This window comes from Streptomyces sp. NPDC030893, assembly GCF_055571535.1.
The window spans coordinates 110284-166403 of the sequence record NZ_JBVIFC010000001.1; the positions used below are offsets into that span (position 1 = coordinate 110284).

Here is a 56120-nt window from a genome sequence, read left to right on the forward strand (position 1 = left end):
CGGCCCGTCCGGCCAGGCCCCGGCCCGTCCGGCCAGGCCCCGGCCCGTCCGGCCAGGCCCCGGCCCGTCCGGCCAGGCCCCGGCCCGTCCGGCCAGGCCCCGGCCCGTCCGGCCAGACCCTGGCCTACCCGGCCACACTCGCCCGTCCGGCCACACCTCGGCCCACCCGGCCACACCCCAGCCGTTCCGTCGCACCCCGGCCGCTCTGCCACCCGGCCGCTCCGCCACATCCCAGCCCCTCCGGCGTTTGAGGAGCGGGGTCTGGGGCGGAGCCCCAGGGACGGGACGGGAAGGGGCGGCGGGGGCGAAAGAAACCCCCACCCACCCGGACGCCGCCTCACAACTCCGCCGGAGCCCCACCCCTCAGCGCACCCCACTCCACCGCCTCCGCCATCCGCCGATACCCCCGATCACTGGGGTGCAGACGATCCCCGGAGTCATACACCCCCCAAAGCCGCCGCGGATCATACGGATCCGCCACAGCCCCGTCGAAGTCCACCACCGCGTCGAACACACCCCCCGCCCGGATCTCCGAGTTGATCCGCTGCCGCACGGCCTCCCGCGCCTCCGTATACCCCCGGTGCCCCCCGAACGGCATCAGCGTCGCCCCCACCACCTTCACCCCCCGCGCATGCGCCCGCGCGACGAGCTCCTCCAGCCCCGCCACCACCCGCGACGCATCGACCGCCCCCGGCGTCCGCAGGATGTCGTTGATCCCGAGCACGACCACGACGACCCGGACGTTCGCCCGCTCCAGCACATCCCGCTCGAACCGCCGCAGCCCGCTGGGATTCCCGGCCGGCCGCCCGCCCCGGCCCGCCCCGTCGGCGAGCACCTGATTCCCGCTGATGCCCGCGTTGACGACGCTGTAGCGCGGCACGTCCCGCCCGGAGGCGATCGCCACCCGCAGCCGGTCGGACAGCACGTCGGGCCAGCGGCTGTTCGCCCCGGTCGTGGAGGTGACCCCGTCGGTCAGCGAGTCGCCGAGGACGACGACCGTCCCGTCCGCCTCGTCGCTCAGCACGTCCAGCGCGGTCACGTACCGCCAGACCGTGCTGCGCCCGGTGTACATCACCCCGCTCGTGTCCCGGGTGTGCTCGCCGACGGCGACGTACGAGATCTGGCGGGCGTGCCGGTGGTAGGTCACCGGCCCGGACTCGACGGGGGAGTACGTGGTGATCAGGACGTCCCCGTCGTACGGCACGGCGATGCGCACGGCGTCGCTGACCACCTGCCCGCCCGCCGGGATGACCACCGAGGGACTCCCGGCGAAGGTCAGCCGCCGCATGCTGTCCGTGAGGGCGACCGCCGTGTCCGGGTCGGCGGAGACGGCGACCGAGGCGTGGGAGACGGTCAGCGGTGACCGCCCGTAGAGGTTGGACAGGGTGACGCGGGCGCTGCTGCCGCCGACGCTGGTGTGCACGATGTTGCGTACGGAACGCCCCGCGAGCCCCTCCGGCCCGGTGCCGGGTTCGCCCCCGACCGGGGCGGCCGCCCAGGAGCTGACCCACGTGCCGGCGGAGACGGGCGCGGCGGGATTGTTCCCGACACCACCACCGCCACTGACGGCACCACCACCCCCGACACCACCCCCGGCGACGGCATCGCGATGCCCCGCCCCCGCCCCCGCCCCCGCCCCCGCATCCGCCCCCGCATCCGCCGCGACCCCGACGTAGAGGGCCGCGGACACCGCCACGATCGCGGCGACAACGGCGGCGAGCAGGCCGCGCTGCTTGGCGGGAGGCGCCCCCGCGCCCCCGTCACGACCCCGGGTCATGCTGTTCTGTTCTCCTCGGGAGACGGGAGCCCGATGCTCCGATCCGGTGAAACCATGAGGGGTCATGGGCCGGGAAGGCCGAGGGAGAAACCCATGACGAACCCATGAGGACCCCATGACGAACCCATGAGGACCCCATGAGGACCCGGAACCCTTAGGTGATCCCCCTGGCCCAGCCCCCGGACAAACCCTGCACAAACCCCGCCCCGACAGACGCCGGGAACTCCTGTTCCGTTCCAGGAGTCGGTCAGGAAGGGACAATGTGTGAGGGATCACCGAGCGGGTGGAGCGGATGGAACGGGCTGAAGCGGAACGAACGTCGGAGACACCGGAGCCGGCACACACCACGGACCGGGCGGGCCCGTCGGGACCACGCGGCCCCGCGGAACCACGCGGCCCCGCGGACCGGGACGCCGAAGGCCAGCATGCCCGCCCCGCCCCCTTCGCCAACCGCGCGATGAACACGTTCAGCCCCGCGGACGAGGAGAAGCGGCGCGGAGTGCGCCGGATGAAGCTCACGGCCACCGGCCTGCTGCTCTTCGTCGCCGTGGTCTACGTGCTGGCCGAGTGGGCCTCCCACCAGGGCGCAGGCCCCTGGGCGGGCTATGTCGCCGCGGCGGCCGAGGCCGGCATGGTCGGCGCGCTCGCCGACTGGTTCGCGGTCACCGCCCTCTTCCGCCACCCCCTCGGCCTGCCCATCCCGCACACGGCGATCATCCCGAAGAAGAAGGACCAGCTCGGCGTCTCCCTCGGCGAGTTCGTGGGGGAGAACTTCCTCTCCGAGGACGTGGTCCGCGGGCGGCTGCGTGCCGTCGGCATCGGCAGCCGGCTCGGCGCCTGGCTCGCCGTGCCGGAGCACGCCGACCGGGTGACGGCCGAGCTGTCGGCGGCCCTGCGCGGCGCGCTGACCGTGCTGCGCGACTCCGACGTGCAGGCGGTGGTCGGCGAGGCCATCACCCGCCGGGCCGACGCCCAGGAGATCGCGCCGGGCATGGGCAAGATGCTGGAGCGGATCGTCGCCGACGGCGGCCACAAGCGGGCGGTCGACGTCATCGTCACGCGTGCGCACGACTGGCTGGTGCTGCACGGCGACACGGTGATGGACGCCGTCCACGGCGGCGCCCCCGGCTGGACCCCCAGATTCGTCGACCGCAAGGTCGGTGAGCGGGTCTACAAGGAGCTGCTGCGCTTCGTCACCGAGATGCGCGACATGCCCTCGCATCCCGCGCGCGGAGCCCTCGACCGGTTCCTCACCGACTTCGCCTCCGACCTCCAGGCCGACACCGACACCCGCGCCCGGGTCGAGCGCCTCAAGAGCGAGATCCTCGGCCGTGGCGAGGTGCAGGACCTGATCGCGTCCGCCTGGACCGCCGTCCGCTCCATGATCGTCTCGGCGGCGGAGGACGAGCGCAGCGAACTGCGGCTGCGGGTGCGCGCCTCGCTGCTCTCCCTGGGCGCACGGATGTCGCTCGACCCCAAGGTGCAGGGCAAGGTCGACGGCTGGCTGGAGAGCGCGGCGGTGTACGTGGTCACCACCTACCGCAAGGAGATCACCTCGCTGATCACGGACACGGTGGCGAGCTGGGACGCCGAGCACACGACGAAGAAGATCGAGGCCAACATCGGACGCGACCTGCAGTTCATCCGTATCAACGGCACGGTGGTCGGCTCCCTGGCCGGTCTGGTGATCTACACGGTGTCGCGGGCCCTGGGGGCTTAACACCGCCCGCGGATGGGCACTCGGCGTGGGCTTCCCTTCCCGAGGAGGACGTCCATGGCCACAGCGCAGCCTGCGTCGGGTCGCACCATCACGACGGATGTTTCCGCACGCCTGGACCGCCTGCCGTGGTCGCGCTGGCACTGGTCGATCGTCATCGGCCTGGGCACCGTCTGGATCCTCGACGGGATGGAAGTCACGATCGTCGGGAACATCGCCAGCCGGCTGGCGGAGCCCGGCAGCGGCCTGGACATCACGTCCGGCCAGATCACCGGCATCGCGGCGGCGCTGTATGTGACCGGAGCCTGTACGGGCGCCCTGTTCTGGGGGCGCCTGACCGACATCTACGGCCGCAAGAAGCTCTTCCTGATCACCCTCGCGGTCTATCTCGGGGCCACCGCGCTGACCGCGGTGGCCTTCGACACCTGGTGGTTCTTCCTCTTCCGCTTCCTCACCGGTTTCGGAATCGGGGGCGAGTACGCGGCGATCAACTCGGCGATCGACGAGCTGATCCCGGCGTACTACCGGGGGCGCGTCGACCTGATCATCAACGGCAGCTACTGGCTGGGCGCCGTCGGTGGCGCGCTGCTGTCGATCGTCGCGCTGAACACGTCGATCTTCCCGGCGAACGTCGGCTGGCGGCTGACCTTCGCGCTCGGCGCCGTACTCGCGCTGGTGATCCTTCTCGTACGGCGTCATGTGCCGGAGAGTCCACGGTGGCTGCTGATCCACGGCCGGGAGGAGGAGGCCGAACGGATCGTCCGCGGTGCCGAGCAGATGATCGAGGCGGAGAAGGGCGAACCGCTGCCTCCCGCCGAGGGCGAGATGGTCATCCACCAGCGCAGGCGCACCACGTTCACCGAGATCGCGCAGACGGTCTTCGCCAAGTACCCCAAGCGGTCGACCCTCGGTTTCGCCCTCTTCATCGGCCAGGCGTTCCTCTACAACGCCATCACCTTCGGCTACGGCGCGATCCTCACCCAGTTCTTCGACGTCCCGTCGGGCCACACCGGCTACTACTTCGCGGTCATCGCGATCGGCAACTTCCTGGGCCCGCTGCTGCTCGGGAAACTGTTCGACACGGTGGGGCGGCGGATCATGATCTCCGGGACGTATCTGCTCTCCGGTGTGCTGCTGTTCGCCACGGCCTGGCTGTTCGACCGCGGTTCGCTGGACGCGACCACGATGACGGCCTGCTGGTGCGTGGTCCTGTTCTTCGCGTCGGCCGGCGCCTCCAGCGCCTACCTCACGGTCTCGGAGATCTTCCCCATGGAGACCAGGGCCATGGCCATCGCCTTCTTCTACGCCATCGGCACCGCCGCGGGCGGCATCAGCGGCCCCCTGATCTTCGCCAGCCTCACCGACTCCGGCGTGGTGTCCGACGCGGTCCTCGCCTTCCAGATCGGCGCGGGGTTGATGTGCGCGGCGGGTCTCGTGGCCGCGTTCCTCGCGGTGAACGCGGAACGCCGCTCGCTGGAGGACATCGCGACCCCGCTGTCGGTGGCCAAGCAGCACGGGGAGACGGCGGAGAAGTGACCGAGCCGCCGCGGGGGCGGCCGTGGCGGTGGCCCTTGTCGGACATCGGACGGCGACTTCACGCCACAGGTCCTTGAAAGTGCAACTACCCCCTTGTTCGAGGGTTGTCACGTGAGTGACACTCGCTGCGGCTGCCGGTCGTCCCCAGCGGACCGGACCGGCCTGCACGTCGCAGTCGTACCGCCTCACGCGTCCTTGCGCCCTCAACCAGGAGGTACCGATGAAAACACGCCACCGCGGCGCCGGATTACTCCTCGGCCTGTCCTCGGCCCTGACCCTCTCGCTGCTCGGAGCGACCCCGGCGTCCGCCTCGGCGTCGACCTGGACACTGGAAGCCGAGGGGCAGCAGATCTGCGTCCCGGGCGGGCTGTCCTTCACCTACGCCTTGGCCCCGGTGTCCGGAACCTGGTCGTCGCCCATCGAGACCGGTATCCGCGGCCTGCCGCCCCACTCCTACAGCCTCGGCGGGGACACCATCGCTCCGGGCACGAACGAACGCGACCCCGTCGACGGCGGCCTGACCGTCAACGGCTGGGTCTTCATGTCCCTGGGGGCGGCCCCGATGGGTGAGTACACCGCGGAGATCTACGCAACCGACGGCAAGCGGACCCAGACGGATTCGCTGAAGATCGTCTACAAGGAGAGGTGCTGGTAGGCCCCACGGGGCGCCGCTGACACAGGGCGCCCGGACGCCCGGGGAACCGGCCCCGAGGGCCGGCCCGGGCGTCGGGCCGTGGACGGCACGGCGCGCGGGGAGCCCCCGCGTTCCGCTCCGGCCGTCCTCCCCGCCGTCCCTCAGCCCCGCCGGTCGGCCACCGCCCAGGACGCGAGCGCCACGGCACCCGCCACGCCGAACACGGCCGGCCAGGCGCCCACCTTCTTCGCCAGCGGATGCGACCCCGCGAACGCGGCGACGTACGCCACCGACAGGGCCCCGGCCGCCGTGCCCCCGGCCCGCTCCCGCCACTCCCGCGCGGCGGCCACCCCGGCCGCGGCGAGAACGACCCCGCCCAGTGGCCGCTTCCGGGTCCACCGGGCCACGCCGTACCCGCCGACGAGCCCGCTCGCGGCCACCACGGAACTGGGAACCTTCGCCATGACTGTCTGCCTCCCGCCACGCCCGAGAAGGGCGCATGTCACCGGCCTCCGAGGCTAACGCCCGCGCCCGAACCCGCCGGACACGCCCCCGCCGACCGGCCGCCGCCTCACCCCTCACCCCCGGAACCCGCACCCGCGTCCACCCCCGCACCCGTACCCGTCCCCGCACCCGTACCCGTCCCCGCTCCCGTCCCCGCGTCCGCCCGCGCCCGGCGCTCCGAGGCGTACCCCGCCGCGACGGCCGACCCCACGGCGACCAGGGCGAGGCCCGCCGCGGCCGGATTGACGTACCCGGGCACGTCCCCGTTGTCGTACCTCCCGCCGTCGCTCGTCTCGCACACGAACCCGAGCGGTACGACATCCACCCGGTAGTCGGTGATCTCCACCCCGCCGGCGGCCCGTTCCTCCCATCCGGCCGTACGGCACGACCGGATCGGAGACGAATCGGTCCCCCCGTCCTCCGCCTCCAGCACCGCCCCGGCGACGTGCAGCAGCCCCCACATGTAGACGACGATCGCACCGGCGGCGGCCAGCGCCGCGAGCCCCCGCAGCGCGACGTGCCGCTCCTTGAGCCCGGACAGCCCATCGGCCACGGCCCCGGCCCCGTACCCCACGAGCCCGAAACAGCACGCCACCAGGACCAGGGGCACCAGCAGAGCGAACAGCCACATGACGGGCCTCCCGGGGACGGAGATCGAATCCGCGCAGTCCACCAGCCCCCGACCCGCCCGACAGTGGCGGAAGCCACAGTTCCGGCAACAGCACGGTCACAGAGCCCCCGCCGCGAGCGTACGCTCGTACGCATGGCGACGGACCACTTCGCGGACGACCCGCGCACCAACCTCGAACGGATGCTCGCAGGCGACCTCTACATCGCCGACGACCCCGAGATCGCCCGCCGGCTGCAACAGGCCATGCGCCTGGCCGCCCGCTACCAGGCCGCGTACCTCGAAGACCCCGCCGAGGCCCGCCCGCTCCTCGCCGAACTGCTCGCCTCCGTCGGGGAGGACGCCGACGTACGCCCCCCGCTGTACGTCGACTACGGCAGCAACATCAGCATCGGTGCCCGTACCTTCGTCAACTACAACCTGACCGCCCTCGACGTCGCGCGGATCACCATCGGCGAGGACTGCCAGATCGGCCCGAACGTCCAACTCCTCACGCCCACCCACCCGGTGGAGCCGGGCCCCCGCCGCGACAAGCTCGAAGCCGCGCTCCCCATCACCATCGGGAACAACGTCTGGCTCGGCGGCGGAGTCATCGTCTGCCCCGGGGTGACCATCGGCGACGACTCCGTCATCGGCGCCGGCGCGGTGGTCACCAAGGACATCCCCGCCGGTGTCGTGGCGGTCGGCAACCCGGCCCGCCCGGTCCGCACCCTCTGACGGCGCGGCGCCCACCCCATGGCCACCGGACACACCGACCCCCGGCGCCGGGACCGTATCCTCGCCGCCACCCTCGACCTGATCGCCGAGGAAGGCGTCGCCGGCGTCTCGCACCGCAAGATCGCCGCCCGTGCCCAGGTCCCGCTGGGCTCGATGACGTACCACTTCGCCGGCATGGACGACGTACTGCTGGAGGCGTTCACCCGCTACTCCGACCACGTGGTGGCGCTCTTCGAGCGGCACCTGTCCGCCGCCACCACCCCCGACCAGGCGCGCGAGGCCGTCACCGACCTCATCCACACCCTCTCCGAGGGCCCCCGCCGCGACCTGATCCTCACCCAGGAGCTCTACACCCTCGCCGCCCGCCACGAGCCCTACCGGGTCCTGTGCCGCCGCTGGATGAGCCGCAGCCGCGACCTCCTGGCACACCACTTCCCCGCGCCCACGACCCGCCAGCTCGACGCGCTGATCGAGGGCCTGACCCTCCACCGCGCCCTGGACGACTCCCCGCCCGACCGCGCCCTGACCCGCGAGGCGGTCGCCCGCATCACGACCGCCGCCGGGCAGGAGAGTTGACGGCCCGTCAGCCCGCCCAGACCTCGGCCTCGTCGGCCGGGACGGTGGTGGCCAGGCCCAGTTCCTTGCGGGCGGGGACCGACGTGGTGGGGTCGATGCCGGTGAACGCCGGGTCGTAGGCGACGTAGAACGCGTCGGCGTCGGCGGCGTTCGCGGCCTTCTTCCAGTTCCCGGCCGCCTTCTTCAGCGTCGCGCGGAGCTTGCCGACCTCGCTGCCCTCGATGTCGGCCAGGCCCTTCACGTGTGTGTCGAGCGCGGCCGCGACGGCCTTGGCCTGCGCCTTGTAGCCGGCCAGGTCCTCCTCGACGGCATCCTTCAGGGGCTGGTTCGCCCACAGGGCCTCGTAGACCGCGTTCGAACCGTCGAGGTACGTGATCTGCGCGGGCTCGAGGGACTTCGCGCTCTCCAGCGACGCGTTCAGCGTGCCCGTCTCCGCCGTGTAGGCGCAGCTCACCGCACGGTCGCCGGTCGCCCACCCCTCCTCGGTCGGGGTGTAGTGGAAGAGGACGACACCCTTGGGGAGCGCCCAGGTGTCCGGGACGTACTTCTGCGCCTCGACCGAGCAACGGGCGTCCACGATCGCCGAGATGCCCTCGTCGCCGGGGTACTTCCCGGCCTCGTCGATCTCGAACTCGCCCACGATCTGGCCCTGATGGGCCTCGTCGCACGGCACGGCCTCGACGCTGTACGTCTCCTTCTCGGTCTTGCTGTTCGGGGTGAAGCAGTCGCCGATGTCCAGCGAGTGCACCAGGCGCTGGCGGACCGCCTTCTTCGCACCGTCCTTGGCGCTCTGCGGGAGCTCGGAACACCCCACCGCGCCGATCGCGAGCAGGGCGACAACGGCGGACATGCCGCGAAGGGAACGAGAAGGACAGCCGATCGCCATGACGGGGTACATCCTCTTATGTGATCTTTACGAGGTCGCGTGCATCGTAAGCCGTTCCCACGGCCCGCCGGCACGAGACCCCGGCTCATCGCAGCTACTCAGACCCGCGACGCACCACGAGGGTTGTACCCGGACGGCGACTTCCCCGGCCGCCCCGCCCCGGCTCAGTCCTCCAGCAGGTGAGCGCGCCCGAACATGGCCGCCGCGGCCCGGGCGGTCGGCGTACCGGAGTCCAGATCCGCCCCGGCCTCACGCAGCACGGTCACCACACCGTCGGCACCCTTGAACAGGGCACCCGCGATGGGCGCCTGGTCCCGATCGTTGCGCAGATCGGGATCGGCTCCGAGCCCGAGCAGGGTCCGTACGGTGTCGGCGTGGCCGTGGTAGGCGGCGAGCATGAGCAGGGTGTTGCCCGAGGCGTCGCGCACGTCCACGGGCAGTCCGTGCGCCACGAACTCCGCCAGCTGCTCGGTGCCGCCCTCACGGGCCAGGTCCATGGCGAGGGCGACGACCCGCTCCGTCTGCTCGGGGGTCAGCCCGCCGCCGTTGTTCTGTGTGTCCATCGAAGTGTCCATCAAAGTGCCCATCGGGGTCTCCACGAAAGACGGTACGCCCGCCCCGCGCGCCGGCGCGGGCACGGATGCCGTGCTCACGCCGGGTACGAGGACGGGCGTACCGTACGTCCTGCTGACCGGCCGGGATCAGAGGTTGCCGGCGGCCAGGGCCTCGATCGCCTTGCGGACGCCCTCACCGTAGGCCGGGTCGGCCTTGGTGCAGTTGGCGATGTGCCGCGCGACGGTCTGCTCGGAGGCGCCGTTGATCGCGCGCGCCGTGTTCTCGAACAGAACCTGCTGCTGCTCGGCGTTCATCATGCGGAACAGGTTGCCCGGCTGCTCGAAGTAGTTGTCGTCGTCCTCGCGGTAGTTGAACCGGTCGGCGACGGCGCCCACGGCCTGGCTCGGCTCGCGGTAGGCCGGCTGCTCCTGCCAGCGCCCGTAGGAGTTGGGCTCGATGCCCGGGGTGGAGCCCTGGTTGCCGTCGACGCGCATGGCACCGTCGCGGTGGAAGGAGTTCACCGGGTTCTTCGGGGCGTTGACCGGGATCTGGTGGTGGTTGACACCGAGGCGGTAGCGCTGGGCGTCACCGTAGGAGAACAGCCGGCCCTGGAGCATCCGGTCGGGGGAGAAGCCGATGCCCGGGACCACGTTGGCCGGGCTGAACGCGGCCTGCTCGACGTCGGCGTGGTAGTTGTTCGGGTTGCGGTTGAGCTCCCACTCGCCGACCTCGATCAGCGGGTAGTCCTTCTTCGACCAGACCTTGGTGAGGTCGAAGGGGTGGAAGCGGTAGTTGTCCGCGTCGGCCTCCGGCATGATCTGGACGTACAGCTTCCACTTCGGGAAGTCGCCGTTCTCGATCGACTCGTAGAGGTCACGCTGGTGGGACTCGCGGTCCTTGCCGACGAGGGCCTCGGCCTCGGCGTCGGTGAGGTTCTTGATGCCCTGCTGGGTGCGGTGGTGGAACTTGACCCAGAAGCGCTCGCCCTCGGCGTTGACGAAGCTGTAGGTGTGCGAGCCGAAACCGTGCATGTGCCGGTAGGAGGCCGGGATGCCACGCTCGGACATGACGATCGTGACCTGGTGCAGCGCCTCGGGGAGGTTGGTCCAGAAGTCCCAGTTGTTCTCGGCGTTGCGCATGTTGGTGCGCGGGTCGCGCTTCACCGCGTGGTTCAGGTCCGGGAACTTCAGCGGGTCGCGGAAGAAGAACACCGGGGTGTTGTTGCCGACCAGGTCCCAGTTGCCCTCGTCCGTGTAGAACTTCACGGCGAAGCCACGGATGTCGCGCTCGGCGTCGGCGGCGCCGCGCTCACCGGCGACCGTGGAGAACCGGGCGAACAGCTCGGTCTTCTTGCCGACCTCGGAGAAGATCTTCGCGCTCGTGTACCGCGTGATGTCGTGGGTCACCGTGAAGGTGCCGAAGGCGCCCGAGCCCTTGGCGTGCATCCGGCGCTCGGGGATGACCTCGCGGTCGAAGTGGGCGAGCTTCTCCAGGAACCACACGTCCTGCAGCAGCATCGGCCCGCGCGGACCCGCGGTCAGCGAGTTCTGGTTGTCGGGAACCGGTGCTCCGGCGGCCGTGGTCAGCGGCTTCTGGTTGTTCTCAGGCAAGGCTTGCTCCTCGGTGAGTGGTCTCTTCGCATGCGGTGAGGGCCTGACGATCCCGGCCGGCCGACAGTCCGGGGCCAGCCGCCCCGCGCTGGCACGCGCTGCCACCCTATCTTAGACAGAATCTAAGTCAAGGTGGCTTCCAGAAGAATATCCGCTCTTGAGTTATTCGGGTCCGCTGTTAAGGTGCTGTCCATGAGTGACCTCCTGGAACGCCTCCGCCGACGCGGCTGGCGCCTGACCGCGCAGCGGCGCGTCGTCGCCGAGGTCCTCGACGGTGACCATGTCCACCTGACCGCCGACGAGGTCCACGCCCGCGCGGTACTGCGGCTGCCCGAGATCTCCCGCGCGACGGTCTACAACACCCTGCACGAGCTGGTGAACCAGGGCGAGGTCGTCGAGGTGACGACCGACATGCGCGCCAAGCGCTACGACCCCAACGCCCACCACCCCCACCACCACCTCCTCTGCACCCACTGCGGCGCGATGCGCGACGTACGCCCCACCGGCGACCCCCTGACCGACCTCCCCCACTCCCAGACCTACGGTTTCACGGTCTCGGAGGTCGAGGTGACGTACCGCGGAATCTGCCCGGAGTGCGCCGGGGAAGGCCGGGTCCGGGACACGGCGCCGGCCGAGGCGCGGCGGGCGGCGCGTACGCAGGCCGGGGCGGGCCGGTAGCAAGCGGCCCGAGGTCCTGCACGCCCTCCCCCCTCAACGGACCGAAACCGGCACCTCCGCCGGCCGCCACTCCCGCCGGATCAACCCGAACACCCACGTGTCCGACACCTCGCCGTCCACGATGCACTCCTCCCGCAACGTCCCTTCCCGCACGAACCCGATCTTCTCCAGCACCCGTGCGGACGGCCCGTTGCGCGTATCGACCTCGGCCTGGGCCCGGTTCAGATCCAGCGTCTCGAACCCCCACCGCAGCAACGCGTGCGCGGCCTCGGTCGCGTAGCCGTGGCCCCACATCCCGTCGCAGAGGCAGTAACCCAACGTCGCACTGCGGTAGTCCGGGTTCCAGCCGAACAGCCCGCACCAGCCGACGAACGCCCCGTCGGAAACCCGCTCGACGGCCACCCGCGCCCCGGTACCTTCGTCCGCCAGCCTCCGACACGTCCCGAGAAACCGCTCGACCCGGGCCCGGTCGGTCCACGCCGGGGAGTCCATGTACCGCATCACGGTGGTACTGCTGTGCAGCGCGAAGAGCGAGTCGGCGTCAGCATCGCCAAAGGGCCGGAGCCGCAGGCGGGCGGTGTGCAGTACGGGGGTGGTCAGAGTCATGTGCCCCATCCTGTGGCCTCACGGGGCGGCCGGCACACCGAATATCCACTCCTGGCCCGGCCCCTGCTCCTCGAGCTTCCCCTTCTACGGGGCGGGCGCGCCGGTTCGTTGCGGCTCACCGTCCGGCGGTGGGGTTCTGGGGTCGGGGACTCTCGGGTCGGGCGGGGAAGCCGTGATGCGAGCCGGGTCGAGCACGACAGCGCCGAACTCGTGGGCCAGAAGCCCGTGAATGTCTCCCCAGGAAGGCCGTTGACCACGCTCGCGGCGCTCGGTCCAGCGTTCGTGCAGCCGCATGCCGGTGAAGATCGTGAGGGCGACGGCCAGAATGACCGCGATGAGCGCGTAGATCGGTGCGTAGTGGTCGTCGAACATCGACCGCTGCTCGTCGACCTGCCGGGCGTTGACGCCGAAGAAGCCGAAGAGGAGGCTCAACGTACCGGTGATCGTGGTGACGAAGGTGACCGCGACGACGGTGCGGATGCGTCGGCGGTCACCGGCCCGCTGCTCGGCACTCTCCACGGAGGTCAACTCGGCGGCGATGGCATTGCTGAGTCGGCTGAGCATCTGCCCGATGGTGGCGGAGCGCTCGGTAAGCCCCGTCGCGGAGTGGAGAGCGTTGTGGTAACTCTCCACCCGCAGTGCGGGAATGAGCGTTCCGATGTCCCCGCCTGCCTCGACGCTGTAGCTGAGTTCCAGCTCCAGATGGCTCAGACCGTCGGAGATGGCCTCCAATGTGGTGCGGCGACGGTGCATGTCGTGCTCGCCGTCGGACCGGGCGCGGAAACGGCGGCCGTAGGAGTAGGCGACTTCTCGTATGTCTCGCAGACGTGCCGCCGACCCCACTGTCTGCACGGCGGACAGCAGGACGCAGTTCTCGATGTAGTCCTGGTGACCGCAGATGAGGCTTGCGTAAGGGCCCAGAGCACCCACAGTGGTGGGACGCCGGTTGAGTTCGTCCGGAAAGACGATGGAGCTGTGTTCCGGTCGGTACGGCAGGTCGGATCGGTAGATGACCCGCTGGATGGTGTCGTCGTCCGGTACGTCGGCCGGGGACGGCACACTTCGAAAGATCAGCTGGTGCCGCTCGGGAAGGAAACCGGACGCCGGCTCGCCGTCGCGCGGACGATACCCGATGCGCTCACCCGCCAGCTGCTCCAGCGGAACCCCGGCGCATTCGAGGTTGGCGTAGTGAAGGTCCTCCATCAGCGGCACGGACTCGACGAGGTCCAGAGGAACATCCAGGGTCAGTGCGACGAGGACCTGGCCCGAAGGGTGCAGAAAGTGCCACAGCGTCGCTGCTACGGGTTGGCCGGTCCGCCACCGCCGGCAGGAGAGAGCGGCGCACTCCAGGTGTTCCTTTCGGAGAACTCTCGGTAACTGCTCCTTCGCTCTCTCGTAGAACGGGGCCAGCCTGCCGAAGGCGAGGGCGTCGGTCAGCGAGAGGCGGTCAGGCCGTAACCGGGCCGGATCACAGACCCAGGAGGTCGAGTAGACCACGGTGATGCGAAGGTTCGGACGTGAGGCGTACGGGGCGAAGAGGCTCCCCGAGCCGTCAGAGAGCGTGCCATCGCCGTTCAAGGTCACCCTTTCGTAAGGACTCCATCCGCAGCGCGAACTCGTCCGCTGCCGCGCCGCTCTGGGCGTTCTGCATGAGCCAGGTGGTCATGCCCAGTTCTCGAGTCGTGCGCAGCACCGGATAGCCGTGCCACCGCGTCACGTCGGAGCCGTAGGCCCGCGCAAAGCTCGTGTAGTCGCTCGGTGGCAGGCCGAATCGGTCGACTGCGACGGCGGTCGGGACCAGGTCCCACGCGCGGGGACCGATGGCCGCGGCCTCGTAATCGATGAGAAGCGCCTGGGACCCCCGGCAGAGGACATTGCCGCGATGAGCGTCGCCGTGCACCAAGTGCCGGGGCGAGGAGTCGACCAGTGCACGGAAGTCGTCCTCCGCCTCGTCGCAGGCCTCGCCGAGGAACCGGACGTCCTCCCGCTTGATGCCGGAGGCCGCGTCGAGGCGACCGCGCATGATGGGGAAAGGGTCGAGAGGGGGGAGGGCGAAGTCCGGGTCCGGCAGGGCGTGCAGGTCGCGCAGGAGCAGCGCCAGATCGGTGACGGTGGGCGTGCGGAAGCTGTCAGGGACGTACTCCCAGAACGTCACGAGACGGCCGTCCGCCTCGATGGGTTGCGGGGCATCCGTCGGGCGAACGCCGGGGAACGCGTGCGCGTCCAGCCAACGGGCCAGGGCCAGTTCCTTGGCGACCTTGTCGGCCACGTCCGACGAGCGGGCGACCCGGGCCACGGTGTTCACCTCGGCAAGGGCGAACAGAGCGTTCTCACCGAGCCGCAGGAGCGGAGCATCCGGCAACCGAGGTAACCCGGCGGCGTCGCAGGCTGCCAGCATGGCCCGCCGCGCATTGTCCTCGGTCAGCCCTTTGGGGGGCGGATTCAAGTTCATCCAGGGCAGCCTTCCGACAGCGCCGAGGTGCTGTCAAGGCGCGGTTGGGGAGAGGGGGTTCGGGGCGCTTGGGTATTTGACCAGGCAAGCTGACCCGGTTGTTTCACGTCTGGTCGCCCTTCGCGTAGAGGCTGAGTAGGCCCGTGCGCAGACACCGCCCTGCCGTGCCACAGGATCCGACAGGGCTCTGACGACCGCACGACCGCCGGATGCGTTGTTTCGGACAACGCGCAGTCTCGGCAGCCGAGTCGCTACCTACAGGGGCATCTCCGGTTGTTCCCGTCTCAGCCCCACCACGAAGCAGCGCCATGCACTGGCCTCGACAGAAACGACAGAGCCGGCCGCGTCCTTGGAGTCACGTATGAGCACACGGCGCGCGACATGGGCGCACTCCACGCACTCGGTTGCGTTCGCGCCGCTGTAGGACGACTTGAACCATGTGTGTTGATTACGGGCGGGAGAGCGGGTGGGCATCTACAGCTCCTTGCGTGCGCGATGGATCAGGGCGGAGGAAGCCTCCATGTCCAACGCTTGTGCGCGAAGGTACTCGAACGCAAGTCTGTATCGCTCCAGCTCTTCGTCCTTCTCCAGGAAGAGGGAACCGGTGTGGAAATCTACGTAAACCACGTCAAGGGCTGACTCCGTGCCCCCGAGGATCACAAAGCTGCCGAGAGCGGCGCCATGGGCGCCGTTCGAGAACGGCAGCACCTGAAGGGTGATGTGTGGTGACTCGTTGACTTCGAGAAGTCGCCCGAGCTGCTCCCGCATGATCTCCGGTGAGCCCACGACCCGGCGGATGACGGACTCGTCGAGGATCGCCCACAGGCGGGGCGGCTTCGGCCGGGTGAGGATCTCCTGCCGCTTCATGCGGATGTCGACCAGTCGCTCGATCTCGGCTGGCTCCAGAGGGATCTCGTTGGCCTTCTGAAGCGCGGTGCTGTAGGCGCGGGTCTGGAGAAGGCCGGGGACGTAGACGCAGGAGAAGTGGTCCTCGCGGACTGCCTCGTCCTCAAGGGTGAGCAACAGGTTCATGCTCTCCGGGATGGAGTCGGCGAACGAACTCCACCATCCCTGCTGCTTGGCGTCCTTCGCCAGGCGCACCACGGCCTCCCGCTCGGCGTCCGTGGCTCCGTACTCACGGCACAGCGCATCGACGACGATCCACTTCACCGGTCCCGCTTGCGTCTCATAACGGCTGACCGTGGCCTTCGATACGCCGACCAGCCCGCCGGCCTCCTCGAGAGTCATCCCTTTGCGGGCGCGCAACTTGCGCAGCATCGCGCCGAGTTGGCGGCGACGGGTGGTGGTTCGTACGGACATGGAACTCCTCAGGCAAGTTACCCCGGGCAGACGCTCAGGGTGCGAACAGGCTAGGTAGCGCGCCGCTGACTCACTGCGCGATTCACTCGATAGAGGTTCGTGAGAAGTTACACAGAGAGAGTTCTCTGTGTCATTCTCGGTGACGAGTAGCTACGCACCGCAGCCGTTCGGATACGGCAGGCGCATCAGGCGCGTGGCACGGGAGGGAGATCCGCTTATGCCCGGGACTGACATCGACGACCGTCATCGCCGTTTTGTCCTGCCCTTTGAGGCCCTGCCGAAGGAAGTGCGTCTGCTGCGGCACGCCGCTGCCACGCAGCTCGGTCAATGGGGCGTGCCCACTGCCGGCGAGGTGACGCAGCTCGTCGTGACGGAGCTGGCGACGAACGTCATCAAGCACGTGGGTGAGGGATCGCCGGCGACTCTGATCCTGGAGTGGAAGCGCGAGCGGCTGCGCGTCGAGATGCACGACAAGAGCAGTTCGCTGCCCTCACTGCGGACCGCCGACTGCGATGCGGAGTGCGGTCGCGGCCTGCACATGCTCGCCGCCATGGCCGTGGACTGGGGGACCGTTGCCACGGCGCTGGGCAAATCGGTGTGGTGCGAGATCGAGCTGGGCTCGGACGCCGTGTGCCTGCGTATGGAGCGAGCCATCGATGCGCTGGAGAGCTACCGGCAACGCGGCGGGGCCGTGCTGCACGGGCGGTGCGAAGCGGTCCTGGAAGAGTCAGCCGTCGAGCTGATCGCCGACCTGCTGCACTGGACGTCCACACGCGGCCTGGACCCGGACGACGTACTGGACAGGGCACAGATGCACTACGAGGCCGAAGCGGCCTAGTGGGCGGTCATCTTGTCGGCGGACTTCCGTATCAGCTCCCGGAGAGTCTCTGGTGTGCGCCAGGATTCTCCGGGACGGGCTCTGTGACACATGCGGTGGCAGTTGGCACACAGGCATGCGAGGTCGTCCAGTCTGGTCTCCCTTATCCCGGAGACGTAGAGGGGAATGACATGGTGCACTTCGATGTAACCGTCGCCCAGCTCTCCGTACGCGTGAGCGAAGTCGAAGGCGCAGATCTCACACCGCAGTGGCACCCCTTGACGCCGGACATGGTCAATCTTCCGGGCGCGAAGCCTGGGATCCCGCTCGCGGGCAAGGGCTCGGCGGACAAGGAGGCGTCCTTCGATCGCTGTAGCTCCAGTCTCGTCGACCTCGTCGGGCTGCGGCACAAGAAGGTGGAGCTCTCCGGAACTGATGCCCTTGGCTATGGCCTCGGCGGCCTGCAGCATCTCAGCCTCACGCTCAGTGAAAGCCTGGATCATGAGCAGGGTTGGCCTGCCGCATCGCGTGGCCTTGGCGGTGTACAGGCTGTGGTTCGTCATGAAGTCTGTGGTCTTGCGACTCACGCTGTCTGGCGACCTGAAGCCCGGCAGGGCGCGCGCCTCGGGCGTGTGGATCGGCAGCGAGCGGAGCAGCTCCGAGAGCTCCTGGACTTCCGGGTTCCTTGTGCGCAGCTCGCGCCAGCGGTTCTTCACGACCAGAGCGCCGGCCAGTACAAGCTCATCCTCGGTCCAGGCAGGGCTCCGCATAGGCAAGATCGTATTCATGTTCGGTGTGCGTTCGGTAGAGGTCCGCACGTTGAGGCACACTTGATCAGTCTGTGCCAGTGGGGTACGTCACCCTCGGTAGCAGTCCGTCACACTTTGTGTCGACTGCAGCACAAGCGTAAGGAGGGGGGCATGGCCCACGTGGATGATGCTCTGGTAACCGCAGAGGGGACTCGGGAGCCTGAGTTCACCTCGATTGAGATCTGCGCCGGAGCCGGAGGCCAGGCGATTGGCTTGCACGAGGCGGGTTTTGGCCACCTGGCGCTAGTGGAGTTTGATCCCTATGCGGTGGCGACGCTCAGGAAGAATCTCGCCGAACGGAAGTCGTGGGCGTGGGAGAGGCGCAATTGTGATCTGCTACCGCCGACAGACGTACGTAATTTTGCTCCCGAAAGGCATTTGGTCAAAAGCGGGGAGTTGCTCAGGCAGCGCGGCCTCGATCTCCTGGCTGGAGGTGTCCCCTGCCCCCCGTTCTCGCGAGCTGGAAAGCAACTTGGCAGGGATGATGAACGGGACCTTTTCCCTCGTATGCTGCAGCTCGTGGGGGAGCTGAACCCGCGCGCTGTGATGATCGAGAATGTGCGCGGGATTATGGATCGGAAGTTTGCGGACTACCGGTCTTGGATCGTTTCTGAGTTGAAGCGGCGTAGGTACGCGGGAGAGGCGAGGCCTGGGTACACCGTTTGCAAGTGGGACCTTCTAGAGGCCAGTGATTTCGGCGTTCCCCAGCTGCGCCCCCGCGCTGTCCTAGTGGCGATTCGCAACGATGTCCTCGACGGCCTTGAATACCGGTGGCCGGAAGCAAACCATGAGAATCGGATAAGCGTTGCTGATCGTCTGGGACCGTCCATGTTCCAACGCTTTCAGCCTTATTTTGAGGGTGAATACGCTGTTCAAGCGAAGGAGAGCTATTCCCGATGGCTCGACGAGGACGGGACGCGAGTCCAGCAGATCAAGGAACTCGGGATCCAGGTCAGTGGTATCGCGCCGACCCTCGTAGGCGGATCCAAGAAGCACGGTGGCGCTGATCTGGGGCCGACTCGCGCCAAAGCGGCCTGGAGATGGCTGGGTATTTCTGCGATGGGTGTTGCCAACGACATTGAGACCTGCCGGGAGAAGCGAACCGAATTCCGGGACTTGTTCGGGCCAGACGGCCCCATGCTCACAGTGCGGCAGGCCGCCCTCATTCAAGGGTTTCCGCCGGAGTGGGATTTTGCGGGGGGGAAGACGGCCCAGTACCGCCAGGTTGGCAATGCCTTCCCGCCGCCTGTCGCCAAAGCTGTCGGCGAGTCCATCATCAAGGTGCTGCGGGCAGCCCGTGAACGTGACGCAGAAAAGAAGTAGTCAGTCACTTGCGTCTATTGTGTAAGAATTTCCTCTTCGACGCTGCACCTCAGTCGCAATACGCGCCGCGCAGTCGGCCGAGGGTTCATGCTCCCAAAATCTGAGCACGGTCCAGCCGGCCTCTGCCAGCCGCTGATCAGTATCTCGGTCACGGGCCATGTTCCGAGCGACCTTGTCCGACCAGTAGCCGGGGTTGGTCTTTGGCGGGACGTAGTGTTCGGGACAGCCATGCCAGTAACAGCCGTCGACGAAGACGGCGACCTTCGCCGGGCGGAAGACCAAGTCAGCCGTCCGGCGAAGGCCAGGCAGAGGCTTGGCCCCGACCCGGTACCGCAGTCCTCGCGCGTGAACCAGCCGCCGGATCAGCCACTCAGGCTTCGTATCCCGGCTGCGGATTGCCTGCATGTTCCTGCGGCGGGCCGCTGAGGATGCCCAAGAGCCAGCAGGCGGAGACCAGCCCTCTCGGGAACTGGATGGCTGCTCTGGGGATGCGCTCATCGTCATGGGGGTACCAGGTTTCCATGGGTAGGACGACCACGCCAGGTGGTGAGCGCGTCGGCCGATGCCATTGTCCGCAGGCCGTACTGCCTCTTGCTGCATGCGGTTGTCTCAAGGGTAGAGATGCTGGGGGGCGTGTCTCATGACGGATCAACGGGGATCGTAGCGTCGTTGATGTAGCGCGAGTCCTTGGCCCGGAAGCGCACCAAGCGGCGGTCGCCACTGGTAGCCGACCTTGGCGGAATGAGGGTGAAGGCCATGACAATCTTCGACGGGTCGGCGGCGCCGTTACGGACAGCCGCCCGCACATTGTCTAGGCTTCCTCCCTCCACTACCGGATAGACGAGTGCGACTCCTGTCTTTGGCCCGATCATCACGTCTGCTCCAGCTGCGGCTTCGTCAATGAGCCGCTGCGCCGCAGTGCGGTGCTCAACGCCGGCGATACGCCCGAAGGAACTCTTGCCGGCCTGGATGCTCCGTCGAACCAGGGAAAGCGGGGCAGAGCCCACGACACTGGCGTCGACACGGTTATCCGAAGCGAGCCGGGGCGAGATGAGCAGCCAGTTATCGACCTGGGCAAGGGTTCCGTCAAGCTGACGGAGATAGGTCAGATGGGGGTCGAAGTACCGCGGCCGCTCCCATTCGAGATGTGACAGCACACTGACAAGCTCGCGGTGTGTGACGGTTCCGGTGAGTGCTGTAAAGGTGCGCGTGAGCGTACTGGAGTTGTCAGGGGGATTGCTGAACGATGTCGGGGTGGTGTGCAGCATGCGCAGCAGCGGCCGCCAACGCTCGGTGTTGCGCTTGGTGATAGTGCTGTTCAAAGGGTAGGAGGCAGGCTCGATTGGTCGGCCCGGGGACCGGATCTCCACGAGCTCTGCGTTGAACATCTTGTTCCTGGAGGAGGGCTTAAGCCACGGCAGGTGCTGAGCCACCAAGGGTGGGATCTGCACTGGTGTGACCTGGGGTTCTCCGTCCACCATGACGGAGTACTGTGCCAACTGCTCGCGGAAGGTCTCCTCATCGCGGCAGACGGCCTCATATGCCTCGTAAAGATCGACGAACTTGTCGCGGCCGAACGGCTCTTCACGCCCGATGTATAGCCGGACCAGGTCCTGGTACCCGGGCCGGAATCCGAACCAGCGCCCCATCTGCATCAGTGTGTCGGCCTGCTGGGTGGTGCGGCGGTAGTAGGTGACGGTGAGCCCTTCGACAGTGAAACCACGCGAGAGCTTCGTGCCGCCCACGAGAATCTTCCAGACGTTCGGTGTCCGGTCGAAATCCAGGTCTAGCTGAGCAAAGTAGCGGTCGGTGTCGCCGTTCACCACGATCACCGGCTGGCCCCTGCTGCCGATGCGCTGCTTTGCGGCATGAACGTACGGGCGCAGTTCGTCGTAGGAGGACGGCGCGGGGAGGCTGGTGGCGCGGCCTATGCTTACCGGACGGAAATCCGCCTCCCACAGCGCGGCGAGACGCGTATGTCCTGCTGCGGAGCTGTAGCCGGCCTGATGCCAGATAGAGTTGATGCGAAGTGCCAGATCGGCATGGTCATCCTGACGTACCGATTCATGGGCAAGCATCGTGTGATGCCGGAAAGCAGCGTCAGACACGCCGTGGTCAGCCCGGTAGAGCTTGAGTGCCCCGGACAGGACAAAGGCGTCGATGGCTTCCTGGAGTCTGTCGCCGGTGGAGTCGTAGATTCCCCGGACGTGGGCCTTCTCCCGGGAATTGGCGTACGTACGTTCCTCCACAGGAACAGGTGAGTTCAAGTCGTGGAAGTCCTGGACGCCCATGTAGTCGGCAGGCCGGGGCAGGGAGATGAGGAAGTCGCTGGGAAAAATGTCCATGTCGTCACCGGGATCGATGAAGACGTTGGCGAAGGGAGTTGCGGTGTAACCCACGTACTGGGCTCGCGGCAGCAGTCCCAGGAGTTTTGATATCAAGCCATTGATAGCAGTTCGTTCGGTGCTTCCCCGTTCCCACTTTTTCGGGTCCGAGGTGTTTACGGAAGCTTGATCGGACTCGTCGTCGATAATGAGAGTCGGCAGCTCTCCCAGAATTCCGTGGATCTGCTTGAGGTCCTTGACAAGTTTCGTGAGAACGGATTTGTTCTTCTTCACCACGAGGACCCGCGCCGCAGCGTGGTGGATGTTTACTGGATCGTGCAATGGGCGGCTAGGGGAGCGCTTCTCGAACTCCAGCGCCCGAATTCCCTGGGCCAGGCTCTTGTAGTCATTGTCGCGTGTTGTCAGGCGCTCGACATCGAAGGCGCCAAGCGTGGACGGGCGGCCACCATGCCGCACGAACTGGGGCCAGCCCTCGTCGTCACCTACGTAGTCCACACCCACCAGAGAGTCCAGGTCTGTGACATCTGCACCGCGCAGGATGTTCTCCTGTCCGATCAACTCCATGTCCAGACGTCGCTGGGTCTGGGCGCGCAGCAGGTTAAGGGTGCCTCCCAGAACGATGACGAGGCGGTAGCCGGCGTCAATGGCTTTGGCGGCCACGCCGGTGAAGTTCGCCGTCTTTCCGGACTGAACGTAACCGACGACCAGACCCTTCGCCTGGCGGGTCGTGGGCTGTTCGGGGTCGGTGAGACGTTCTATGACGGACCGGCTCGCCTGGTCCAGGCTGGCGATGGCGGCCTCAGACCATCCCTTGTCACGGAGCTTCTGCTCGTACGCCGTCCAGTAGAAGGACCTGGCCGCCGCGCGCTCAGCGGTGTACCACGGAGTGAATTCCCGGGTGATGACGGTCGCGCCTGGCACTTTGGCAACGGGAACAGCCTCGTCGAGGGCCTTGCGCAGTTCAGTTCCGAACTGGAGTCGCTCGTATACCACCGTGCGCCGCTCCTCGGTTCGGGCTGAGGTGTCGGCTCCCCACGGGGGGCCCTCCGCGAAGTCCCAGGCAGTGAGGTGGCGGTTCCAGAGCGCGGTCAACGCATCATCGCCGCTGATGAGCAGCGATCGGAACGTCTCCTCGCTCAGGTTCGCCTCTGGATAGCACTCATCAGCGGCAAGTGCCGCCCAGCGTCCGAAGTGGCGCGGCATGCTGCCCATGCCCGCCAATGCGGAGGTGTGGATGTCGAGGAGCACGGCAGAGGGAGTGTTGGTCATCACTTGTCCTCAGTCAGAGGCCGCAGCGGGCCTGGGCTCAAGCGGTCAGTCAGCGGCCTGCGTGCGGCGGTCGTGCTGCACTCCCGCCGACGCGAGCAGAATGGTGTTCCAGTAATCCACTCGATCCTGGCGGCCACGCTCCCAGCGCCCTAGCCCGAAGCAGTCCTCAAGCAGCAGGTAGAGCAGGGTCTTTGTGACCGGTGCATCGTTGCTTCCGCCGCGCCTTCCGTCATTGAAGTCGTTGCGGAAAGCCTTGTTGATGAGAACCGTGTTGTTCTCGCGGTCCAGGTCGAAGAACCTGTCACTGGGCAGTGAGACCCAGATGAAGCTGATCGGTTCCTCACCCGGCTTCTCGGGGAGCTCCTCTTTGATGATCCGCTTGATCTTCGGGTCCATCCCCTTCCCCGGAGGTGTCACGGACTTGCGGACGATCTCCGTACGCTTCGACCCCTCCCGGTAGGTGGCCTCGGCGTCGTTGAGGTACGCGTGGAAGGTGGTTCCGGACGCGTCCAGAGCGCTTTCAACGCCGAGTGTGAAGGCAGGTGTGACCGTAACGCTCTCCTTCTTGACGTCAAGGCTCAGGACGTTGGTCTCGGGGGCCGGAAGGTCAACGGCCACACGAGCCAGTGCCAAGTGGCCCTCGGGGTTACGAAGACCGTTCCAGCCGCCTGCCTGGACAAGACGGTCGTTCCGGTAGAAGTAAAAGCCCTGCCGGTCAGCGAGCGATCCGATCTGACGAAACCCGGCCTGTTTCGACTTGGCGGGCCAGATATGGGCTGTCAGGTGTATGTCTCCCAGACCCTTCACGGGGGCGGTAAATGTACGCGGGTACTGGGCCTTGCCGGGCACCTTGTAGCCGAAGGGGTCCAGTGGCTCGACCGCGATATGGTCCACTTCCTCGCCGAGCCGTCCCTCGCCGCTACTGACGTCCCACACAGCGATATCGAGCTTGAGGCCACTCTGGAGAAACCGGTGCAGATAGAGGCCGAGATGCGTTTCCAGGCGGGCGATCGCCTTTGACAGATAGTGGTCACTCTGGCCAGTCGTTACGGTCTCAAAGACCCGCACCTGGTCCCACCGCACGATTGTTCCGTGCCACTCGATGACGCCGTCGTACCGGTCAACGAGTTCCTGCGCGTAGCGAGGGTCGACGGTGTCACAGCGGAAACTGTCTTCGATTCCTTCCGCGGTGAGTCGGCGCCCTGCAGCGCGGCTGCGCTTGGTGCGGCTGACCACGGTCAGTGATGAAGCGTGGGAGAGAGAAGCGGCCTTGAGGCCAGTGCCGTACATGCCAAGGGCGTTATCAGCGTATTCGCGACGTCGCCCCACTGTCATGGCAGCATCCAGGCCGACGTCGTCCATCCCACTGCCGTTGTCAATGACCAGGAGAGTGAGGATCCGCTTCGCATCACGCAGGAAGTGCACGACGATTTTGTCGGCGCCGGCATCGATGGAGTTGTCGATCAGGTCGGCTACGGCGACTTCGAAGCCGTAGCCCTGGTTGGTCAGAGCCTTGCCGTAGCCAGCATCTGGCGGCAGATGAGTGCTGCCGGTCGTAGGAACCTCGTACTGCCAGACGGTGCCGGGCTCGTAGGGCATCGCGCTTCCTCTAACACGGGTTCGGGCCGGGAACATGACTGACGGCCCCTGTGGATCGATTGGTGGGTGTGACGGTACTGCAAAGGTCGGACATGGAGGTGGTTGACTTATGATCTAGGGTGATTCGCCCGAAAGCTCCTATGGTCAATCTGGCTGATATGAGACAAGTCCCATGTCCATGCGCAACGCAGAGGGGGAGGCGAGGTATGCCCTGTATCACCAGGCTCGCTGGACTTTATCTGCACGTGATTATTGCTCCCCTGCATCGAAATCGAAGAGCAGGGCTGTAACCCTCGTTGGGGCCTTGTCGAGTAGGAAGTCATCAACGAACACCACGTCTGTGATGTTGGGGCTGTGTTCTGCGACTGCGGCGCGGACTCGGGTGAGACGCTGGGCTTCCATGCCAGTGTCCGCGGCCTCGAACGGGCTCTTGGCCGCTACCCACACCCGGTCTTCAAAGAGAACCACTGGTCCCGAGCCCCCGAGGTCGTCGATGAACTCGGTTTCTTCAGCGTCATGGGCCCAGTTCTCCAGCAGTCTGGCGGCTGAGCGGGGTCTGTGGCTGAGCCGTGGTTCCTCAGGTCGGAGAATCGACAGCAGGTCGCCGGCGAGACGCCAGTCGAGCAGACTGTGGTATGCCATGTTCGTGTAGTCGCGGAGGCATTCGTAGCAAGAGCCGCGGCATTCGTTGCTGTGCGTGCCCGATCCGTAACCATCGAGCAGGCCCCGGGCGGTGCGCATGAGTGCGGCGAAGACATCCGGCTCGGCGAGGTGGGTGCAGTATCCGGCACCGTTATCGAGGGTGTCAGAGAGGAATGCGAAAGTGCGGGCTTCCCTGTGCGCTGACCCCGCTCCGTGGATACCGGATGCGATTTCGTTGGGCTGGACTTGAAGAATTGAACCCGCAGCTGTCCGGAGGAGAGCGGCGAGCGAGTACCAGGCGGCTCGCCGGCCTGATCGGTCGTCGGGGAACCCAGTTCTCTGTGGCACTGACGCGAGATTCAGGCGCAGCCCGGCCTTGGGAAGTTCGCCGGCCCGGGGACCAAGGAGGAACAAGTCCGTGTGTTGCGAAGCACCGATGGCGGTCGTGAGAGTCTCAGACTCAGAGGAGATGTCCTTGCCGAGCCATGGAAACTGTTCTATGGCCCCTGCTTCCAGATACGCACCCGACCAATGCGCTGTCGGGCGCACCTTTGAGAAGGTGAAAAGCCGACCGCCGTTGTCATTGACGGCGTAGCGCCGACCCTTTCCTGAGTGGACAACTAGACCCTGCTCCGCGAGTCGCTCCGGCGCCCCGCGTTCGAGGTCAGCCGCCGTTCTCGGGGCGATTGACCTGGCACGCCAGGCGAAGTTGCCGTCGAAGTCCCTTGCCTTGCCTGAGCAGAAGAAGCCCGCCGGCTCCCGCAGTTCGATCTCGCGGTATGAACCGTCAATAGCCCCGCAAGCCGGACATGGCTCGGACGGGCTGCTCTCTTCCTGCTGCGGTTGCGGCTGAATGCTCTCTGCCAAGTGGCCACAGGCGCGGCAGAGGCCGATGTGGGAGCCTTGCCCGAGCGGATCGCCCACTGTCCGGGGTTGGTGGCCTGTTGGTTCGAAGGCCACGACTCCGGTCGCGGTATGGACCTGCCCGTCTTTCACCGTCTCGGCACCGGGAGCGAACTGTGAGATCGCGATGTCCAGGGATCGGTCGACCACTCCCTTCGGGGGCCACGGGTACGAGTCGAAGGGGCGCTTGGTGTATAGGTACCGGGCCGATGTGGGGAATCCGAACATGGGAAGCAGGCCTGCTTCGGCCAGCCGCTGGCTGAGTTCATGGTGCCCGTGCGACGCTTCGGCGATCTCCGTTACAAGCGGGAGGAGGTCGCCCGTCACCCATGCCGTCATTTCGTCTGGAGACCAGGCACCGCGAGTCCGCTGAGCAAGGGCTTCGGCGAGTGCCCTGACTTCTGCGTGGTGCGATGCGATCCATGTGTTCACCGCCCCACTGACAGCAGACCAGTCTGTGCAGCGTCCGAACTGACCATGGACGTTGCGGGTCGGGTCGAGCTCTCCGCCGCCGCTCTCTTCCGGACGTACGGCGTCAAACGCTCGCCGGAGTACCTCAGCAGCGAGGACTCGTTGGTAGATGTCCCGCATTTCTGTGGACAGGTAGGGCGGCGGTGTCGCGTCATTGGTGATGCGCTGGGGGTCCTGGAAGTAGTGCTCGTCGTGGCTGCGGCCCCGGCATACGGTCAGTGCGAGCGCGACTGGTGAGGTACGTCGGCCAGCCCGTCCGACACGCTGCTGATAGTTGAACCGGGTCGGCGGCATATTAGCCATCAGGACCGCGGAGAGCGGGCCAATGTCGACGCCGGCTTCCATCGTCGTAGTGACGGAGAGAACGTCGAGCGTATCTGGCTTCTTGTGTTCTTTGCCGTCAAGGAAAATTCCCTGGAAGCGGGCTTGGCGGTTCTGCGCGTCAATCCGGTCAGTTTGGCCGGTCAGCTCGGCGGTGTTCAGCCGGAAGGCACCCAGCTGCTTGCGTGCCATCCATGCATAGTAGTCACTGTCGGTGTTGTCGAATGGGGAGCGCTCGGCAGGGAGGGGGTTTCCGCATTTTGTGCAGAGGCCAATGCCCGGATGGAGGTGGCGTCGACGGCATTTGGGGCACGTCCATGAGGCGGCACGACCGTGCCGCAGAGCGACGTGCTCGGGCTGTATGAGGTACTTGATGACCGCGTTTCCCCAGGCGCGTTCCACCGACGCCTGGATGTCTTCCACTTCTTGCCCTAGATGCTGTGCGGCCATCTCCCAGAACGCCCGGAGCTTGCGCGGGGGTTCATCGGCAGGGCTGCGGAGGCCAGCGAAGCGGCGCATGTGGCCCAGAACGCGAAGACTGGCACGGACAAGAGCTGTGGAGGATGCGCGGTCTGCTTCCAGCGGAGCCTGGTCTGAGGCTTGCGTGAGCCAACCCAGCCCGAGCGACTCGAAGTCTCGCCCGGCACTTCCGAAAAGCCCGCCGAGAAGCTCGACGCGAAGGGTTTCCCGGATGTCCTGGCGCAGATGTTCCTGGCGTTCGCTTAGTTGCAGTCCCGATGTGTCCCGGACCGGGCCGTTGCCATCAGGCCACTGATACAGCGTGGTCCAGGGCTCGGGTTCTGTCCCCTTGGGACGATTGGCTGTCTCCTGAAGCGATGCCTTGGGACCGCCGGGATTGACACCCTCCTGGACGAGGCGTTCGGCGACGGTGGACGTGTGGCTATCGAGGCTGGGCACGCGGCTGAGAACGGTGTGCAGCTCAGCCTCTTCCGTTGGATCGGGCTCGGCCGCGCCCAAGTCGGAGAGACTGGTTCCCGCAGCAGGCTTGTGGTGCTTCTCCCATCGGTCGTACGTCTCGGGATCCCGCGCGCGCAGTCGTTTGTGTGCGGTCATGGCTGCAGTGGGGTCGACGTGTTCGCCCGCCGCCGTGCGGGCGTAGTAGTGGGATACGGCCTTGAGATCCTCGACCGGGTCGCCCTGGTTCGTGACCTCGTCAGCAAGCAGCAGGCGGAGCAGGTCTTGGTAGTGGCGCAGGCCCAGACCCGCGGAGAGCTTTGCCGCGTCCTGTCGACTGTCTGAGAAAACCACGGCCTGACGGTGTGGAAGCAGGGAGAGCAGACCCGTGGTGAGCACCTGATTGATCTTCTCAAAACCCGTTCGCATACTGCGGACGGGCGTACGCATCCGGCGTGGGTCGCTCAGACTGAGAGGTTCACTTCCGAGCCGTCGTACTTCCCAGTCGTCGCCGCATGAGGGGCACTGCGTCGGAGCCGCGGGGAGGTTCTCGAGTTTGAGTCGGTTGTGGCCCCGCTTGGACTGCGGAACGGTGACATGGAAGGACCAGCCGGTGTAGTCGCGGTGATTTCGGAGTGTTCCGGTGCGCGGATCATACTTGCTTCGCTTGAACTCGAAAACTGCGCTAATGGATCCCTTGTCTGAGGTCGGGGACCAGGAGAGCTGGTTTATGGCTGGCTTCTCACGCCTCGGCCAGTAGACGATGTAGTTGGCCGCACTGGGACCTAGAGCGGCGGTGTCCGGGAGCGCGTCGAGATCCGGCAAGTCTGCCAGCAGACCGGCTTCAAATGCCCCTTTGGAATCTGTGAAGGCTGACTCGGGCGCGTATCCGCCGAGGTATACATCACCGCAGCTTTGGCAGTAGAGCAGTTCGAGTACTCGCGCCCCACAGCCACAACGTGGAGTAGGCCGGGAGTAGAGCTTGCCGACGGTCCGGTCGTATCCTTCTGGGCGTTCCACCTCCGGGCATTCAGGGTCTGAACAGGCCCATACACCGGGAATGTTTCGGAAGAATAGGTGTCCGCGAAGCTTAGGGGTAGCCGGGTCCTGTGACGTGCGCAGAGCGGCTAGAACGCCTCGCAGCGCTTTCATCTGAGTGGGTGGCTGGGCTGTGGGGAAGAGCCGGGCAGCCACGTTCTTGTCGAAATCCGCGATCAGCCGGTCGTCCTCACGCAGAGCGTTGACGAAAGCCTCGCGTGCCCCGCTTTCTGTCAGGATCTTGTCAGCCATGGCGGAGTCGGGAGCCGCTTCGCCAAGATCTGCGTAGTCGCCGGCGAAAGGAGAGATGTCAGTGTGCGTGTGCTGCGGCAGGAGAAGCTGCCCGCCGAGCACGTGAAAACGCTCACGATCTGCACCAAAGAACTCCTGGAGAAAATTTAGATCGCGCGGCGCTTCGAGGGAGGCGGAAGCGGCCAGGATGCGGAACTTCTCCGGCTTACCGTCCAGGCCCAGGCGGTGGCGGAGATTACGCAGAAGGTAAGCGATCTCGGTGCCGGCGGTACCGCGGTACATATGTAGCTCGTCGACAACCAGTGTGAATCGGGCTTCGGGTACCTCCTCCAACCAGCGGCGCGTCCTTTCGAAAATACTCGCCTCGCGCGACCGCATCAGCATCACGTTGAGCATGCTGTAATTAGTGATCATGATGTCTGGCGGTGCCTGGATCATGTCCCAGCGACAGCGCATCTCCGCGCCATCAAGCCTGGGAATGAAGAACTGGCCGTCTCCGCCGGCCTTGTGCGCCTGCCGTGAGCGTTCTTCGGTCGAAGCAAACTCCTCGCGCAGCGTCTTCACCCCAGATCGAGAACCGATATCCCCAGGAACTGGTGTCGCTCCTGTGTAACGCCCGAAATAGAAGCGGTGGCCAGGCCGCTTCCGGGCGAACCAGTCCCGTACCTCGTCACTGTCTAGCGCCTTGCGTAGACGCATCATCTGGTCGTCAACCAGAGCGTTCATGGGATAGAGGATGAGAGCCCGGACTGCTGCATGCCGTGCGCGCTCTCCAGCCCGCTGCGGCTGGTATTCGCCGTCGGGTGAACCCCACCAGCGGTTCACTGGGAGAGCCGTAGTCGGCCATGACGCTGACTCCTGGACCAGGCCAGCCAGGATCGGAAGCATGAAGGACTCCGTCTTGCCGGAGCCCGTTCCCGCGGTGACGACGACGTCTCGGCCCTCGCGCATGGCTGAGACGAGGGTCTGGTGCTGGTGCTGGTACAGCGACGGAACACCGCGGAGCAGACCGAGCTGAGCCAGTTCCGAGAGGTCCGGATGAGCGCCCGCCTCGCGGACAGAACCAGCGAGGTCGGTGCCCACCGATGCGTATCGTGGGCGGACCTCAAGGAGCGGATCCCGCCATGCTCCTCTGTCCATGTCGAAGAGCTGCTGCCGCTCCCTCTCAAGGAGTTCGTCAGCAAGACCGAACGGGGTGTTGTAGTAGCGGAACAGCGCGTCCTTGAGGTGGTCGAAAGTCCCCAGGACGTCAAGTTCCTGTCCGATGGCTTGGGGGCGGTCCGCGGTCGTGTCAGTCATCGTTCTCCCCGAGGCTCTGGCTCAGCGACTCAGCGATCTTCATGGCTACGGTTTTGGGGACGTTGTCGTATGCCAGGTTCCTGGCCTGCTCGTTGATGCGCGGGGCGAGGCCGGAGCACATGACAGCTACCCGTCGGTGGAGGTCTGGCAGCGGGTAACCCCAGTCGACGAAGAGGGTGCCGAATCGCTCCCGTCCGCTCTCCTTCTCAGGTAGCCAGCGGAGAACGTCCGCGGCTGTGCTCTGAACCGCAAGCGTGGAATAGACCCCCGCCTCATGACCTGTCTCGTACCAGTTTCCGTCGCGCAGGATCTGGCATACCCGCTTACCCTCCCGTTGCCTGAACCGGTACAGGCCATCAGCTTGCGGCCGGACCACAGGCTGGTAATCGCCTTTCTCCAGGTCGTACTGTTCCAGCGGTTTGCCGTACTCCGGAGTGGAACCCCGTGTTCCGAACTCAAGAGGCGGCAGCAGGGCGGCGGCCTGGAGAGCGAAGCACGGTGTATAGGAGACGCCGAGGTCCGCCGCCCAGCCCTTGAGCTCATCCTCGTCGTTGAACTGCACGATCAAGGAGAGCGGCAGAGGAATGTCCCGGGACGGACGCGCACTGGGCACCCGGAACAGTTCAACCGGGCTGTCTTCCATGATCTGCTCAAGGCGTTGCTCAAACGCTGCCGTCCTGCTGCCAGTCAGTACGGCCAGTCCTCGAGCCTGGGGAAGTTGGGTCAGCACGGGAGGTGCGGCACACCAGCGTCTGTTGCGCCAGTCGATGTCCAGGATCGCGAGAGATATGGCGTCGCGCAGCCACCGGCCCGGAGCGCCTGGTTCTACTTCCGGGCAGCGGGAGCCGGCGAGCCACCATGCTCCCTGCTTGACGTCAGACAGCGTGCCCGCGCCCTGCTCGCTGACCCAGCGCAAGAGCAGGTCCCCTGGCTCGATCATTGGGTTCTCCTCTTCCCGGTAATGGCCTCAGCCGCCGCTACGTAGTCCTGCCAGACAGACAGAGGAGACCGTTGGGCCGCACTGATTACGGCGTATGCCCAGGCGAAGTCGCTACTGGAAGGGCGGGGGGCGGGGATGTCCACCATTTCCAGCAAGGGGCGGACTGACCATCGGGAGGGAGTTCTGTAGATCAGCCAGACGTACCCGGTGGGTACCTGGACCTCAAGACAAGGGCCGAGCGCTCCCTCCGGTAGGCGCGATGTCATCCATGCAGGCGGCGGGCTTTGCCTGACCTTCTGCACGCGCCCGTCCGGAGTGATCAGCATGGCCTCCAGGACGGTGCACCGTACGAGTGCCGTCCGTGGAAGCCGGATACTCTCGGGGGCATGCGCGCCACGGATGGCTGTCTGGCGCTCTTCGATCTCCAGAGGTTCACTTCGTGCGGTTTCGCTACAGGGGTACCCGAGCGTCCCAGTCTGAGGCGGCAGCCCTTCATGCAAGCCGTCGTGCAGGGTGAAGGTCTGGCTGCTGTGCGTGGTCCCGACGGTGTGTTTGCCCTCCTCGAGAGGAACGACCGAGAGAGGAAAGGGGATCCGGGGATCTGCCCGCAGGGACTGGGCGTAACCGTCGAGAACAACTTCGACCCTTTGGTCAGGGCTCTCACCGGGAGGTAGAAGCAGGTCCGGTGCTCCGTGGCGCAGGTAGTGTCCGGCAACGCCGGCACCCGCCCGGTACTCGGGAGCGATCCGGAGGCCTCCAGAGAGTTTCGTCTGCTGCCTGATCTGGGGTTCCAGCACATGCGTGTGCTTTCCGCCCTGGTCCAAGGTACGGGCGAACGCCGCTCCGTTGACCGCGCGCACCCCCTTGAAGAGTTTCCAGCCCGGCACGGGAGAGGGGGTTTCGCGGATGGTGCGGCCTCCCAGCGTCCCGACCATGGCACGTACTTCACTCACGGCGGAGTCCGCTGCGAGCAGCCAGTGCTGATCACCAGGTTCGAAGTACTCGGTGCTTACCCAGTCACCCAGGTGCGGATGCTTACGAAGCAGCACGACTTCCTGCGGCGCCCATTCGATGACGAGATCCTTCCCCCCGAGGCGCACGCCGTTGGAAAGCTGTGGGGGCGAGGGATGCAGCGACTCCAGCCCGCTGTACGTGTTGCCGTAGTCCTGGCGCAGTCTGAACGTCCGGCCGTCAGGCAGCAGGCTGACTTCCGTCTCTTGGAGTTCGTCGACGGATTCGGCCAGCCACTCCAGCCGTTTGCCGCGGTCGGCGACTACAAGCCGGAGGCCGAGAGCTCGGCGCTTGTGCTCGCGCTCGGGCTCGTGGAGCCTGCCGTCCCAGTCGTCAGCGAGTCGTTTCAAGAGACTGACGATGAGAACGTCACTGCTGTCACCCGCGGTCACCAGTTCGTCCATGAGACGCGGCGACAGTCGCCGGTCCCTGCCGGCTGTCCAGACCCGGAGCCGTCGAAGCAGCTCCCGGCCGGAAACCTGAGCAGGATTGTTCGGTCGCAGGCGGGTAGCCGCGAAGAACCTGGTGAGAATCTGCCGGTCTGAACCGCGAACCAATGCCTGGGAGATGGGATAGCCGATCTTCCAGTAGTGCTCGTCAGTGCTCACTGTGCTGTTTCCGCAGAGGCCACCTGTGCCGTCCAGCCAGTGGTCAAGCTGTTCCCACATGGCGGCAACGTCCTCGAACCCACTCCTGAGCCTGTTGGCGCGGTAGGTGCCTGACTCTTCGCCGAACAGCTGAACCCAGCGGCCGTAGAAGTTGGACTTCAGCATGCCGTCAGAGGAGGTCATGCGGGTCGCAGCGAGTACCGACAACGCTAGGAGAGGCAAGCTGGGAGGGGGCCCTGAACTTCCGCTACTTGCCCAGGCAAAGCAGGCACTCTTGATCCGATGGAGTAGCGGCCTGTCTGGGTTATCCCAGTTCAGCTCTCCGGCGACGGCCTGGGGTAGCGTCGTGTCGAGGTCATTACCCTCCGCCAGATCCCGCGCTACTTCGTCATCGACGTACAGGACTGCACTGCGAAAAGCTTGGCCTTCTCCGAAGAACTCCCCACCGAGAACTTCATGCCAGCGCTCGTATGCCCCCCTCATTGCCCTGCCTGATCCCCTTCCGTGCGGCGTGCCCTGCTGTTGCTGGGCATGCTCACTCAGCGGGCAGTGCCCCGGCTAGTCGCCCAGCAGGGCGGCGGCCGTTGTCCGCGAAGCAGGGCAGGCGGAACGAACGCACATGGTGCGTATACAGCAGAATCACAATACTCGGGAAGTAGCCGACGAGGCAGGTGTAGACCGAAGGTATTTGATCCATCAACTGAGCGGGTACTTGATGGCAGGCCTAGTGGTCGAGGATGGTTACTTCGAGCTGGTGAGGGATGTGCTGCGGGCCACTGCGGCTGCGTCGGGTGAGGTGTGCTGACTGGTGGTGACGCTCTGCGGTGCCTTCTTGAGCGGTGTTTGACGAACTCGATCTTGGTGGACGCTTCCGAGACCAGCCGCCCCGTCACCGTCCAGCCGCACGCTGCATAGAAGGCGTTGGCCGTCGCGTTGTCGGCGAAGCTCTCCAAGCGGAGTTTCTCGGGCCGGGCGAAGAGGATCTTCTCGGCGTGGGAGAAGAGCTCTCTACCGAGGCCCCGGCGGTGGTGATCGGCATCAATCACCAGGTCGATGCCGACAGTCGGAGTCGCGGGGACCGTTCTCAGGTCAACCTGTGTCGATGCGGGAGCGCCGCTGCACTGGAACAGGCACGTGGTGATCTCGCCCTGGTCACAGGTCTGCTCAGAGCCGGCCGGTACACCGACAGGGTCCGCGTTCGCCTGTACGCGTCGGCGGCCCAGGTGTCCCACATGACCGGGTGGATGGCCTGTGATGCCGGTCTGCGCTCTGTCGGCCAGCGCTATTACGTCGGCGCGCTGCGCAGCGCCCGTGCGGCAGAGGATGACGCCTTCGGCAGGGGCTGACGATGTGCGTGCAGGGTCGCTCGTGGATGCGCTGCGAAGGTCGATCGGCTTGAAGCCGCTGCCGGACGCCTGAGTGTGCAGGACCGCGACGAGTCCTTGTCAGGATCTGTGGCTCGGCCCAGGCTGAGGCGGCTTGGTGGACATCCTGATCTTGATGTCGTTCTCGCCGTGACGATTGACTTCATGCAGGCCCAGTCGCCGGTAGAGGGCCTGGGCCCGCTGGTTGACGACGAGGACGTCCAAGGTGAGGTCCCGTCCCTGGCGGCGGGCCTGGTGCAGGAGGCCGCGGATCAGCTGACCGCCGATTCCGCGTCCCTGGTGGTCGGGGTGGAGTTCGATCCGCGCCAGGTAGGTCTCGGTGGGCCGGTGCTCGACGTGCAGCATGCCGGCCTCCGTGCCGTCGACGGTGATGATCTGCCACCGGGCCGGAGTGAACACACGGGCGTGGAAGTCGCGTTGGGCCTGCTCGTCCCAGCCCCAGATGGCCGTGACGTAGGCGCCCATGGCGGCTTTGTGCAGTTGGAAGCAGTACTCGCTGTCCGCAGGGGTGGCCGGCCGCAGACCGACAGCCGTCATGCCGCCCCCTCCTGGGTCCGTTCGATCAGTCGGCCGCCTTCGAAGTGCGTTCCGGCGCGGAGGAGGGCGACGAGGTGGGGTGCGTTCACGGTCCGCCACCGCTGCTGGGCGGATACGACGAGCTTGAAGACCATGGCCAGGGCGGCGGTGCGGGAGCCGGCGCCGCGGGTGACCTCGGTCCGCAGCGAGGAGCCGCTGGCGGTGGTGCCGTCGTCGTTGACTGAGCTGAGCACGGGCGTGCCTTCCCGGCCGGTGCTGCGAACACCGGCCTACTCGTGCCGGTCCCGGAATGGCCGGCTCAGGCTCCGCGGGGGTCCAGGGACTGCGCGATGCGCGCGGCGATGGTGCCGAGCTGGTCGGCCTCGTCCTCGGTGAGGAGGTCGAAGACGTACTCGTGCAGGGTCGCGTAGTAGCCGGGCGCCGACTCGGCGTACTTCTGGGCGCCGGCCTCGGTCAGCGTGGCGATGGTGACGCGGGCGTCGGAGGGGGCCGGCTCGCGGACGAGCCAGCCCTGTCGCTCCAGGCGGGACGCGATACGGGACAGATGTGACGGGGTGACCCGGGACAGTTCCGCGAGTGAACTCATGGTGCGTGCGCTGCCCCGGTGCTCCGTCAGGCACCACAGGATCAGGAACTCGTGATGGCTCAGGCCCTGTCGCTTGAGCCGTCCGTCCAGCGCCGCCGGGAGCCAGAGCAGCACCGACAGCAGTGACTCCCACGTCTCCGCCTCGGCCGGGGCGAGCTCCTCATGCGCTTCCACAGGCGCGATCGTAGCGCGGAGTCACTTTCCCGCGGGAAGTGACTCTTAGGTACTTGCCGCGGAAAGTTTTGGGCTCTAGGTTAGTTTCCGCTGCAAGTAAACGCCGATCAAGGAGCGCGAGATGCGTGCTGCCCGCTACCACGACTACGGTCCCGCCGCCGACGTCCTCGTCATCGAGGACGTCCCGGAGCCGCACGCCGGTCCCGGCGAGATCCGTGTCCGCGTCACCGCGGCCAGCGTCAACCCGGTCGACTGGAAGCTGCGCTCGGGGGAGGTCCGTGAGCACTTCCCCGTCGACTTCCCGGCGATTCCCGGTCGGGACGCCGCCGGTGTGGTGGACGAGGTCGGCGAGGGTGTCACCGGCGTCTCCGCCGGGGACCGGGTCTTCGGGCTCGGCGGGATATTCGGGGCGACCGCGGAGTACGCCACGCTGACCGCCTGGGCCCCGGTGCCGGAACCGTGGACCCTGGAGCAGGCCGCCGGTGCCGGGCTCGCGGTCGCCACCGCGGGCCCGGGGCTCAACGCGCTCGGCGACCTGTCCGGCCGCACCCTCCTGGTCGAAGGGGCCGCCGGCGGTGTCGGCAGCGCCGCCGTCGCCATGGCGGTGGCCCGCGGCGCCACCGTCATCGGCACGTCGAGCACGGGCAAGCACGCCTATCTGCGCACGCTGGGGGCCCTGCCCACCACCTACGGCCGGGGACTGGCCGACCGGGTCCGCGAACTGGCCCCGGCCGGAGTGGACGCCGTGCTCGACGTGGCCGCCTCCGGCTCGCTCCCCGACCTCGTCGCCCTCGCCGGCGACGCGGACCGCGTCGTGACGGTCGCCGACGCGGCACGCGCGGGCGAACTCGGCGTACGGCACCTCTACGCGGAGAACGACGCGACGGTGCTCGCGGAGGGTGCCGCGCTGGGGGCCCGGGGCGGGTTCACGCCCCACCTCGCCGCGACCTACCCGCTGGACGAGATCGCCGAAGCCCACCGGGATGCCGAGCGCGGCCACACCCAGGGGAAGATCGTCGTCACCCTGTGAACGACAGCCGGGCCCGGCTGTGCGGTCGTTGGGGAGGGCGAGGAGGCGCGGGGCGGCGAAAGTGACCGAAGTGCTGCTGGCCTACGCACCTCCGCCCGTGCCACGTTCGCCCCAAGGGAATCGGCTACGGGGGCTGAGAATGCTGGTGACGGAGTTCAGCACGGGCGTCGTCGAAGCGCCGGAGCGGTTCGCGCTGTGGGAAGCGGCGACGGAACAGTCGCACATGCGCAATCGCCTGCGCAGCGAGGACCAGGACGACTTCCGCGCCAGGATGCGTGGCCTGGACCTGGGGGAAGTGCAGGTGGCTTCCCTGGCCTACCCGCACCTGGAGATAGCGCGGACGGAGAAGCTGATCCGGCGGTCCGACCCGGAGGCGTACCAGATCAACTACTTCCTCGGTGGGGCGGGCACTGTTTCTTTCGGCGGCAGTGAGAGGGCGCTGCGTGTCGGTGACCTTGTGGTGATGGACAGCAGTCGCCCCTACCGTGGCGATGTCCGGAGCGTTCCGGGCGGTTGGTCGCACATGACCATGCAGTGTCCTCGCGGGCTGCTGCCACTGCCGGAGAAGACGGTTCAGCGCCTCCTCGCTGTCCCGATCAGCGGGCGCCACGGCATGGGAGGGGTGTTCACCCGCTGGCTGGCCGACCTCAACACGCGGGCCGCCGAGTTCACCCCGGCCGATGTCCCCACCCTCGCCTCGGTCACCCTGGACCTCCTCGCCTCCGTCATCGCCCGCTCTCTGGAAGCCGAAGAGGCGCTGAGCCCGGAGACCCGCCGGATCGCCCTGTGGGCCCGGATCAACGCGTTCGTCGAGCGCCACCTCGCCGACCCGGCCATGACCCCCCAGGCGATCGCGGACGCCCATCACATCTCCCTGCGCCATCTCCAGCAGCTGTTTGCCGAGAACGGGACGTCGCCGGCGGCCTGGATACGCCACCGCCGTCTCGAGCGCTGCCGCCTCGACCTGGCCGACCCCCGCCTGCACGCCCGCCCGATCCAGGCCATCGCCACCCGCTGGGGTTTCCCCGACCCCGCCCACTTCAGCCGTCTGTTCCGGGCCGCCTACGGGATGCCGCCGCGCGACTACAGAAACCTGCGGGACGGAGCGGTCGCGAATCTCCAACCGCCGTGCGCGAACCGACAAGGGCCGCACGTTGCCGGCTCGGCATGCTGAGGCAGCGCAGCAGTCCACCGAACACCAAGGACACGGACCTCAAGGGGGAATGCACAATGGGAAGTCGCGTACGCAAGCGTGTCATCGCCGTGGGCGGGATGGTCGCCAGCGCGGTGCTCTTCCTGGGCACCACACCCGCCGCGGCGGAGACGATCCGCTGTTACACCAGCCCCAGCAACCGGGGCCACGCCACCTTGGACACGACCTACGGCTTCATGTACGTCGAGGACACCTCCAAGGACGGGCGACGGGTCGTGGCCACGGCGTACAACGCCTCCGGTGACGCCGTACTGGCCTACGCGTACGACTCCAACGGCAGCGGCAACGGCCCGGGGGCGGGGGCTGACGTCGACATGTCCCGCGTGGGCATGATCGAGACGTGCACGCAGGACGGTACGTCCGTCCGGACGCGCGCCAACTGCTGGACCACGTTCGTCTGGTGACAGGTTCAGAAGCGCGGCGGTGAGTGCCGGTCGGCGTGCTGAGCCATGGCCTCTCCGGGACGCCGGCTCCAGCTGTCCATGGAGACGGACGCGAGCAGCGCTGTGCGGCCGTTCACCGGGAGGCGGTGGACGGGCGCGCAGCGCGGCGGGGGAGGTCAGGCGGTGCCGTGGCATTCCCCGTACGGGCGTTCCGAGCCGCACCAGCACGGTGCCGTGCGGTCCGGGGGCCATGCCGTCGCGCGTCCGCGGGCGGCGAGGGTGGTCGCGTACTGGGGGAGGAGGGCCGGGTCCTCGGGGGTGGTGAGTTCGGAGGCGGCGAAGGCCTCGTAGGAGGGGACGGTGCCGGTGACGATGCCGAGGTTGGCGGTGCCGGAGGCGGCGAGTTCGCGCAGGGACGTCTCTATCGTCGCCAGGTGGGCCTCGTAGGAGGGGTACTCGGCCGAGAGGGCGGGGTACGCCTCCGTCAGTTCCGTCAGTTCGGTCGCCGGCCAGTGCAGGACCGCGACCGGGAACGGGCGGGACAGGGCCTCGCGGTACGCGCCGAGTTCCGCGCGCAGACGGACGATCTCCGCCTCCAGCTCCGCCGGGTTCTCCGAGCCGAGGGACCACACGCGCTTGGGGTCGTGCAGCTCGTCCAGGGTGATCGGGAGGGTGTGGACGGTGTCCGCGAGGGCGTCCCACTCGTCGTGCGCGGCGCCGAGCATCCTGCGGACGCGGTGGCGGCCGAAGAGGAGCGGGTGGGTGCCGCGCGGGGGCTTCGGACCGTCCGTGCCGGCGTCGGTCAGGAGGAGGCGTACCGCCTGCGTGAACGTGTCGTGCGCCTGTTCCAGCTCGTCGTGCGACTCCAGGGACTCCGCGACGATCACCCAGGGGGCCGGGTCGCGCGGGGCCGCCGTGCGGATACCGGTGATGATCGCGCGGGCCTCCGCCTCGTGGCCGTACTCCCACAGGTTCGAGGCCTTCAGCGCGCGGACCAGGTACGGCTGGTCCAGGGAGGTGTCCGAGGCCAGCAGGCGGTCGTAGAGGGCGGACGCGGCGGGGCGGTCGCCGGACAGTTCGCGGTGGGCGGCGGCCCGCAGGAGCAGGGCCTCGGCGTCCTCGGGGTAGAGATCGGCGGTCCGCTCCAGGCGGGCGGCTTCGGCGGTGTGGTCGACGTTTTCGGCAGGCGTGTCGGGGCGCATGGGGGACACCGTACTGCCGTGGGGTGACAGGAGGTGAGGGCGCGGGGTGGGCGGACGGGGCTCCGGGGCGGTGCGCCCGGGGGTGGCGGGTGCGCGGGGTCGTCTGGCCGGGGGTGGAACCGGGGCGGGGTCCCGGACGTTGTGGTGGTGCGGTGATCGGTGGGCGGGAGGAGCGCCACCGGTATGACGAGCGGTCCGGTATAACTCGGGTAGGGGAAGGGCAGGACGTGGCGGAGGGAGGGGGCGGTCAGTGATACGTCGCCGGGTGACCGGGCGGTCCGTTTGCGCCGCCGTGCTTCTGCCGCTGCTCCAGGTCTTCCTCGTGCTGCTGCCCGCCGCCGGTGGGCTCTCCGTCGTCGACGTCGCGCTCGCCGCGACCGCCGCGGCCGGGAGCGCGCTCGCCGTCTGCTCGCTCGTCGCCGCGCGCTGTGCGCCCGCCGTGCCGCGCACCCGGGTGCGTACGGCCCTGCGCGACCGTGACCGGCGTACCGCCTTCCTGCCCCAGCGCGACCCCGATGCCAAGGGGCGCACCCGGCCCCGAGCGCCCGGACACGCCTTCCTGGCGACCGCCGCGTAGGGCACTTCCGCAAGGTCTTCACCTCACCGCGCCCCGCTGCGGGTCGTCATGCCGCCTTTCCCGCTTCCGGCACGACGAGACCCCCGGAGGGCTCACCCATGTCCGTCTTCGCCAGCCTGGTCGAGCACCTGGCCGACCTGCTCCAGCCGCTGTTCGGCGCCACGGCCGCGGCCGCCGCGATCATCCTGTTCACCGCGCTCGTACGCCTTCTCGTCCACCCCCTCTCCCGGGCCGCCGCACGCGGCCAGAAGGCCCGGACGGCGCTCCAGCCGCGCATCGCCGAACTGCGCCGCAAGCACCGCCGCGACCCCGAGAAACTTCAGCGGGCCGTCCTGGAACTGCACACCCGGGAGAAGGTGTCGCCGCTGTCCGGATGCCTGCCCAGCCTGTTCCAGCTGCCCGCGTTCTTCCTGCTGTACCACCTGTTCTCCAGCGAGACGATCGGCGGACGCGCCAACGAACTCCTCGGCCACCGGCTGTTCGACGCGCCGCTCGGCGGACGGTGGGCGGACGCGCTCGCCGGCGGCGGGGTGTTCGGCGGGGCCGGGCTCGTGTACGTCGTGCTGTTCGCGGTCGTCGCGGTCGTCGCCTGGTTCGGCTACCGGCTGTCCCGGCGGATGATGGCCGCCAACGCGGTGGCGGTCGGCGCGGGTGCGGGGGCGGATGACGGGCAGCAGGTGCCGGGGCTGGGGGCCGTGACCAAGGTGATGCCGTTCATGTCCTTCCTCACCCTCGTCACCGTCGCCGTCCTGCCGCTCGCCGCCGCGCTGTACATGGTGACGAGCACGACGTGGAGCGTGGTGGAACGCGCCGTGCTGTACCGGTGAACGCGCCGGCCGGGCGGTCCAGTACGTGAACGGGGTCTTGCGGAGTGGTACGCCGCCTTGGAGGATCGAACAGTCCTCCGGTGGCTGCGCCTCGCCGCATCCGGGTCGTTCTCATCGGACGGGCCCCGCGATCGAGGGAGACGTCACCATGAAGCTGCTGCGAGTCGGTACGGCGGGGCAGGAGCGGCCCGCACTGCTCGACAGCGAAGGGACCCTGCGCGACCTGTCCGGCCTCGTCGACGACATCGACGGAGCGCTGCTCGCCGACGAGGCGGCGCTCGGCCGGATCAGGGCCGCCGCCGGTACCGGTGAGCTGCCGGTGCTGGACGGGACGGGGCTGCGGATCGGGCCGCCGGTGGGGCGGATCGGGAAGGTCGTGTGCATCGGGCTGAACTACCACGACCATGCTCGGGAGACGGGGGCCGAGGCGCCAGCCGAGCCGGTGGTCTTCCTGAAGGCGGCGGACACGGTGGTCGGGCCCGACGACGCGGTGCTCGTGCCGCGGGGGTCGGTGAAGACCGACTGGGAGGTCGAGCTGGCGGTCGTGATCGGGCGTACGGCGCGGTATCTGGAGTCGGCGGAGGACGGGCTCGCGCATGTCGCGGGGTACGCCGTCGCGCACGATGTGTCCGAGCGGGAGTTCCAGCTCGAGCGGGGCGGGACGTGGGACAAGGGGAAGAACTGCGAGACGTTCAATCCGCTGGGGCCGTGGCTGGTGACGGCGGATGAGGTCGGGGATCCGCAGGGGCTGTCGCTGCGGCTGTGGGTCAACGGGGAGTTGAAGCAGGACGGGACGACGGCGGAGCAGATCTTCTCGGTGGGGGAGGTCGTCCGGTATGTCAGTCGGTTCATGACGCTTTATCCCGGGGATGTGGTGAATACCGGGACGCCGGCGGGGGTGGCCATGGGGCGGGGTGCGGCTGCGGTGTATTTGCGGGTGGGGGATGTGGTGGAACTGGAGATCGGGGGGCTGGGGCGGCAGCGGCAGGTGCTTGTGGCGGGCTGAGGTGGGTGGGGGGCGGTTGTGGGGTTTTCGCCCCCGCCGCCCCTTCCCGTCCCGTCCCTGTGGGCTGCGCCCCCAGACCCCCCTTTGCGCCCACGCGGCGGAGCCGCACATCGGAACAGTCCCGCGCCCCTAGTTGTTCCCGGCCTGGGTCAGGAAGTGCTCCAGGGCTTCTACTACGAGGTTGTGGTCCTCGAGTTGGGGGAGGCCGGAGACCGTTATCGCGCCTATGACTCCTGTGTCCTCGAGCCTGATGGGGAAGGAGCCGCCGTGGGCCGCGTAGGTGTCGGGGTCCAGGCGGGAGGAGGCCTCGAAGGTGGTGCCCTTGGCGCGGTGGCGGGCGCCCACCAGGTAGGAGGCGGCGCCGTAGCGCTCCACCACCCGGCGCTTGCGGGCGATCCAGGCGTCGTTGTCGGGGGCGGAGCCGGGCAGGGCGGCGTGGAAGAGCTGCTGGCCGGCGCGGTGGATGTCGATGGCGACGGGGGCCCGGCGCTCGCGCGCCATCCCCACCAGCAGGGAGCCGAGCGCCCAGGCGTCGTCGTACGTGAACTGGCGGAAGACCAGGCGGCGTTCCTGCTCCTCCAGTTCCTCCACGGTGGGGGTGGTCACAGGGTCACCGTCACTTTCTCCTGGGCGGAACGGCGGGCCGCTTCCAGTACGTCGAGGGCGGCGGCCGCCTCCAGCGCGGTCACCGGGTTGGGGGCGCCGGAGCGCAGGGCCCGCGCCACGGCCGCGTAGTAGGCCGGGTAGTCGCCGGGGAGGGTCGGTACGGGGGTGCCGCCGCCGGTCACCGGGGACTCCCCGGAGCCGACGCGGCCCCACAGCTCCTCGGGCTCCGTGCCCCAGTCGGTGCCGGGCGCGGCGGGGCGCAGGCCCTCGCGCAGGGCCGCCTCCTGGGGGTCCAGGCCGTGCTTGACGTAGCCGGCCTTCGAACCCAGGACGCGGAAGCGGGGGCCGAGTTGGGCCGTGGTCGCGGAGACGTAGAGGTGGGAGCGGACACCGCTCGCGTGCGTGAGCGCGATGAACGTGTCGTCGTCGGTCCGCGCGCCCTCACGGCGGATGTCCGACTCCGCGTACACGGAGGTCACCGGGCCGAAGAGGACCAGTGCCTGATCGACGACGTGGCTGCCGAGGTCGTAGAGCAGGCCTCCGATCTCCGCCGGGTCGCCGGACTCCCGCCAGCCGCCCTTGAGCTGCGGACGCCAGCGCTCGAAACGGGACTCGAAGCGGTGGACCTCGCCGAGGTCGCCCTTGTCGATGAGCTCCCGCAGGGTGAGGAAGTCGTTGTCCCAGCGGCGGTTCTGGAAGACGGAGAGGAGCAGGCCGCGCTCCTCGGCGAGCGCCGCCAGCTCGCGCGCCTCGGCCGCCGTGCCCGCGAGGGGCTTGTCCACGACGACCGGCAGACCGGCCTCCAGCGCGGTGGTGGCGAGCGGGACGTGCGTCTTGTTCGGGGACGCGATGACGATCAGGTCCAGTTCGCCGGCGCGGTTGAACAGCTCGCCGGGCGTGGTGGCGACGCGTACGTCCGGGAACTCGGCGCGGGCCTGCCGCTGCCGCTCGGGGTTCGAGGTGACCACCGTGTCGAGCGCGAGGCCCTCGGTCGCGGCGATCAGCGGGGCGTGGAACACGGAGCCCGCGAGGCCGTAGCCGACGAGGCCGACGCGGAGGGGAGTGCCAGTCATGCCCCTACTTTCGCAACGCTGTTGCCAAAGTGCAAGCGGGAGGGAGAATGGGCGGGTGAAGAGGACGAACGAGGGCAGCGGCAGCGGCGCGGTGCGGGAGGGGCGCGGGAGGCGCGGGGGGTTGCTGGGGGCGAATGTGCTGGCGCTGCGCAGTCACAACGCCGCGCTCGTACTGGACCTGCTGCGGACCGCGGGAGCGGAGGGCATCAGCAGGCTGGAGCTCGCCGAGCGCACCGGGCTCACCCCCCAGGCGGTCAGCAAGATCACGGCCCGGCTGCGGGAGGACGGGCTCGCGGCGGACGCGGGACGCCGGGCGTCCACCGGCGGCAAGCCGCGTACGGTGCTGCGGCTGGTGCCGGAGGCGGGACACGCGGTGGGCGTGCACCTGGACCGGGACGAGACACGGGCGGTGCTGGTCGATCTCGACGGGGCGGTGGTGGCGCGGAGGCGGGCGCCGCTGGATCTGGGTGCGGGGGCGGAGGCCGTACTGGCGGGGGTGTGTGGAGTGGTGGAGGCGCTGGGGGAGGGTGCGGGCGGGGGGCGGTCGTTGCTCGGGGTCGGGGTCGCGCTGCCCGGGCCGCTCGATCACCGGCGGGGTGTGCTGCACCGGGTGACGGGGTTTCCCGAGTGGGACGGCTTTCCGCTGCGGGACGCCTTGGCCGAGCGGCTGGGGATGCCGGTCGTCGTCGACAAGGACACGAACGCGGCGGCGCTGGGGCTGGCGGTCGGTGGCGAGGGGGGCTCGTTCGCGTATCTGCACCTCGGTACGGGGCTGGGGGCGGGGCTGGTGATCGGGGGGAGCGTCTACCGGGGGGCGAGGACCGGGGCGGGGGAGTTCGGGCACCAAGTGATTCAGCTGGACGGGCCGGTGTGTACGTGCGGGGCGCGGGGGTGTGTCGAGGCGTTGTGCCTCGGGGCCGTCGGGCGGGGGGATCTCGCTGAGGCGGCGAGGGTGCTGGGGGTGGGGGCGGCGAATTTGGTGGGGTTGCTGGACATCGACTGCGTGCTGCTCGGGGGGCGGGCGGTTGAGGCGTCGCGGGGGGTGTTCGTGCGGGGGGTGGCGGCTGTGGTGGAGGGGCGGGCTCGGCGGGCGGGGGATGCGGGGGTGGTAGTGCGGGCGAGCTTTCGGGGGATTGACGAGGGGGCGGCGCAGTTGGTGTTGGCGCCGGTGTTTGGACGGGGGGATGCGTAAGGGGTGGGGGGCTGGTGGGTGCTCGTGCCGGTGCTTGCGGGTGCCCGGGGTTGGGGCTGGGCGGGGGTGGTGGCGCAGCCCGGCGCCGGCGGGGTGCCGTCGCGCCCACCCGTGCCGCCCTGCGGCACGATTGCCCGCGGGAGCGCGGGGCGCGGGGCGCGGGAGCGCGGGAGCGCGGGGCGCCGGGGCGCGGGTGGGTGCCGTCGTGCCCGGGGTTGGGGTGGGGCGGGGGGTGGTGGCGCAGCCCGGCGTCGGCGGGGTGCCGTCGCGCCCACCCGTGCCGCCCTGCGGCACGACTGCCCGCGGAGGGCGGAGGGGGTGCCGTCGCGCCCACCCGTGCCGCCCTGCGGCACGATTGCCCGCGGAGCGCGGAGCGCGGAGCGCGGAGCGCAGAGCGCGGAGGGCGGGGGCGTGACTGCCCGCGGATCGTGGAGGGGGGCGCGGTTAGGGTGGGGTGCACGGAGGATCGCGTACGCGTACCGGCAGGAGATTGTGCACATGGCAGACCGCAAGCCGATCGAATCCTGGCTCACCGACATGGACGGGGTGCTGATCCACGAGGGTGTGCCGATCCCCGGTGCCGACGCCTTCATCAAGAAGCTGCGCGAGTCCGGCAGGCCCTTCCTGGTCCTCACCAACAACTCGATCTACACCCCGCGCGACCTGCACGCCCGGCTGCGCCGGATGGGCCTGGAAGTCCCGATCGAGAACATCTGGACCTCCGCGCTCGCCACCGCCCAGTTCCTGGACGACCAGCGTCCGGGCGGGTCGGCGTACGTGATCGGCGAGGCGGGTCTCACCACCGCGCTGCACGACATCGGGTACATCCTCACCGACCACGAGCCCGACTACGTCGTCCTCGGCGAGACGCGAACGTACTCGTTCGAGGCGATGACGAAGGCGGTCCGGCTCATCAACGACGGCGCCCGCTTCATCTGCACCAACCCCGACGAGACCGGCCCCTCCACCGAGGGCCCGCTCCCGGCGACCGGTGCGGTGGCCGCGCTCATCACCAAGGCGACCGGCAGGACCCCGTACTTCGCGGGCAAGCCGAACCCGCTGATGATGCGCACCGGGCTCAACACCATCGGGGCCCACTCCGAGAGCAGCGCGATGATCGGCGACCGGATGGACACCGACGTCCTGGCCGGCATGGAGGCCGGGATGCGGACGTTCCTGGTCCTCACCGGCCTGACCCGGCCGGAGCAGGTGGAGAACTTCCCCTACCGGCCGTCGAAGGTGGTCGACTCCATCGCGGACCTCGTCGACCTGGTCTGACGGAGCACCTGGCCCGGTCGGCGGCGCTCCCCGGAGGACGCCGACCGGGCCGGTCCTCGACCGTGCGGGCGCACGGGCCGCGGGAGTGGCCCGGCGAGCCGCGCGGGAGGCCGCGATGGTGCTCGCCGGGCGCGTACGCCTACGCGGCGCCCCGCACCATCCCGGGGGTCGGTGCGCACGACTCTAGGGCGAAAGCAGGGCCGGGCCTAGGGGTCGGTTGACGTCAAGTCCCCTTCCGATTGCGGACCGTTACCGCCATCGACCGTCACGGGTGCCCGCGGCTCCCGTGCCGGCCGGGTGTAACAGGTCCCGGACAAGGCGGACTCGATCTCGTGGGCGTCGCGGGACGTATGTCAGGATTGAGGCTCGGAACACTCGGAACACATGGAACAAGTGCACCCAAGGGGGGTTGGATGTACGGCAGCAGGGGGGTCGGGGCGTTCGCCGGGAGGCGGGCGTCGATAGCGGTGCTGGGCGCGGCACTGCTGATCACGGGGTGCTCGTCCGGCGACGGTGACGGAGACGACCAGGGGGAGGCCGCCGGCGTCACGCAGCAGCCGAAGGAAACCGACCCGTTCTGGGTCAACCCCGAGGGCCTGTCGGTCCAGAAGGCCGCCGAACTGTCGAAGGACGGCAAGAAGGCGGAGGCGGAGCAGATCCGCAAGATCGCCGAGCAGCCCGTCGCCGAGTGGATCAGCCCGGAGAACCCGGAGGAGCAGGCCCGCGGTTACACCGAGGCCGCCGAGAAGGCCGACCGCAGCGCGCTGCTGGTCCTCTACAACATCCCGCACCGCGACTGCGACCAGTACTCACGGGGCGGCGCCGCCGACGGCAACGCGTACCGGGACTTCGTCGACGCGGTGGCCCGGGGCATCGAGGACCGCCCCGCGACGGTGATCCTCGAACCCGACGCGGTGCTGCACCTGGTGGACGGCTGCACCCCGCAGCAGTTCCACGAGGAGCGCTACGACCTGCTCAGCGGCGCCATCGACAAGCTCAAGGGCCTGAAGAACACCACGGTGTACCTGGACGCGGGCAACGCCGGCTGGGGCAACCCGGACCAGATCTTCGACCCGCTCAAGCGGGCGGGGATCGACCGGGCCGACGGCTTCTCGGTGAACGTGTCGAACTTCTACACCACCGAGGAATCCATCGCCTACGGCAAGCAGCTCTCCGCGAAGGTCGGCAACAAGCCGTTCGTCATCGACACCAGCCGCAACGGCAACGGGATCTATGCCGAGGGCGACCCGAAGGACCGCTGGTGCAACCCGCCCGGCCGCGCGCTGGGCGAGGTGCCGACCGTGGACACGGCGGATCCGCTGGTCGACGCGTACCTGTGGGTGAAGCGTCCCGGCGAGTCGGACGGCGAGTGCAAGGGCGGGCCCAAGGCCGGCCAGTGGTGGGAGGAGTACGCCCTCGGTCTCGCCGAGGCCGCCAACTGACCGCCACGCCTGACCCACCCCTCCTACGGAAAAACAGGGGGCGCCCTCCGCAACCGGAGGGCGCCCCCTGGGCGTTGTGGGGAGCGGCGGTTAAGGGACCTGCACCCACTGGGCCTTGCTGGGCGTGCCGTCGCCGGTGTTGACGAACAGCATGTACCAGCCCGCCTGGACCAGGTTCCGGTTCTTCGGAACCGTCACGGTGATCTTGTCGCCGTCGGTCTTGAAGTCCAGCTCGATCGAACGCTGGTCCACGTCGGTCACGTGGGTCGAGGCGCTCGGCCGGATCAGCCGGACGCTCTTGACGGACGCGGCGTCCTTCGAGGTGAACGTGCCGGACCCACCGCGCTTGATGGACTCGGGGCCGTCCTTCAGCTCGGGCTGCGCCTCGTCGCCGTACAGGTACGGCGGGGTGTAGATCTCGATGCGCTGCTCGAACTCGCCCGGCTTGGTGTTGGCCTTGTCGGCGTAGAGCGAGTCGGAGCCGAAGAACATCACGCGGCCGTCGGGCAACAGGATGGAACCGGCGTGGTAGTTGCGGCCCACCAGCGGGTCGGCGACCTTCCTGAGCTCGTTCTTCTCCGTGTCGTAGATCCGCGCCTCAAGGATGTTCGAGTCGCTGCGGCCGCGGTAGTCCTCGGAGCCGCCGGAGATCAGCACGTCGTCGTTGGGCAGGATCGAGGCCTGCGGGTAGCGGGTGCCCTTGTCCAGGGAGGGGCCGTCGACGAACTTCGGGTCGTCGGCCTTCAGGTCGATGATCCGGGTCTTCTCACTGGCCAGCTTGGACTCGCCGACCCCGCCGCCGCCGATCACCATGTACTTCTCGTCCTGCGCGGGCGGCAGCAGCACCGTGCCGGACGTCTCCATCATGTCCGGGTCGCTGAGGCCGGGGACCTCTTCGAAGTCGTAGGTGTCGAGGTCCCAGATGCCCGGGTCGCGGCCCACGTCGTCCGGTCCGTAGCCCGCGTTGGAACCCGAGTAGAAGATCTTGCCGTTCTGCATCAGGAACAGCGCCGGGTACGTGGGGAACTGGCGGACCTTGCCGGTGTAGGCCCACTTCTTGGTCTTCGGGTCGTAGACCTCGTTCTTGCCCGGGACCAGCTGGCCGATGTCGTCGAGGCCGGAGACGCTGAGGATCTTGCCGTCGCTCAGGGTGGTGAGCGTCGGGTACCAGCGGGACTCCTTCATCGGGTCGACTTTGATGTACTTCTCGGCGATCGGGTCGAACTCGAAGGCGTCGTCGATGCCCTGGAAGTCCTTCTTGTCCAGGGCGAGCTTCTCGGCGATGCCGTACGTGTTCTGCGCGTCCTCGCCGGACAGGCCCTGCACGGTGTAGTTGTCCTGCGTGCCGGTCGCGTACTTGTTGCCGTTCTTCTGCGCCTCGACGTACGTACGGCCGTAGCCCGGGGTGTTGCCGAGGAACTCGCCGGTCTCCGGGTCGAAGTTCTTCTTCGCGCGCGGGACGAGCACCGGGTCCTTCGAGACGAAGGTCTTGCCGTTCTCCTTGCCGACGAACTTCGTTCCGGCCGGCAGGGTGATCGGCTTGTCCGGGTTCTCGTTGTGGACGACCATCAGGCCGCCCGCCTTCTTCACGTCACCCTTGAGCTTCTCGTACCGCTTCGTGCCGCCCGCGATCAGCAGGTTTCCGTTGGCGAGCTGGGTGTGGCCGGTGCAGAACAGGTCGGCGGGCGTCGGCACCTTCTTGATGCTGCCCTTGACCGGGTCCCAGATCCGGGTGTCGTACTGCTTCGCGTCGAAGTTGTCCTGGTCGTTGCCCGAGCCCGCGACGAGCAGCACCTTGCCGGTGCGCAGCAGCGCCGCGTGGATGGTGTTCTGCCGGTACTCCTCGGGAAACTCGATGATCTCCCACTTGCCGTTCGCGGCTTTGTACTCGGGCTGGTTGATCTTGTACTGGTGGTATTTCTCGGTGCCGAAGCGGTACAGCCACGGCCCGTTCATCCCGGCCAGCGCTAGTACCACCGCCGTGCCTATCGCGATCCGACGGGCGCGGCGGCGGCCTGCACGGTCAGTCATTCCTTACGTCCCCCAAGTCCACCAAGGGCGATTTGCATGGTCTGGTCGTTTCCGGGGTTGCCGCCCCCGGGCCCTCCCGGCCCTTCGGGGCCCCCTGATCCGCCCGGTGCGCCGTGCGAGCCGGCCCAGCTCGGCCGGGCGTGCGGCTGGTGCGGCATCTGCGGCAGTTCCTGCGTCCGGGGCGCCTCGGCGGCGTCCTCCGGCGGGCGTCCCCCCGCGTGGGCACCGGGCTTCTTGCGGTCCTGCCGCATGCCGTGGCGCCAGGCGAACATCGGCGCGGCGGTGATGAGCAGGGCGAAGGTCGCCCAGATGACCATCGCCGGGTGCGAGTGTCCGTAGACGAAGCCCGCGGCGATGGAGCCGACGAAGATCAGGATGAAGTACCAGTGGTACCGGAAGGTTCCGAACCAGGTGTCCGGGCTGGCCGAGTCGCCCTTGGGGGTGACCACGAACTTGCTCTTCTTGCGCAGCACGGAGTCGATCAGTGCCTTGGCGTAGAGCGGGGCCGACAGCGCGGACATGACCATACCGGCCACACCGCCGGAGCCCTCCGGCTCGTGCGGCGAGACGTTGTGGCGGCGGTTCCAGACGTAGAGGCCGATCTGCAGCGCCGAGGCGTTGCCGTAGAGCATCAGCCAGATGGTGGGGTCGATGTTCACACCCGAGGCGCCCAGGCCCAGGAACAGCGCGCAGCTGATCGCCGCGAGGATCCAGTTCAGGGCGGACATCGGATAGAAGATGATCATCATCGTGTAGTTGAAGAGCTTGCTCGGCGGGAGCGAGTAGAAGCCCTTCCAGTACTGCCCGATGATCGTCTCGTACGTACCGCGCGACCAGCGCATCTGCTGGGTGAAGAAGTCCGTCCAGGCGTTGGGGCCCTCACCGACGGCGAGCACGTCCGGGGTGTACACCGAGCGCCACTTCTTCCCCGTCGCCGGGTTCTTGTGGCGGTGCATCTCGAAGCCGGTCGCCATGTCCTCGGTGATCGAGTCGTACAGACCGCCGATCTGCTTCAGGGCACTGATGCGTACGGCGTTGGAGGTGCCCACGAACATCGGGGAGCCGTAGCGGTTGCCGGCGCGCTGGATCAGCGCGTGGAAGAGGAACTGCTGGGACTCGGCGGCCTTGGTGACGAAGTTGTCGTAGTTGCCGTAGACCTGCGGGCCGATGACGAAGCCGACGTCCGGGTCGCGGAAGAAGCCGAGCATCCGCTCCAGGTAGTTCGGCAGCGGGATGTGGTCGGTGTCGACCGAGGCGAAGTACTCGTAGTCGTCGCCGTGCGCGTCCAGCCAGGCGTTGTAGTTGCCGTGCTTGGTCTTGGCGCGGTGGGCGCCCTTCTTCTGGTTCCACTTCGCGACGCCCTTGCGGGAGAAGTGGTGCACGCCGAGCCGGGCGCAGACCTCCTTCACCTCGGGGTCGTCGCCCTCGTCGAGCAGCCACACGTGCATGGTGCCCCGGTGGCGGATCCTGACCGCCGCCTCCAGGGTCTTCGTCACCATCTCGATCGGTTCCTTGCCGGGCACGAAGGAGGTGAGGAAGGCCACGCGGGTGCCGGTCTCGGGGACCACGGGGATCGGGTCGCGGGCGACCAGGGTCGCGTGCGCGTTCGACAGGACGTTCATGCAGCGGAAGAACTCGATCAGGCCGATCGAGACGAGCATGACGATGTCGAGGGCGGGCAGCCACTCGAACTCCACGTAGTCCCGCTCGGTCCAGTGCGAGGGCTGGAGCAGCCACACCAGCAGCACCAGCGACAGCACGGGGGCCGCGATGAGCATCATCGCGATGCGGATGCGGTGCGGCTCCTGGCCGATCAGCGAGCGGTACTGGACCTTGTACGGCTTGTTCGGATCGGGCTGGGTGAGGGGACCCGCGAGCCGACTGTAGTGCTCGTAGTCGTATCTCGGCAGCGTCTTCTTGATCCGGCGGAACGTGCCCGTGTTTCCTGTCCGGTGGGCAGGCACCCTGAGCTGGGTGGTCTCAGACGGGTCGTTGTCCTTCCGGGCGCCCGTCGGCGTCGACGTCATGAGTCATCCCCCCACACGCGCGCTCGCACGTGTTTTGTCGCTTCCTTACGTCCGCTTCGGTCCCCCTCGACCTTCACGGGCGTGTCAGTGGTTCACCGCTGTCACCACGTCACCCACACCATATAGACACGGTGTCAGCGCTCTTCCGGTTGCATGATGCCCCCCTCGGCATCGCCTCCCTGAGCGGGTCTGTTCGCCCCGCCCGGTCGGCAACCGGTCCCTTGCCCCCCAACTGCCGCGAACCCGCAGCTTCTTGAAGAGACCAGGGTCTACGGTGTTCATCATGATCGCAAGATGCGAAACACGGTGTACACCGGGCATACGCGACCATTGTGACGTCTGGTGGAGGCCGGTGGGCCACCGTTCCATACGTGGGGCGGGAGGGTTCCGCTCAACGGGCGCCAGAGGGGTTCCGGCCAAAACCGACGGGCCCCCCGTCTGCACGAGGGGCCCGTCTGTCGGTGCGCCGCCAGGGACTCGAACCCCGGACCCGCTGATTAAGAGTCAGCTGCTCTAACCAACTGAGCTAGCGGCGCGCGCTGACGGCGTAACTCTACAGGACCCCGCGGGGTGCCCCGGACCACCCCGGTCGGCGGTACGCGCGGGGGAACGGCCGGGTCACCGGGCGTTTACGTCATTCGGACCGTCAACATGCGAGGGCGGCGGACGGTTGCGAGACTGACCGTCGTGCACAGCCGTGGAGGAAACGACCGGGAGTGTGAGGGGCGTCGCATGGAGTCTCCGGTGTCCGAGGAATCCGGTCCGGCCGGGCGCCCGCGCCCGCGCGGGTGTCCCTGATCGCCCGGTGTCCCCGTGCGCGGCGGACGGTCACGGATGGGCCGTTCGGGTGATGTGTCGGTGGCCTGGAATCGTGCATGGGTCTCCGTGCGGTCGTCCCGGCTGCCGCTCTCCGGGGCGCACGGCGCGTACGTCATGGGGCTCGGCCGGTCGGGAGAGCGCCGGGACGGCCGTATCGGAGCTTCCGGTTCCGCGGAGGGGCGCGGGGTGCCGGGCCGTCCGGGGCCGGAGACCTGGCGGCGGCTCTTCTCCTGACCGGCGCACCCCCGGCCGTGAGGCCGCGTCCTTCCGGTCCCAGGCATCCCCTGGCGGCCGGGTCCCCTTCGATGTGACGCATCTGGCGCGGAGGCTGGAGGCAGACACGCATGACCACGACGACGTCCCACATCCCCGAGCACGTTCCCGAGCCGGTTCCCGGTCCCGGGGCACCGCCGGACGGTCCGGCGGCCCCCCGCCCGGTCCGGCTCATCCACACCGAGTCCACCACGGAGATCCCCGTCCACCTGCTGTTCCGCGACGATCGCGGGGAGCGCTCTGGTCGCGGCGAGAGCGGTGAGCAGGGCCATCGGGACGACCCCGCCCCCGTGCCGGCGGGGCTGCGGCCCGCGGTCGTCGACCCTGAGCTGGTGGAGCGGCCGGCCCGGGTGCTGCCCGGTGCCGTGGGGGTGCTCGGCGGGCTGTGCGGGGCGGCGGGGTGCGTGGCCGCCGCGTGGTGGGCGGGCGTGCTGCCGCCGTTTGCCGCCGAGGCGAGGCTCGGACCCGCGCAGTGGGCGGCGTTCGCGGGCGCCGGGACGCTCGGGTTGTTCGGGTTCGGCGGGCTGGCCCGGGGGAGGACCGGGCGGGCCTGGGTGCTCGGCCTGTTCGGCCGTTACCGGGGGACCGTGCGGCGCACGGGACTGATGTGGGTCAACCCGCTGCTGCTGCGCCGCCGGGTCGACGTACGGCTGCGGCACTGGCGCGGTGAGCCGATGCCGGCGGCCGACCGGGGCGGGGTCGCGCTGCGGGTGGCGGTGCTGGTGGTGTGGCGGGTGCGGGACACCGCGCGGGCCACGCTGGGCGTCGAGGACCACGAGCGGTACCTCCGCGAGTGCGTGGAGGCGGCACTGCCCCGGGTCCCGATGGCGGCGCCGGGGGCCGGGCGGGCCGAGGTGGAGGCGGCGCAGGACGCGCTGACCCGGCTGGTGGCGGCGGACGCCGGGCCGGTCGGGGTCGAGGTGTTCGCGGTGCGGCCGGTGGGGGTGGAGTACGTGCCCGAGGTGGCCCCCGCGATGCACCGCCGCCGGCTCGCCGCGCTGGACGCCCAGCACCGGGCGAGCGTGCTCAGCTCGGTCGTGGATTCGGTGGAGGACACGGTGACCCGGCTGACGGTCCGGGGCCTGGTGGACCTGGACGACTACGAACGCACGGCCCTGGTGAAGGACCTGACGGTGGCGTTCTGCGCGGGCCGGGGGGAGACGGGGCCGTGAGCGGCCGGGAGCCGCCCCGCGGCCACGCACGACCCGGTCGGCCGTGGTGGCGTGTGCTGTACGCCGGCGGCAGGCTCGCGCCCCGCGACGGCGGGCACGGGCTGTACGCCGACGGCACGCCCGCGCCCCGCCACGGCGGGCACGCACCGCGACCGCCGCGGGACGGGGGCACACCGACGAGTGGTACGCGGGTGGACACGGTACGTACGCGGCATCGACGGACGGCGTGAACACCGGGGGTGGTACCGCCCCCGGTGGATCCGCCCCGGGGGACCGGGACGGCGGTGGGCGTCCGGCCGCCGTGGGGCCCGTGGAGGAGTCCGCCGGGGTGGGCCCGTCTGTTGCTCCGCTTGGCGGAACGGCCGGTCGGCGCGACTCGTGATGCTCCCGCCGTGGGGGGTGGGCCGTGGCGGGGCGGTGCCCTGCGGCTGTGGGCAGTCGGGGGCGGTGATGTGGGGCGTAATGACCGGGGTTGGCTGGGGGTGCCGGGAGGGTGGGCAGTGGGCCGTCGCCGTGGGGGGTGGGGTGTGGCGGGGCGGCGTCCTGCGGTTGCGGGCAGTCGGCGGTGGTGATGTGGGGCGTGATGACCGGGGGCGGCTGGGGGTGGCGGGCAGTGGGGTCCTTGAACGGCGGGGTGCGAGGAGGGCGGGCCTTGCGTCGGGGGCCGGCCGGCGCCCGCAGGGGCCCGGTGGGGAATCGGCGCTGCGATTGGTATGGACATGTTCAATCGGCGCCCATAATCTGAACTTGGTCTAGACCTAGTCGCACGGCTCAGTGAAACTCCCCCACGTTCTCCAGGAGCGCCAGCATGCGCACACGGACCAAGCTGTACGCAGCCGCGGTGGGACTGGCCACGACCGGAGCGCTCGCGTTCTCCTCCGGTGGTGCCAGCGGCCACGGCTACACCGATCTGCCGATCAGCAGGCAGAAGCTCTGCCAGAACGGCACGGTCACCAACTGCGGATCCATCCAGTGGGAGCCGCAGAGTGTCGAGGGCCCGAAGGGCTTCCCCGCCTCCGGTCCCGCCGACGGCCGGCTCTGCTCGGCCGGCAACGGACGGTTCGGCCAGCTCGACAGCCCGCGCACCCCGTCGGGCGGGGCCTGGCCCACCACCCGCGTGTCGGGCGGCCAGAACTACACCTTCCGGTGGCAGTTCACGGCCATGCACGCCACGACCGACTTCAAGTACTACGTCACCAGGCCGGGCTGGAACCAGAACCACAACCTGTCCCGGTCCGACCTCAACCTCACGCCGTTCCTCACGGTGCCCTACAACGGTCAGCGTCCGCCGCAGACCCTGTCGCACAGCGGCCGGCTGCCGTCCGGGCTCAGCGGCCACCACGTGATCCTCGCGGTGTGGACGGTGCATGACACGGGCAACGCGTTCTACGCCTGCTCCGACGTCACGTTCTGACCGGCTCACGACCGGTTCGAGCACGTCAAAGGGCCTCTCGCTCCCACGAGAGGCCCTTCCAGGTGCGCCGCCAGGGACTCGAACCCCGGACCCGCTGATTAAGAGTCAGCTGCTCTAACCAACTGAGCTAGCGGCGCATGACTCCCGCCGTCCGCTTTCCGCGGGCGGCGACAGAAAAATAGTACCCGGTCCCGGAGGGTGCTTCGACCACGGACATCACCCCGCAGGGGCGCTCCTAGATCGTCAGCGACAGCAGCACCGGCGCCGCGTTGCGGTTGAGGGTGTCGGCGGCCTGGCGCAGCCGGTGGGCGTGCTCGATCGGGAGGGACAGCGCCAGACAGCCCACCGAGGAGCCCGCCGTGATCGGGACGGCCGCGCAGACCGTGCCCACCGCGTACTCCTGGAGGTCCAGGACGGGCACCGTGGGCGGCTGCGACGCCAGCCGGGACAGCAGCAGCCGGTCGCTGGTGATGGTGCGCGAGGTGAGGCGGGCCATCCGGTGCCGGGCGAGGTGGTCGCGGCGGCCGTCGTGGTCGAGCTGGGTGAGCAGGCTCTTGCCCATCGCGGTGGCGTGCGCCGAGGAGCGGAAGTCCACCCACTCGTTGACCTTCGGGGTGGCCGGGCCGTCGGCGTACTGGGTGACCTCCACCTCGCCGTCGACGTACCGGGTGATGTAGACGGCCGCGCCCACCGAGTCGCGGAGCCGGTCCAGGGTGTGCTGGAGCTGGTCGCGCAGCGCCTGCCCGTGTCCCTCGGCGGAGCCGAGCCGGGCGAAGGCCGCCCCGGTGACGTACGCGCCGTCGGCGATCTGCTCGACGTAGGCCTCGCGGCGCAGCATCCGCAGGAGCGTGGTCAGCCGCTCGGCGGGGAGGCCGGTCTCGTGGGCCAGTTCGGTGTCGGTGATTCCGGTGCCCCGCCGTGCCACCGTCTCCAGGACGCGCAGGGCGTCCTGGACCGAGTGGTACGACGCGGTCGGCTCGTGCCTCAGCGCCACGGTTTCCCCCTGCGCTCGCTGGAAAGTCCTGGGGCCGCAATCCGGTCAGCCAATCCCCTCCACGATAGCCGTCAAACGGCTTGGGGGAAGCGGGTGTTGACGAGATCGCGGCCCTCCCAAC

General features: G+C 68.4%; 45 protein-coding genes, 2 tRNA genes and 3 pseudogenes. 20 read left to right on the forward strand and 30 right to left on the reverse strand.

The features are described 5' to 3' along the window. Nucleotides 1–337: 337 nt before the first annotated feature. Nucleotides 338–1777: an SGNH/GDSL hydrolase family protein gene (locus ACZ434_RS00490; RefSeq protein ID WP_468450241.1), complete on the reverse strand. Its 1440-nt coding sequence runs from the start codon at nucleotides 1775–1777 to the stop codon at nucleotides 338–340. Between the two features lie 292 nt (nucleotides 1778–2069). On the opposite strand from ACZ434_RS00490, the gene ACZ434_RS00495 reads away from it, so the two are divergent. The 3 genes from ACZ434_RS00495 to ACZ434_RS00505 all read left to right on the forward strand — a co-directional run bounded on the left by ACZ434_RS00495 (nucleotide 2070) and on the right by ACZ434_RS00505 (nucleotide 5685). Further along, nucleotides 2070–3497, forward strand: coding sequence for a DUF445 domain-containing protein (locus ACZ434_RS00495; protein ID WP_468450243.1), 1428 nt, complete (start codon nucleotides 2070–2072; stop codon nucleotides 3495–3497). Between the two features lie 54 nt (nucleotides 3498–3551). Beyond that, a complete protein-coding gene (locus ACZ434_RS00500) occupies nucleotides 3552–5030 on the forward strand; it encodes an MFS transporter (RefSeq protein WP_468450245.1) in 1479 nt (492 codons plus the stop codon). Nucleotides 5031–5250: 220 nt separating this feature from the next. After that, the gene (locus ACZ434_RS00505) at nucleotides 5251–5685 is read left to right on the forward strand and encodes a DUF5980 family protein (protein WP_468450247.1); all 435 of its coding nucleotides are present in this window, start codon (nucleotides 5251–5253) and stop codon (nucleotides 5683–5685) included. Between the two features lie 140 nt (nucleotides 5686–5825). Here ACZ434_RS00505 and ACZ434_RS00510 read toward each other — a convergent pair whose 3' ends face one another. Continuing rightward, complete coding sequence (locus ACZ434_RS00510) at nucleotides 5826–6128, reverse strand: hypothetical protein (RefSeq protein ID WP_468450249.1); 303 nt, start codon at nucleotides 6126–6128, stop codon at nucleotides 5826–5828. Nucleotides 6129–6235: 107 nt separating this feature from the next. Continuing rightward, nucleotides 6236–6799 (reverse strand): hypothetical protein, encoded by a 564-nt coding sequence (locus tag ACZ434_RS00515; RefSeq protein ID WP_468450251.1) that lies wholly within the window; start codon nucleotides 6797–6799, stop codon nucleotides 6236–6238. 132 nt (nucleotides 6800–6931) lie between these two features. Here ACZ434_RS00515 and ACZ434_RS00520 point away from each other — a divergent pair, with 132 nt between their 5' ends. Together ACZ434_RS00520 and ACZ434_RS00525 are read left to right on the forward strand one after the other, a co-directional pair. Next, nucleotides 6932–7513, forward strand: a complete 582-nt coding sequence (locus ACZ434_RS00520; RefSeq protein WP_468450253.1) for a sugar O-acetyltransferase — start codon at nucleotides 6932–6934, stop codon at nucleotides 7511–7513. An 18-nt stretch (nucleotides 7514–7531) separates the two neighbouring features. After that, a complete protein-coding gene (locus ACZ434_RS00525; protein WP_468450255.1) occupies nucleotides 7532–8089 on the forward strand; it encodes a TetR/AcrR family transcriptional regulator in 558 nt (185 codons plus the stop codon). Between the two features lie 7 nt (nucleotides 8090–8096). On the opposite strand, the gene ACZ434_RS00530 is transcribed toward ACZ434_RS00525, so the two are convergent. The 3 genes from ACZ434_RS00530 to ACZ434_RS00540 all read right to left on the reverse strand — a co-directional run bounded on the left by ACZ434_RS00530 (nucleotide 8097) and on the right by ACZ434_RS00540 (nucleotide 11140). Next, nucleotides 8097–8975 (reverse strand): septum formation family protein, encoded by an 879-nt coding sequence (locus tag ACZ434_RS00530; RefSeq protein WP_468451750.1) that lies wholly within the window; start codon nucleotides 8973–8975, stop codon nucleotides 8097–8099. 164 nt (nucleotides 8976–9139) lie between these two features. Then, on the reverse strand, nucleotides 9140–9538 hold the full coding sequence (locus tag ACZ434_RS00535; RefSeq protein WP_468450257.1) for an ankyrin repeat domain-containing protein: 399 nt from the start codon (nucleotides 9536–9538) through the stop codon (nucleotides 9140–9142). Between the two features lie 138 nt (nucleotides 9539–9676). After that, a complete protein-coding gene (locus ACZ434_RS00540; protein ID WP_468450259.1) occupies nucleotides 9677–11140 on the reverse strand; it encodes a catalase in 1464 nt (487 codons plus the stop codon). Between the two features lie 192 nt (nucleotides 11141–11332). Here ACZ434_RS00540 and ACZ434_RS00545 point away from each other — a divergent pair. Further along, a pseudogene (locus tag ACZ434_RS00545) lies at nucleotides 11333–11740 on the forward strand (Fur family transcriptional regulator); the annotation flags it as partial. Between the two features lie 111 nt (nucleotides 11741–11851). On the opposite strand, the gene ACZ434_RS00550 reads toward ACZ434_RS00545, so the two are convergent. The 5 genes from ACZ434_RS00550 to ACZ434_RS00570 all read right to left on the reverse strand — a co-directional run bounded on the left by ACZ434_RS00550 (nucleotide 11852) and on the right by ACZ434_RS00570 (nucleotide 16196). Continuing rightward, nucleotides 11852–12424: a GNAT family N-acetyltransferase gene (locus ACZ434_RS00550; protein ID WP_468450261.1), complete on the reverse strand. Its 573-nt coding sequence runs from the start codon at nucleotides 12422–12424 to the stop codon at nucleotides 11852–11854. Nucleotides 12425–12508: 84 nt separating this feature from the next. Continuing rightward, on the reverse strand, nucleotides 12509–14008 hold the full coding sequence (locus ACZ434_RS00555; protein ID WP_468450263.1) for a hypothetical protein: 1500 nt from the start codon (nucleotides 14006–14008) through the stop codon (nucleotides 12509–12511). Continuing rightward, a complete protein-coding gene (locus ACZ434_RS00560) occupies nucleotides 13977–14876 on the reverse strand; it encodes a phosphotransferase enzyme family protein (protein ID WP_468450264.1) in 900 nt (299 codons plus the stop codon). The genes ACZ434_RS00555 and ACZ434_RS00560 overlap by 32 nt, the downstream gene beginning before the upstream one ends. Before the next feature lie 255 nt (nucleotides 14877–15131). Then, complete coding sequence (locus tag ACZ434_RS00565; RefSeq protein ID WP_468450265.1) at nucleotides 15132–15350, reverse strand: DUF397 domain-containing protein; 219 nt, start codon at nucleotides 15348–15350, stop codon at nucleotides 15132–15134. Next, a complete protein-coding gene (locus ACZ434_RS00570) occupies nucleotides 15351–16196 on the reverse strand; it encodes a helix-turn-helix domain-containing protein (RefSeq protein WP_468450266.1) in 846 nt (281 codons plus the stop codon). Between the two features lie 217 nt (nucleotides 16197–16413). Between ACZ434_RS00570 and ACZ434_RS00575 the strand changes: the two genes are divergently transcribed. Further along, on the forward strand, nucleotides 16414–17034 hold the full coding sequence (locus ACZ434_RS00575) for an ATP-binding protein (RefSeq protein WP_468450267.1): 621 nt from the start codon (nucleotides 16414–16416) through the stop codon (nucleotides 17032–17034). Here the strand turns inward: ACZ434_RS00575 and ACZ434_RS00580 are convergent. Then, nucleotides 17031–17783 carry an HNH endonuclease gene (locus tag ACZ434_RS00580; protein WP_468450268.1) on the reverse strand — a complete coding sequence of 251 codons (753 nt, stop codon included), beginning with the start codon at nucleotides 17781–17783 and terminating at the stop codon, nucleotides 17031–17033. The genes ACZ434_RS00575 and ACZ434_RS00580 overlap by 4 nt on opposite strands. A 150-nt stretch (nucleotides 17784–17933) precedes the next feature. Between ACZ434_RS00580 and ACZ434_RS00585 the strand changes: the two genes are divergently transcribed. Further along, nucleotides 17934–19145 carry a DNA cytosine methyltransferase gene (locus tag ACZ434_RS00585; protein WP_468450269.1) on the forward strand — a complete coding sequence of 404 codons (1212 nt, stop codon included), beginning with the start codon at nucleotides 17934–17936 and terminating at the stop codon, nucleotides 19143–19145. On the opposite strand, the gene ACZ434_RS00590 is transcribed toward ACZ434_RS00585, so the two are convergent. The 7 genes from ACZ434_RS00590 to ACZ434_RS00620 form a co-directional block, all read right to left on the reverse strand. After that, a complete protein-coding gene (locus tag ACZ434_RS00590) occupies nucleotides 19146–19643 on the reverse strand; it encodes a very short patch repair endonuclease (protein ID WP_468450270.1) in 498 nt (165 codons plus the stop codon). Nucleotides 19644–19783: 140 nt separating this feature from the next. Beyond that, entirely contained in the window at nucleotides 19784–22759 is a 2976-nt protein-coding gene (locus ACZ434_RS00595) for a Z1 domain-containing protein (protein WP_468450271.1), read from the reverse strand. Nucleotides 22760–22804: 45 nt separating this feature from the next. Beyond that, nucleotides 22805–24358 (reverse strand): ATP-binding protein, encoded by a 1554-nt coding sequence (locus ACZ434_RS00600; protein ID WP_468450272.1) that lies wholly within the window; start codon nucleotides 24356–24358, stop codon nucleotides 22805–22807. Between the two features lie 249 nt (nucleotides 24359–24607). Continuing rightward, entirely contained in the window at nucleotides 24608–30199 is a 5592-nt protein-coding gene (locus ACZ434_RS00605; protein WP_468450273.1) for a DEAD/DEAH box helicase, read from the reverse strand. Beyond that, on the reverse strand, nucleotides 30192–31139 hold the full coding sequence (locus ACZ434_RS00610; protein ID WP_468450274.1) for a hypothetical protein: 948 nt from the start codon (nucleotides 31137–31139) through the stop codon (nucleotides 30192–30194). Before ACZ434_RS00610 ends, ACZ434_RS00605 begins: the two co-directional genes overlap by 8 nt. Then, entirely contained in the window at nucleotides 31136–32923 is a 1788-nt protein-coding gene (locus tag ACZ434_RS00615) for a hypothetical protein (protein ID WP_468450275.1), read from the reverse strand. Before ACZ434_RS00615 ends, ACZ434_RS00610 begins: the two co-directional genes overlap by 4 nt. A gap of 374 nt (nucleotides 32924–33297) precedes the next feature. Then, nucleotides 33298–33804: a GNAT family N-acetyltransferase gene (locus ACZ434_RS00620; protein WP_468450276.1), complete on the reverse strand. Its 507-nt coding sequence runs from the start codon at nucleotides 33802–33804 to the stop codon at nucleotides 33298–33300. 60 nt (nucleotides 33805–33864) lie between these two features. Between ACZ434_RS00620 and ACZ434_RS00625 the strand changes: the two are divergent. Beyond that, nucleotides 33865–34095, forward strand: a pseudogene (locus ACZ434_RS00625) (transcriptional regulator); the annotation flags it as partial. Between the two features lie 108 nt (nucleotides 34096–34203). On the opposite strand, the gene ACZ434_RS00630 reads toward ACZ434_RS00625, so the two are convergent. From ACZ434_RS00630 to ACZ434_RS00640, 3 genes and pseudogenes are all read right to left on the reverse strand, one after another. Next, nucleotides 34204–34680, reverse strand: a complete 477-nt coding sequence (locus tag ACZ434_RS00630) for a GNAT family N-acetyltransferase (RefSeq protein ID WP_468450277.1) — start codon at nucleotides 34678–34680, stop codon at nucleotides 34204–34206. Beyond that, nucleotides 34677–34868: pseudogene (locus ACZ434_RS00635) on the reverse strand (IS256 family transposase); the annotation flags it as partial. The pseudogene ACZ434_RS00635 and the gene ACZ434_RS00630, both read right to left, overlap by 4 nt. Nucleotides 34869–34978: 110 nt before the next feature. Continuing rightward, entirely contained in the window at nucleotides 34979–35440 is a 462-nt protein-coding gene (locus ACZ434_RS00640; protein ID WP_468450279.1) for a MarR family winged helix-turn-helix transcriptional regulator, read from the reverse strand. Between the two features lie 121 nt (nucleotides 35441–35561). On the opposite strand from ACZ434_RS00640, the gene ACZ434_RS00645 reads away from it, so the two are divergent. The 3 genes from ACZ434_RS00645 (at nucleotide 35562) to ACZ434_RS00655 (ending at nucleotide 38087) form a co-directional block, all read left to right on the forward strand. After that, nucleotides 35562–36470: an NADP-dependent oxidoreductase gene (locus ACZ434_RS00645; RefSeq protein ID WP_468450281.1), complete on the forward strand. Its 909-nt coding sequence runs from the start codon at nucleotides 35562–35564 to the stop codon at nucleotides 36468–36470. 139 nt (nucleotides 36471–36609) lie between these two features. Then, on the forward strand, nucleotides 36610–37644 hold the full coding sequence (locus ACZ434_RS00650) for an AraC-like ligand-binding domain-containing protein (protein WP_468450283.1): 1035 nt from the start codon (nucleotides 36610–36612) through the stop codon (nucleotides 37642–37644). Nucleotides 37645–37700: 56 nt separating this feature from the next. Continuing rightward, a complete protein-coding gene (locus ACZ434_RS00655) occupies nucleotides 37701–38087 on the forward strand; it encodes a hypothetical protein (RefSeq protein ID WP_468450285.1) in 387 nt (128 codons plus the stop codon). A 155-nt stretch (nucleotides 38088–38242) separates the two neighbouring features. Here ACZ434_RS00655 and ACZ434_RS00660 read toward each other — a convergent pair whose 3' ends face one another. Then, nucleotides 38243–39268 carry an SEC-C metal-binding domain-containing protein gene (locus ACZ434_RS00660; protein ID WP_468450287.1) on the reverse strand — a complete coding sequence of 342 codons (1026 nt, stop codon included), beginning with the start codon at nucleotides 39266–39268 and terminating at the stop codon, nucleotides 38243–38245. Nucleotides 39269–39518: 250 nt separating this feature from the next. Here ACZ434_RS00660 and ACZ434_RS00665 point away from each other — a divergent pair, with 250 nt between their 5' ends. The 3 genes from ACZ434_RS00665 (at nucleotide 39519) to ACZ434_RS00675 (ending at nucleotide 41678) form a co-directional block, all read left to right on the forward strand. Further along, nucleotides 39519–39845, forward strand: coding sequence for a DUF6412 domain-containing protein (locus ACZ434_RS00665; protein ID WP_468450289.1), 327 nt, complete (start codon nucleotides 39519–39521; stop codon nucleotides 39843–39845). Between the two features lie 98 nt (nucleotides 39846–39943). Continuing rightward, on the forward strand, nucleotides 39944–40672 hold the full coding sequence (locus tag ACZ434_RS00670; RefSeq protein WP_468450291.1) for a YidC/Oxa1 family membrane protein insertase: 729 nt from the start codon (nucleotides 39944–39946) through the stop codon (nucleotides 40670–40672). A gap of 148 nt (nucleotides 40673–40820) precedes the next feature. Continuing rightward, complete coding sequence (locus ACZ434_RS00675) at nucleotides 40821–41678, forward strand: fumarylacetoacetate hydrolase family protein (RefSeq protein WP_468450293.1); 858 nt, start codon at nucleotides 40821–40823, stop codon at nucleotides 41676–41678. Nucleotides 41679–41807: 129 nt separating this feature from the next. Here the strand turns inward: ACZ434_RS00675 and ACZ434_RS00680 are convergent, their stop codons facing one another. Continuing rightward, on the reverse strand, nucleotides 41808–42284 hold the full coding sequence (locus ACZ434_RS00680; protein WP_468450295.1) for a heme-degrading domain-containing protein: 477 nt from the start codon (nucleotides 42282–42284) through the stop codon (nucleotides 41808–41810). Further along, nucleotides 42281–43357: a Gfo/Idh/MocA family oxidoreductase gene (locus ACZ434_RS00685; protein ID WP_468450297.1), complete on the reverse strand. Its 1077-nt coding sequence runs from the start codon at nucleotides 43355–43357 to the stop codon at nucleotides 42281–42283. Before ACZ434_RS00685 ends, ACZ434_RS00680 begins: the two co-directional genes overlap by 4 nt. A 55-nt stretch (nucleotides 43358–43412) precedes the next feature. Here ACZ434_RS00685 and ACZ434_RS00690 point away from each other — a divergent pair, with 55 nt between their 5' ends. The 3 genes from ACZ434_RS00690 to ACZ434_RS00700 all read left to right on the forward strand — a co-directional run bounded on the left by ACZ434_RS00690 (nucleotide 43413) and on the right by ACZ434_RS00700 (nucleotide 47269). Continuing rightward, complete coding sequence (locus ACZ434_RS00690; protein WP_468450299.1) at nucleotides 43413–44549, forward strand: ROK family transcriptional regulator; 1137 nt, start codon at nucleotides 43413–43415, stop codon at nucleotides 44547–44549. 498 nt (nucleotides 44550–45047) lie between these two features. Then, on the forward strand, nucleotides 45048–45827 hold the full coding sequence (locus ACZ434_RS00695; protein ID WP_468450301.1) for an HAD-IIA family hydrolase: 780 nt from the start codon (nucleotides 45048–45050) through the stop codon (nucleotides 45825–45827). Nucleotides 45828–46240: 413 nt separating this feature from the next. Continuing rightward, nucleotides 46241–47269 (forward strand): glycoside hydrolase family 6 protein, encoded by a 1029-nt coding sequence (locus ACZ434_RS00700; RefSeq protein WP_468450303.1) that lies wholly within the window; start codon nucleotides 46241–46243, stop codon nucleotides 47267–47269. A 90-nt stretch (nucleotides 47270–47359) separates the two neighbouring features. Here ACZ434_RS00700 and glxA read toward each other — a convergent pair whose 3' ends face one another. The 3 genes from glxA to ACZ434_RS00715 form a co-directional block, all read right to left on the reverse strand. Further along, nucleotides 47360–49300 (reverse strand): radical copper oxidase GlxA, encoded by a 1941-nt coding sequence (gene glxA / locus ACZ434_RS00705; protein ID WP_468450305.1) that lies wholly within the window; start codon nucleotides 49298–49300, stop codon nucleotides 47360–47362. After that, complete coding sequence (locus tag ACZ434_RS00710; RefSeq protein WP_468450307.1) at nucleotides 49297–51327, reverse strand: glycosyltransferase family 2 protein; 2031 nt, start codon at nucleotides 51325–51327, stop codon at nucleotides 49297–49299. Before ACZ434_RS00710 ends, glxA begins: the two co-directional genes overlap by 4 nt. A gap of 462 nt (nucleotides 51328–51789) precedes the next feature. Continuing rightward, nucleotides 51790–51863 (reverse strand) — tRNA-Lys (locus ACZ434_RS00715). 627 nt (nucleotides 51864–52490) lie between these two features. On the opposite strand from ACZ434_RS00715, the gene ACZ434_RS00720 reads away from it, so the two are divergent. After that, nucleotides 52491–53591, forward strand: a complete 1101-nt coding sequence (locus ACZ434_RS00720) for an SPFH domain-containing protein (RefSeq protein ID WP_468450309.1) — start codon at nucleotides 52491–52493, stop codon at nucleotides 53589–53591. A gap of 808 nt (nucleotides 53592–54399) precedes the next feature. Then, nucleotides 54400–55005: a lytic polysaccharide monooxygenase auxiliary activity family 9 protein gene (locus ACZ434_RS00725; RefSeq protein ID WP_468450311.1), complete on the forward strand. Its 606-nt coding sequence runs from the start codon at nucleotides 54400–54402 to the stop codon at nucleotides 55003–55005. A 63-nt stretch (nucleotides 55006–55068) separates the two neighbouring features. Here the strand turns inward: ACZ434_RS00725 and ACZ434_RS00730 are convergent. Beyond that, nucleotides 55069–55142 (reverse strand) — tRNA-Lys (locus ACZ434_RS00730). Nucleotides 55143–55240: 98 nt separating this feature from the next. Continuing rightward, complete coding sequence (locus tag ACZ434_RS00735; protein ID WP_468450313.1) at nucleotides 55241–55999, reverse strand: IclR family transcriptional regulator; 759 nt, start codon at nucleotides 55997–55999, stop codon at nucleotides 55241–55243. Nucleotides 56000–56120 lie beyond the last annotated feature (121 nt).

Coding starts and splice junctions, on each gene's coding strand:
- ACZ434_RS00525 (WP_468450255.1), top strand. CDS start 7,532: ATGGCCACCGGACACACCGACCCCCGGCGCCGGGACCGTATCCTCGCC.
- ACZ434_RS00565 (WP_468450265.1), bottom strand. CDS start 15,350: ATGCCCACCCGCTCTCCCGCCCGTAATCAACACACATGGTTCAAGTCG.
- ACZ434_RS00605 (WP_468450273.1), bottom strand. CDS start 30,199: ATGACTGACACGACCGCGGACCGCCCCCAAGCCATCGGACAGGAACTT.
- ACZ434_RS00610 (WP_468450274.1), bottom strand. CDS start 31,139: ATGATCGAGCCAGGGGACCTGCTCTTGCGCTGGGTCAGCGAGCAGGGC.
- ACZ434_RS00650 (WP_468450283.1), top strand. CDS start 36,610: ATGCTGGTGACGGAGTTCAGCACGGGCGTCGTCGAAGCGCCGGAGCGG.
- ACZ434_RS00575 (WP_468450267.1), top strand. CDS start 16,414: ATGCCCGGGACTGACATCGACGACCGTCATCGCCGTTTTGTCCTGCCC.
- ACZ434_RS00515 (WP_468450251.1), bottom strand. CDS start 6,799: ATGTGGCTGTTCGCTCTGCTGGTGCCCCTGGTCCTGGTGGCGTGCTGT.
- ACZ434_RS00685 (WP_468450297.1), bottom strand. CDS start 43,357: ATGACTGGCACTCCCCTCCGCGTCGGCCTCGTCGGCTACGGCCTCGCG.
- ACZ434_RS00500 (WP_468450245.1), top strand. CDS start 3,552: ATGGCCACAGCGCAGCCTGCGTCGGGTCGCACCATCACGACGGATGTT.
- ACZ434_RS00695 (WP_468450301.1), top strand. CDS start 45,048: ATGGCAGACCGCAAGCCGATCGAATCCTGGCTCACCGACATGGACGGG.
- ACZ434_RS00655 (WP_468450285.1), top strand. CDS start 37,701: ATGGGAAGTCGCGTACGCAAGCGTGTCATCGCCGTGGGCGGGATGGTC.
- ACZ434_RS00570 (WP_468450266.1), bottom strand. CDS start 16,196: ATGTCCGTACGAACCACCACCCGTCGCCGCCAACTCGGCGCGATGCTG.
- ACZ434_RS00490 (WP_468450241.1), bottom strand. CDS start 1,777: ATGACCCGGGGTCGTGACGGGGGCGCGGGGGCGCCTCCCGCCAAGCAG.
- ACZ434_RS00700 (WP_468450303.1), top strand. CDS start 46,241: ATGTACGGCAGCAGGGGGGTCGGGGCGTTCGCCGGGAGGCGGGCGTCG.
- ACZ434_RS00585 (WP_468450269.1), top strand. CDS start 17,934: ATGGCCCACGTGGATGATGCTCTGGTAACCGCAGAGGGGACTCGGGAG.
- ACZ434_RS00520 (WP_468450253.1), top strand. CDS start 6,932: ATGGCGACGGACCACTTCGCGGACGACCCGCGCACCAACCTCGAACGG.
- ACZ434_RS00725 (WP_468450311.1), top strand. CDS start 54,400: ATGCGCACACGGACCAAGCTGTACGCAGCCGCGGTGGGACTGGCCACG.
- ACZ434_RS00630 (WP_468450277.1), bottom strand. CDS start 34,680: ATGACGGCTGTCGGTCTGCGGCCGGCCACCCCTGCGGACAGCGAGTAC.
- ACZ434_RS00530 (WP_468451750.1), bottom strand. CDS start 8,975: ATGGCGATCGGCTGTCCTTCTCGTTCCCTTCGCGGCATGTCCGCCGTT.
- ACZ434_RS00600 (WP_468450272.1), bottom strand. CDS start 24,358: ATGCCCTACGAGCCCGGCACCGTCTGGCAGTACGAGGTTCCTACGACC.
- ACZ434_RS00615 (WP_468450275.1), bottom strand. CDS start 32,923: ATGCTGAAGTCCAACTTCTACGGCCGCTGGGTTCAGCTGTTCGGCGAA.
- ACZ434_RS00505 (WP_468450247.1), top strand. CDS start 5,251: ATGAAAACACGCCACCGCGGCGCCGGATTACTCCTCGGCCTGTCCTCG.
- ACZ434_RS00720 (WP_468450309.1), top strand. CDS start 52,491: ATGACCACGACGACGTCCCACATCCCCGAGCACGTTCCCGAGCCGGTT.
- ACZ434_RS00660 (WP_468450287.1), bottom strand. CDS start 39,268: ATGCGCCCCGACACGCCTGCCGAAAACGTCGACCACACCGCCGAAGCC.
- ACZ434_RS00645 (WP_468450281.1), top strand. CDS start 35,562: ATGCGTGCTGCCCGCTACCACGACTACGGTCCCGCCGCCGACGTCCTC.
- ACZ434_RS00675 (WP_468450293.1), top strand. CDS start 40,821: ATGAAGCTGCTGCGAGTCGGTACGGCGGGGCAGGAGCGGCCCGCACTG.
- ACZ434_RS00590 (WP_468450270.1), bottom strand. CDS start 19,643: ATGAGCGCATCCCCAGAGCAGCCATCCAGTTCCCGAGAGGGCTGGTCT.
- glxA (WP_468450305.1), bottom strand. CDS start 49,300: ATGACTGACCGTGCAGGCCGCCGCCGCGCCCGTCGGATCGCGATAGGC.
- ACZ434_RS00710 (WP_468450307.1), bottom strand. CDS start 51,327: ATGACGTCGACGCCGACGGGCGCCCGGAAGGACAACGACCCGTCTGAG.
- ACZ434_RS00535 (WP_468450257.1), bottom strand. CDS start 9,538: ATGGACACACAGAACAACGGCGGCGGGCTGACCCCCGAGCAGACGGAG.
- ACZ434_RS00580 (WP_468450268.1), bottom strand. CDS start 17,783: ATGCGGAGCCCTGCCTGGACCGAGGATGAGCTTGTACTGGCCGGCGCT.
- ACZ434_RS00510 (WP_468450249.1), bottom strand. CDS start 6,128: ATGGCGAAGGTTCCCAGTTCCGTGGTGGCCGCGAGCGGGCTCGTCGGC.
- ACZ434_RS00560 (WP_468450264.1), bottom strand. CDS start 14,876: ATGAACTTGAATCCGCCCCCCAAAGGGCTGACCGAGGACAATGCGCGG.
- ACZ434_RS00670 (WP_468450291.1), top strand. CDS start 39,944: ATGTCCGTCTTCGCCAGCCTGGTCGAGCACCTGGCCGACCTGCTCCAG.
- ACZ434_RS00550 (WP_468450261.1), bottom strand. CDS start 12,424: ATGACTCTGACCACCCCCGTACTGCACACCGCCCGCCTGCGGCTCCGG.
- ACZ434_RS00495 (WP_468450243.1), top strand. CDS start 2,070: ATGGAACGGGCTGAAGCGGAACGAACGTCGGAGACACCGGAGCCGGCA.
- ACZ434_RS00595 (WP_468450271.1), bottom strand. CDS start 22,759: ATGACCAACACTCCCTCTGCCGTGCTCCTCGACATCCACACCTCCGCA.